The organism is Streptococcus sp. V913 (assembly GCF_054353455.1).
In genome coordinates this window covers 57672-115342 of the sequence record NZ_JBTHHX010000005.1, presented here as the reverse complement: position 1 = coordinate 115342, position 57671 = coordinate 57672, and the positions used below count along the sequence as shown (strand labels likewise).

Below are 57671 nucleotides of genomic sequence, written 5' to 3'. Positions count from 1 at the left end.
TTTCGTACTCTTTACGGTTCGTGTAACGAGCCATGTATTCACGAGTTGGATCGTCGATTTCATTACGGTACCAACCAAGAACCGTATTGTTATCGTGTGTTCCTGTGTACATAACAGAGTTGGCAGGTGCCAAGTGTGGACTATCGATACTTTCATCTTCTGGGTTGAAGGCGAATTGAAGAATCTTCATTCCTGGAAAGCCAGTACGTTCACGTAACTCAATCACTTCATTTGTCATGAAACCAAGGTCTTCCGCGATGATGTTTAGCTCACCAAGCTCTTCCTTAACGGCTGCAAAAAGCTTATAGCCTGGGCCTTTCACCCATTTACCAGGGGCCGCTGTATCGGAACCAGCAGGGATTTCCCAGTAAGATTCAAAGCCACGGAAGTGGTCGATACGAACGATATCGTAGATCTTGAAGCTTTCGCGCAAGCGTTCAATCCACCATTTGTAACCGTCTTTGTCCATGGCTTCCCAGTCATAGATTGGGTTCCCCCAAAGCTGACCAGTAGCAGAAAACTCATCTGGTGGACATCCTGCGATGCAAGTTGCTTTACCAGTGACATCTGTCTTGAAGAGATGTGGATTTGCCCACATATCGCTTGAATCTTCCGCTACGTAGATAGGCATGTCCCCAACGATTTCGATGTGGTTGTCGTTAGCGTAGGCTTTCAATTTCAACCATTGTTGGAAGAAGAAGTATTGAGTCACACGGTGGTAAACCAACTTGTCTGCCAATTTCTCACGGTAGCTTTCAAGTGCTGAAGCTTTACGCGCACGAGCATCTGCATCTGGCCATTCTGTCCAAGCAAGATTGTCAAAATGCTCTTTGATCGCCATATACTCAGCGAAGAGTTCAAGCCATGATTGGTTATCTTGAGCAAACTTCTCAAAATCTTTGACATCACCCACTTCCAAGAAGCGTTTAACTGCTTTTTCTAAAAGCGGACGACGTGCATAATAAATCTTCGCATAGTCAACTTCAGATGCATCGCTACCAAAGTCAACACCTTTAAGATCACTGGCTTCGAGCAAGCCTTGCTCTACCAAGATATCAAGGTCGATAAAATGCGTATTTCCAGCAAAGGCTGAGAATGATTGGTATGGAGAATCTCCATAGCTTGTTGTCCCGAGAGGGAGGATTTGCCAGTAACGTTGCTTCGTACGAACCAAGAAATCAACGAAATCATAGGCAGTTTGGCCAAATGATCCAATCCCGTATGCTCCTGGCAGAGAAGAGATGTGCATCAACACACCACTTTGACGTTTTTTCATAATAGCACCTCATGTGTTTGTTATAAAACGTTGCGCAATCAAGACGCAAACGTTTGCGTTAAATTAAGTATAGCGTATTTTAAACACAAATGCAAGCGTTTTTAGAAACTTTTTTTTGATTTCTTTTTCTTTGAATGGATCTTGGTTCTACTGTTATTTTATGAAACGAACACTTTTCCTATAAAGTTTTGCTTATTTAAGATAGTTGAAATTAAAAACAGCCTCATTTTCGCTAAGAAATCAGCCTGATCAATGCAATCGTTTCCCTTGTACCTTTTCAAATCAAGAAAAAGAAAATTTTTGCTAAAAAAGCTTGCAACCGTTTTCTATTTGTGCTATACTAAGCTCATAAAGGAAAACGTTTGCGTTTCCCGAATAAATTATAACTGTTATTCTTTAGGAGGAATACACTATGTCATCTAAATTCATGAAGAGCGCTGCTGTGCTCGGAACTGCTACTCTAGCTAGCTTGCTTTTGGTAGCTTGCGGAAGCAAATCTGCTGACAAAGCTGCTGATACTGGTTCATCTGAAGCGAAAGAACTCACTGTATATGTAGACGAGGGCTATAAGAGCTACATTGAAGAGGTTGCTAAAGCTTATGAAAAAGAATCAGGAACAAAAGTTACCATTAAAACTGGTGATGCTCTTGGAGGTCTTGATAAACTTTCTCTTGACAACCAATCTGGTGAAGCACCTGATGTTATGATGGCTCCATACGACCGTGTAGGTAGCCTTGGTACTGACGGACAACTTTCAGAAGTGAAATTGAGCGACGGTGCTAAAACAGACGATAAAACAAAATCTCTTGTAACAGCTGCTGACGGTAAAGTTTACGGTGCTCCTGCCGTTATCGAGTCACTTGTGATGTACTACAACAAAGACTTGATAAAAGAAGCTCCAAAAACTTTTGCTGATTTGGAAAACCTTGCTAAAGACAGCAAATACGCTTTCGCTGGTGAAGATGGCAAAACTACTGCCTTCCTAGCTGACTGGACAAACTTCTACTACGCATACGGACTCCTTGCTGGTAACGGTGCTTACGTATTTGGCCAAAACGGTAAAGATCCTAAAGACATCGGTCTTGCAACCGACGGTTCTATCACAGGTATCAACTACGCTAAATCTTGGTACGAAAAATGGCCTAAAGGGATGCAAGATACTGAAGGTGCTGCAAACTTGATCCAAACTCAATTCCAAGAAGGTAAAACAGCTGCTATCATCGATGGTCCTTGGAAAGCTCAAGCGTTCAAAGATGCTAAAGTAAACTACGGTGTCGCTACTATCCCAACTCTTCCAAACGGAAAAGATTACGCAGCATTCGGTGGTGGTAAAGCTTGGGTCATCCCATCAAGCGTTAAGAACCTTGAAGCTTCTCAAAAATTTGTAGACTTCCTAGTTTCAACTGAACAACAAAAAGCATTATACGATAAAACTAACGAGGTCCCAGCTAACACTGAAGCCCGTTCATACGCTGAAGGCAAAAAAGATGAGTTGACAACAGCCGTGATTGAACAGTTCAAGAACGCTCAACCAATGCCAAACATTTCTCAAATGTCAGCTGTTTGGGATCCAGCTAAAACAATGCTCTTTGACGCTGTAAGTGGTAAAAAAGATGCTAAGACAGCTGCTAACGATGCTGTTACATTGATCAAAGAAACAATCAAACAAAAATTTGGTGAATAATTGAATTCGTTACAAGGGGGGAGAATACAAATCCCCCTTTGATTTTATAAATTTACGAATGATTGCAGTTGCCTATCTAGTGATTGGAGACAAACTTCAATCTCGTATCCTATGAAAGGAGTATTCATGGAAAACCAACAACCTAGCAAAGCAGCCTTGCTTTCAGTGATTCCTGGGTTAGGACAGATTTACAATAAACAAAAGGCCAAAGGTTTTATCTTCCTTGGTGTCACTATCGTGTTTGTTCTTTATTTCCTAGCACTTGCAGCCCCTGAATTGCACAATTTGATCACTCTTGGTGACAAGCCAGGTCGTGATAATTCCCTCTTTATGCTGATTCGTGGTGCATTCCATTTAATCTTTGTAGTCGTTTATGTGCTCTTTTATTTCTCAAATATTAAAGATGCACATACAATCGCAAAACGTATTAACAATGGAATTCCTGTCCCACGTACTTTTAAAGATATGATCAAAGGTATTTATGAGAATGGTTTCCCTTACCTCTTGATCATCCCATCTTACGTCGCTATGACATTTGCGATTATCTTCCCAGTTATCGTAACCTTGATGATTGCCTTTACCAACTATGACTTCCAACACTTGCCACCAAACAAATTGTTGGACTGGGTTGGTTTGACTAACTTTACAAACATCTGGAGCTTAAGTACCTTCCGTTCAGCCTTCGGTGCGGTTCTTTCTTGGACCATCATCTGGGCCTTGGCTGCTTCTACCTTGCAGATTGTCATTGGTATATTTACAGCAATCGTTGCCAACCAACCATTTATCAAAGGAAAACGTATCTTTGGTGTTATTTTCCTTCTTCCTTGGGCTGTTCCAGCCTTCATCACTATCTTGACATTCTCAAACATGTTTAACGATAGTGTCGGAGCGATCAACACTCAAGTATTGCCTATCTTGGCTAAGGTTCTTCCTTTCCTTGACGGTGCTCTTATCCCTTGGAAAACAGACCCAACTTGGACGAAGATTGCCTTGATTATGATGCAAGGTTGGCTAGGATTCCCATACATCTACGTTTTGACTTTGGGTATCTTGCAGTCGATTCCTAACGACCTCTACGAAGCGGCTTACATCGATGGTGCCAATGCTTGGCAAAAATTCCGCAACATCACTTTCCCTATGATTTTGGCTGTTGCAGCACCAACATTGATCAGCCAATACACCTTCAACTTTAACAACTTCTCTATCATATACCTCTTCAACGGCGGAGGTCCTGGTAGCGTTGGTGGTGGAGCCGGTTCAACTGATATCTTGATCTCATGGATTTATCGTTTGACAACAGGTACATCTCCTCAATACTCTATGGCGGCAGCTGTTACCTTGATCATCTCTATCATTGTCATCTCTATCTCTATGATCGCATTCAAGAAACTACACGCATTTGATATGGAGGATGTCTAAGATGAATAACTCAATCAAACTCAAACGTAGACTGACTCAAACCCTCACTTACCTCTACTTGATTGGTCTTTCAATCGTGATTATCTATCCACTTTTGATTACTATTATGTCAGCCTTTAAAGCAGGTAACGTCGCAGCCTTTAAACTAGATACTAACATCGACTTCAATTTTGATAACTTTAAAGGACTCTTTACTGAAACCTTATACGGTACTTGGTATCTCAATACCTTGATTATCGCCTTGATTACCATGGTTGTTCAAACAAGTATCATCGTACTTGCTGGTTATGCCTACAGCCGTTACAACTTCTTGGCTCGTAAACAAAGTTTGGTCTTCTTCTTGATCATCCAAATGGTACCAACAATGGCCGCTTTGACAGCCTTCTTCGTTATGGCCCTTATGTTGAATGCCCTTAACCATAGCTGGTTCCTCATCTTCCTATATGTCGGTGGTGGTATCCCAATGAACGCTTGGTTGATGAAAGGTTACTTTGACACCGTACCAATGTCTCTTGATGAATCAGCAAAACTAGATGGTGCAGGACACTTCCGTCGCTTCTGGCAAATTGTTCTCCCACTCGTTCGCCCAATGGTTGCAGTACAAGCGCTCTGGGCCTTCATGGGACCTTTCGGAGACTATATCCTCTCTAGTTTCTTGCTTCGTGAGAAAGAATACTTTACAGTTGCCGTTGGTCTACAGACCTTTGTCAGCAATGTGAAAAACTTGAAGATTGCCTACTTCTCAGCAGGTGCTATCCTCATCGCCCTTCCAATCTGTATTCTCTTCTTCTTCCTACAAAAGAACTTTGTTTCAGGACTTACAAGTGGTGGCGACAAGGGATAATTTATCCCCGCCACCCTTTTTCATTTTGATCTTGTTTCTAAAGTTGAAAGATTAGACACAAGACCGCAAATAGTAGCAAAATCAGCTTTTCAGTAAGCAATTTATCTACTAGACTTGAAATAAAGCACATTTCTCTATATAATAATACTCATATAGAAAACACCTTTTAGAAAGATACAAATGCTTCCATATCCATTTTCATATTTTTCAAGTATTTGGGGATTTCGTAAGCCCCTGTCAAAACGTTTTGGACTCAACTGGTTTCAACTCCTCTTTACTAGCATTTTCCTCATCAGCTTGTCCATGATTCCAATTGCCATCCAAAACAGTTCCCAGGAGACTTATCCGCTGGAAACCTTTATCGATAATGTCTATACTCCACTGACAGATGAAGCAATCATGGACTTATCAGAGAATGCACAAATCGTTGATGGAAAGCTGAACTACTCAGGCACTAAGAATCAGCAGCCTTCTCTTCTGATTGGTCCAAGTCCAAGTAAGGAATTGCCAAAGGATTTGCAACTTCATTTTGATACGAAAGAACTCGTCATCAGTAAGGAAAGTAAGGAACTAACTCGCATTCGCTACCACGCCATTCAAACGGAGAGTTTCCAGAGTAAGGAAGATCTAACCCAGGCTATTTCTAAAGACTGGTACCAGCAGAACCGTGTCTATATCAGTCTCTTTCTCGTCCTTGGTGCTAGCTTCCTCTTTGGATTGAATTTCTTCATTGTCTCCCTTGGAGCTAGTCTTCTCCTTTATATCACCAAAAAATCACGCCTCTTTTCATTTAGGAGCTTTAAAGAGTGCTACCATTTTATCTTGAACTGTTTAGGATTGCCAACTTTGATTACGCTTGTTTTGGGACTTTTTGGCCAAAATATGACAACCCTTATCACTGTACAAAACATTCTTTTTGTTCTTTATCTGGTCACTATTTTTTACAAGACACATTTCCGTGATCCAGATTATCATAAATAGGAGATTTTTATGCCCGTTACGATTAAAGACGTGGCCAAGGCTGCAGGTGTCTCACCTTCAACCGTAACCCGCGTTATTCAAAACAAATCAACGATTAGCGATGAAACCAAAAAACGAGTTCGCAAGGCTATGAAGGAGCTCAACTACCATCCCAATCTCAATGCTCGTAGTCTAGTTAGCAGCTATACTCAAGTTATCGGTTTGGTATTGCCTGACGACTCGGATGCCTTCTACCAAAATCCTTTCTTCCCATCTGTCCTACGAGGGATCGCCCAAGTCGCGTCTGAAAACCACTACGCTATTCAGATTGCAACGGGGAAAGATGAAAAAGAACGTCTCAATGCTATTTCTCAGATGGTTTATGGGAAACGTGTCGATGGTCTGATCTTCCTCTACGCTCAAGAAGAAGATCCACTGGTGAAGCTCGTAGCAGAAGAACAGTTTCCTTTCCTCATCCTTGGAAAATCCCTCTCACCCTTTATCCCACTTGTCGACAATGATAATGTCCAAGCCGGTTTTGATGCAACTGAGTATTTCATCAAAAAAGGATGCCAACGAATTGCCTTTATCGGAGGAACCAAGAAACTTTTCGTTACACAAGACCGTCTAAGAGGCTACGAATTGGCACTCAAACAACACCAACTTTCGATTGATACTAACCTTACCTACTTTGCAACAGAATTTCTAGAAGAAAAAGGTTATCAATTCAGTGAACTCCTATTTAATCATGATCCGCAGATTGACGCCATCATCACAACCGACAGCCTTCTAGCTGAAGGGGTTTGCGACTACATCAATAAACACCAATTAAATGTTCCCGTCTTGAGTTTTGACTCTGTCAACCCTCGACTCGACCTAGTAGCCTATGTGGATATCAATAGCTTAGAACTCGGGCGCGTTTCCTTTGAAACCATTCTCCAGATTATTAACGATGCCAAAAACAATAAACAGATTTGTTACCGCCAGTTGATTGGGCACAAAATTATCGAAAAATAAAGACCAGCCTCAAGGCTGGTCTTTTGAGTATGATTAATTGTCTGTTTCTACGAATCGTCCTAGGATGTGGACATTCTCAGATACAGAGACAAAGGCTGTCGGATCGACCTGTTTCATGATGTGTTTAAAATCATTAAACTCTGCTCGCGTGATAACCGTAATCAAGACTGCTTTTCTCTCATGATTATAGGTTCCTTCTGCATCGTGGATCATAGTTGCTCCGCGGTGCAATTTTTTATGGATTTTTGCGATTACCTTGTCAGGATTATTGGTCACAATCATGGCCTGCATGCGTTTTTGCTTGGTAAAGACCGCATCTGTCACACGGCTCGATACAAAGATGGTAATCATAGAGTAGAGGGCGTATTTCCAACCAAAGGTTAGACCTGCTATCAGCATGATGGTTCCATTTACCAGGAAAGAAATGCTACCGACATTCTTACCTGTCTTCTTACGAATGGTCAGACTGACGATATCTGTACCTCCGCTAGAAATATTGTTACGGAGTGCAAAACCAATCCCTAAGCCCATGACAACACCCCCAAAAAGGGCATTGATAATGGGATCCTCTGTCAAGGTCACAACTGGTACAAGCTGGATAAAGAGGGAACTCATGGATACTGTAATAAAAGTAAAGACCGTAAATTTATGTCCAATCTGATACCAAGCTAAAATCATCAACGGAAAATTGATAGCATAAAAGGTTAGCGATATCGGAATGTAAAAGCCAAACCAGTGATTACTCAAGGCAGAGATAATCTGTGCCAGACCCGTCGCGCCACTGGAGTAAACGTGCCCTGGTTGAAAAAAGAAATTGACTGCTACTGCTGACAAAAAGCCATAAACCAGAGAAGCCGATACTTTCTCATCATATTTTTCCCGAGAGATACTTTGTAAAACTCGTAAGATTTTTATCTGATAAGCAAAGCGGCGCAGATAATAGCGCCACCGCTTAATTCGTTTTGCTTGTTTCATCTTCTTCTACTTGTAAGCTGAGTTCCTCTAGTTGTTTGAGAGCGACTGTTGATGGAGCTTGTGTCATTGGGTCGGTTGCCTTATTGTTCTTAGGAAAGGCAATGACTTCACGGATATTCTCTTCTCCTGCAAGCAACATGACAAAACGGTCAAGTCCAATAGCCAAACCACCGTGTGGTGGGAAACCATAGTCCATGGCTTCAAGAAGGAAGCCAAACTGGTCATTTGCTTCTTCAGCTGAGAAACCAAGAGCCTTGAACATGCGTTCTTGAAGGTCTTTTTGATTGATACGAAGACTACCACCACCAAGCTCATAACCATTCAAGACGATATCGTAAGCAATGGCACGAACCTTAGCCAAATCACCTTCTAATTCGTGAGCTGTTTCTTCCTGTGGAAGGGTAAATGGATGGTGGGCGCTCATGTAGCGACCTTCTTCTTCAGACCATTCAAACATTGGCCAATCAACCACCCAAAGGAAATTGAATTTATCGTTATCAATCAAGTCAAGCTCTTTGGCAATACGTCCACGAAGGGCACCAAGGGTTGCATTGGCTACCTCAAGCGTATCTGCCACAAAGAGAACCAAGTCCTTATCTTCAAGATCAAGTGCTGCAGTCAATTCTGCTTGGATACCAGTCAAGAACTTGGCAACTGGTCCGTTTAATTCTCCATCAACCACCTTGACCCAAGCAAGACCTTTGGCACCGTACTGTCTGGCTACTTCGGTCATCTTGTCAATGTCTTTACGTGAATAGTTATCTGCAGCTCCTTTGACCACAATGGCTTTTACAGCAGGAGCTTCTGAAAAGACTTTGAAATCAACACCCTTGACAACTTCTGTCAAGTCCTGAAGCAACATGTCAAAACGCGTATCTGGCTTGTCAGAACCATAAAGAGCCATCGCATCATCGTACTTCATACGTGGGAATGGAAGTGTTACTTCGATGCCTTTGGTTTCTTTCATCACGCGCGCGATCAAGCCTTCGGTGATATCTTGGATTTCTTGCTCCGTAAGGAAAGACGTTTCCAAGTCGACCTGGGTAAACTCAGGCTGGCGGTCACCACGCAAGTCCTCGTCACGGAAACATTTGACGATTTGGTAGTAACGATCAAAACCAGCATTCATCAAAAGTTGCTTGGTAATCTGTGGACTTTGAGGAAGAGCGTAGAAATGCCCTTTATTGACACGAGATGGCACCAAATAGTCACGCGCCCCTTCTGGCGTTGATTTAGAAAGGAATGGCGTCTCCACATCGATAAACTCCAACTCATCCAAGTAGTTACGGATAGAGTGGGTCACCTTAGCACGAAGCTTAAGGTTTTCTAGCATTTCTGGACGACGAAGGTCAAGGTAACGGTAACGCAAACGTGTATCGTCATTGGCCTCAATCCCATCCTTAATCTCAAAAGGTGTTGTTTTGGCTGTATTAAGCACTGTCAAAGCTGTCACGTTCAACTCTACCGCACCGGTCGGCAATTTATCATTTGCTTGCTCACGCGCAGCAACTTGTCCAGTCACCTCGATGACAAATTCGCTACGAAGGCTTTCAGCTGTTGCCATGACTTCTGCTGAAACTTTTTCTGGATTGATAACCAACTGCATGATTCCTTCACGGTCACGAAGGTCGATAAAGATCAAACCACCAAGGTCACGACGACGGCCAACCCATCCTTTCAAGGTCATTTCTTGTCCGATGTGTTCCTCACGAACACGACCAGCATACATACTACGTTTCATTGTTTCTCTCCTCTTTTATTCTGTTACTATTTTACCATAAAAGCGCAGGCTCTTCATGAAAATCAGCAGAAAAGTTTGATTGTCTGTAAAAATCAAAATGAACAGCTAAAAAATCATGACAACATCAAAAAATCCGATGAAGACGCCATCGGATTTTCTTATTTCGATTCTTGACCTTCTTTACGTTTTTCTGCGATTTCAGCCGCTTTTTTAGGCAGAACAATCTCCGTCGCATAAGCCGAAGCAAAACGCAAGACACCTGCAATAGGCGCAAAGACAACTGCTAGATAGTTGTAAAAGAAGTCGCCTTTAAAGGCATAGGCAAGTGCCCCGATGATAAAGAAGAGAACGACCGCCTGTATCACTGCTAATAAAATTACTCGTTTCATGTGACCTCCTGACTCTATTATAGCATGAGTATCATCAAAAAGCCGATTAAATTATTCAAAGCGTGTAAAGAAATGCTATAAAGAAGGCCTTTTCGGCTTACATAAGCCAAACCCAAACTCAATCCCAGACTAGCATAAACTAAAAACTGTTGCAAAGTCCCTGGAAAATGAATCAAGGCAAAAAGCACACTCGATACGAGGAGAAATAAAGCTGTCTGTTTGCTGTTGTTCTGCTTAGGAAAGAGATAGCGCGCCAGCATCCCTCTAAAGATGAGTTCTTCCGTCAGAGGAGCAAAGACCACTACCATAAAGAAACCAAAGACAGGCTGTGCGACTGTCAGTTGAGATACGATTTGTTGATTGACCGACGGATCATCTGGCAAAAAGAACTGGGCCGTAATCGCCACTAGCAAAACCAGGGTAGGCAACCAGATATAACGATTAAAAGCAGTCGTCTGGATGCTAACCTTTTCTGTCTGATACCATCTGTAAACTCCATAAACATAGGCCCCTGATAGGGCGACATAAAGTGGCAAGACTCCAAAGATCGAAGCCCCTAGGTCAAGAGCTGACAGCGCCATACTCTGAACCAGACCATAGCTAAAGAAAAAGGATAGAACAGCTAGAAGAAACCAGCCAAGATTTTTAAGTAAGTTCATATGTTCCTCCTACTTTCCTTTATAACTATTTTTCAATACGAAGAGACTAGCTAATCCTAGTAGAAGGATCCATGCTAGCAAAAGACCAAGACTTCTCAAAGATAACTCTCCACCACCTGCTTTTAACAGACTTACCAAAGGACCAATGAAAGAATAGTCCAACAATTTTTGCGCAGTTTCATTTTGAACGGCAAGAACGGGCAAGAAAGAGACGGTCAGCATAGGAAAAATACTATAGACTTGCGCCTTAGACTGGGTATCTGATACTGCACCGATAAGAAGATTAAGAAAGATTATACTGATGGTCGCTAGAAGCAGATAGAGGCCATAGGTAAGAAAGTAGTTTGTCAAATCAACTTTAAGATATAGGGGGAGAACAACCATAGAAAGAAGCATCACTAGAAGAGGAAGAACCATCATACTCATAGTATACTCTGTTGCTGTCACACCACTTAGTATGAGTGATTTAAGATTACGTTTTTCCTTATCCTCAGCCATCATAATCGATACCATATAACCACTTCCCATACTCAAGACCATCGTCAAACTCATAGAGAGGAGAAACATACTCAATTCTCCACCCTTGTTTAAGAATTCATTATACAGGATAGCAATACCAAAGGGCATTAATAAAGTCGCTAACAAGGTTGAATTGCTAATAAGAACTTGCAACCTTAACCAAAAAAGGGCATTTAATTTTCTAAACATCTAACTTTTCTCCTGTCAATCTAATAAAGATTTCTTCTAAAGTCGGTTCACACGAATGAACAGCTATTAGATTTGTCGTATTCAAATGAGGCAATTCTTCAAAAGGAACCACTTGTTCGCGTCCATCTTGATAGCGTAAACGAACCTTTTTATCCACATGGTATTTCTGGATAATCTCTTGTGGGCTACCATACTCAATCAAGATTCCCTTATTTAAAAGAGAGAGGCGATCGCAAAGCAAGGTTGCTTCATTCATATCGTGGGTTGTTAAGAAAATCGTTGTCCCAGCCTGCTTCAATTCTTGTAAGAGAGCATGAATCGATTTTGAGGTGGTAGGATCAAGACCACTTGTTGGCTCATCCAGAAAGAGGATTTTAGGGGCATTTAGAAGAGCACGAGCCAAGAACATCCGTTGTTTCATACCTGTGGATAGTTTTTCCGCGATAAGATTTTTGGCATCTGATAACCCAACTTGATCAAGCACTGTATCTACTCTAGAAGCTTTAAGGCCATATAATTTTGCATAAATGAGCAGATTTTTATAGAGGCTCATCTTTTCATAAAAACCACTGCCATCACTAACAATACCAATTTGTTCCAAATCATTTGAGGTTAAATCTTGAGAATTCTTGCCTAACAAAACTGTTTTACCTTGATCTGCAGCCAACTGTCCTGTTAAGACATTGATCATAGTTGTTTTACCAGAACCTGAAGGTCCTAGGAAGCCAAAAATTTCACCCTCCTGAATCTCGAAAGAAATCTGATGCAGAGCTTTCTTACTTCCAAAACTTTTGCTTACATTTTCAACACGAATCATAGGAACTCCTTTTACTTAAAGTAACGTTTTGTTTTGCGTAATTGTGCAAGGTTAATATAAATGTGAATAGCAACCGCTATAATTAAAGCAATCAACTGTACTTCACCTAACACCAGTGATACAACCATCAAGAGAATATAGATAGCTGGCAAGATCGTCTGATTAATCTTGAACAAGATTAAGTAAGCTTCTTCCATTTCTGCTTGTTTTTCTCCCTCATCATAGGTATCTAGGAATTCTAACATTTCCTTAGAGGTTGCCATGATAGAAAGTTTATAATTACGAATCAAGCTAGTCGTGTTGAAACAGTAGCTACCCACAAAAATTACAAGTATGGTTAAGAGAAAAGGAGATAAAGATAATCTAAACTCAGGAAACATAGCAACTAAGCTGAATAACATACTAATTAGCAAAGTACTGTTAGCCACTGTACCATAATCTAAGAAACGATACATCCTAATATAGTCTTGTTCACTTTGTTCATCGTCTTCTTCTCTTTGGTAGTTATTGTAGGCTTTACGACTCATTCTGGTAAAATAAAGAGCTAAAATTGTTGAAATAATCCCAAGCCAGAAAAAGAAGGTATCCAAAACAAACAGTACTTGATCTTTAGAAATTTCTGAACGAAGACCAGCAAAACCAGTACCGATCATTCCCAATAAAACACCTAACAGTATACTCCCCAACAGAATTAATAAATGTTTCTTTTTCATATTCATCCTCTTTCTAAACTAAACCAATCCAACTAACCACTGACCAAAGGCTTTACCTGATTCAAAAATAGCTGTCAATCCCTCTGAACCAAGTGATACTAAAATCAAACAAACAGCAAACAAAAGAATAGCTTGGTTTCTAGCTTTTTTTACTCCATCTCCCAAGGGTTCATTGCCAAGCCAACCTGCTAGATAGGCATAGAGAGTTACTGTTATAATCCCAATCTCTGTCGAAGAGAGAAACAGCAAGACTGTCACCAAACGAACGATATTGGCTTGAATATTAAAATAATTTCCTAAACCTGCACAAACACCCGCAAGTTCTTTGTGTTCCGTATCTACTTGAAAATCTGCTAAAAACTTTTTCATATTCATTCTCCTTTTTCGCTTGTTAGATTTTTTGATTTCTTTTCAATCCATTCAATTACTGGGATGAGAGCAAAGTAGGCCCAAACAAATTGGTCGCTTTGATATGGATTAAACCAGCCTAGGTCCATCCCAATCAGTAGAAATACGCTGACTAATAGAGCTATGGCAACTACATAATAGATTACTTTATACTTGTTCATCATTTTTCTCCTTCTTCTTTAACCAATTGAAAATGGACAAGAGGACTAAATTAATCCAAAACAAATACTTACTTTCAACAAAATAGAACCAACCCAGTAATGTTCCAACCATAGCGAAAGCATTCACAATAAAGGCAAAAACACTCATATAATAAATCACTTTATACTTATTCATTCCTCATCCTCCTCTATCCGAAATACCGACTCGACTGGTTCATTGAATATCTGCGAAATCTTCAGGGCGATCACAACTGACGGGGTGTATTCGTCCCGTTCTAGTAGGCTAATGGTCTGTCTGGAAACTCCTGCTAACTTGGCCAGTTCGGTTTGATTGAGACCATCGCGAGCCCGAAGCTCTTTTAAACGATTTTTAAGCATTCCTTTCTCCTTTACTCTTAACTTGCTTATATTGTAACACATCTTTTTCTTTTTGACAACTATATTTGTCAAAAAGTTTATGATTTTTGTCATTTTGCAAAAGAAAACGGTCAGGAGTAAGGTCCTGACCAGTTTTAAATACTATTAAAAGCCTAGTTTTTCAAAGATTTCTGAGAAATTTTGATTGATAGCATCAAGTGACACTTGAACTTCTTCTCGAGTTTGGTTGTTCTTGACTGTCACTTGTCCGCTTTCGACTTCGCTCTCTCCTAGGGTGATAAGGGTCTTAGCCGCAAAGACATCGGCTGACTTGAATTGAGCTTTGAGTTTACGGTTGAGGTAATCACGCTCTGCTTTGAAACCTTGTTGGCGAAGAGCTTGTACTAGCTCTAGGGCTTTGACATTTGCTCCTTCGCCCAAGACAGCGATATAGACATCTAGAGCGTTTTCGATAGGGAGAGTCACACCTTGCTTTTCAAGAATGAGAAGCAGGCGCTCTACACCAAGTCCAAAGCCAAAGCCAGCAGTCTCAGGACCACCAAAGTAGGCAACCAAGCCATCATAGCGACCACCTGCACAGACTGTTAAGTCATTGCCCTCGATTTCAGTGATGAACTCGAAAATGGTATGGTTGTAGTAGTCCAGACCACGTACCATATTGGTATCGATGATGTAGTCTACACCCAGATTTTCTAACATCTGACGCACAGCATCAAAGTGAGCCTGGCTTTCTTCATCAAGGAAGTCCAAGATAGACGGCGCATTCTCTACTGCCACCTTGTCTTCTTTTTCCTTAGAGTCCAAGACACGGAGAGGATTTTCATCCAAACGACGTTGGCTATCCTTAGACAAGATCTCCTTGAGCGGTGTCAAATAGTCAATCAAGGCCTGACGGTAAGCCGCACGGCTCTCAGGATTTCCAAGAGTGTTAAGATGCAATTTGACACCTTGGATACCGATTTCTTTCAAGAAATGAGCTGCCATAGCGATCGTCTCCACATCGGTAGCTGGATTGCTTGAGCCAAAACACTCAACACCAATCTGGTGGAACTGACGTAAACGACCTGCCTGTGGACGCTCATAGCGGAACATAGGGCCCATGTAGTAAAATTTGCTTGGCTTTTGCACTTCTGGAGCGAAGAGTTTATTTTCCACATAGGAACGGACAACTGGCGCAGTTCCTTCTGGACGAAGGGTGATATGACGATCACCCTTGTCATAGAAATCATACATTTCCTTGGTTACGATATCCGTTGTATCTCCGACAGAGCGACTGATGACCTCGTAGTGCTCAAAAATAGGCGTGCGCACTTCTGCATAGTTATAGCGCTTGAAAATTTCACGGGCAAAGCCCTCAACATACTGCCACTTGGCAGACTCAGCAGGTAAAATATCCTGCGTTCCTTTTGGTTTTTGTAATTTCATAGGGAATCCTCTTTAAACTTAATAGTCTTATTTTACCATAAATAGAGGGATTAAAACAGTGAGAGTAGGAATTCTCAAGATAGTCTTTTCAGAAAATTCATCAAAAACTTGCTAAATTGTCAGAATTATGAGAAAATAGAGGATATTTATCACGTGGAGGGACTGTTATGAGAGACGATATCAAAATCAATGACCGCGCTTTGGCCTTACAAGACCAAATTATCGATAAACTAGAGAAGGTTTTTGATACAGATGTGGAATTGGATGTGTACAATCTAGGGCTGATTTATGAAATCAATCTGGACGAAACAGGTCTCTGCAAGATTGTCATGACTTTCACTGATACTGCATGTGATTGCGCTGAAAGCCTGCCTATCGAAATCGTCGCAGGTCTGAAACAAATCGAGGGTATCGAAGATGTCAAAGTTGAAGTTACCTGGTCGCCTGCCTGGAAGATTACACGAATCAGTCGCTACGGCCGTATTGCCCTTGGACTGCCACCTCGTTAATACTCTTCAAAAATCTCTTCAAACCACGTCAGCGTCGGCTTGTCGTACTCAAGTACTGCCTGCGCCTAGCTTTCTAGTTTGCTCTTTGATTTTTATTGAGTATAAGCAGGCAAATCACTTTTGAAGATAAAAATAAGCAAGCCATTTGGCTTGCTTTTGATTTGCTTATTTTTTACCTGACTTGTCCATATTCCAGAAGTCTGTCACGGCTCCGCGTGAAGCAGATGATACGATGTGGGCGTATTTACCGAGAACACCACGGCTGTAAAGTGGTGGCAAGGTTGTTTCTGCCTTGCGTTTTTCAAGTTCTTCTTCGGATACGGCCATGGAAATTTCTTTGGTATCTTGGTCAACTGTAACGATATCACCTGTACGGAGGTAGGCAATCGGTCCACCATCCTGAGCTTCAGGAGCGATATGTCCGACAACCAGACCATAAGTACCACCAGAGAAACGGCCATCCGTCAAGAGGGCAACCTTGTCTCCTTGACCTTTACCAACGATCATGGATGAAAGGGACAGCATCTCAGGCATACCAGGGCCACCCTTGGGTCCAACAAAACGGACAACGACAACGTCGCCATCAACGATTTCATCTGTCAGAACGGCCTGAATAGCATCTTCTTCTGAGTCAAAGACCTTAGCTGGTCCAACGTGACGACGCACTTTAACACCTGATACCTTGGCAACCGCACCATCAGGGGCAAGGTTCCCGTTCAAGATAATAAGCGGACCATCTGCACGTTTTGGATTTTCCAGTGGCATGATGACTTTTTGACCTGGTGTAAGGTCTGCAAAGTCGGCCAAGTTTTCAGCAACTGTCTTACCAGTACATGTGATACGGTCTCCGTGGAGGAAACCATTCGCCAAGAGGTATTTCATAACCGCTGGAACTCCACCGACTTCGTAGAGATCTTGGAAGACATACTGACCAGATGGTTTCAAGTCAGCCAAGTGAGGCACACGCTCTTGGATTGTATTGAAGTCCTCAAGTGACAAGTCAACATTAGCCGCATGGGCAATGGCAAGCAAGTGAAGAGTGGCATTGGTAGAACCACCGAGAGCCATGGTTACAGTGATGGCATCTTCAAAGGCTTCACGAGTCAAGATATCTGATGGTTTGAGACCAAGCTCCAGCATCTTGACAACAGCACGTCCTGCCGCTTCGATATCTTCTTTCTTGTCAGCTGATTCAGCTGGGTGAGATGAAGATCCTGGCAAACTCATACCGAGGACTTCGATAGCAGTCGCCATGGTATTAGCAGTATACATACCGCCACAGCCACCAGGGCCAGGGCAGGCATTACATTCAAGACGTTTCACGTCCTCAGCTGTCATATCACCGTGGTTCCATTTTCCGATTCCCTCAAAGACAGAAACCAAATCGATGTCTTTTCCATCAAGGTTACCCGGTGCAATAGTTCCTCCATAAGCGAAAATAGCCGGGATATCCATATTGGCAATAGCAATCATAGAACCAGGCATGTTCTTGTCACAGCCACCGATGGCGACAAAGGCATCGACGTTGTGACCACCCATCGCCGCCTCGATGGAGTCCGCAATGATGTCACGAGATGTTAGAGAGAAACGCATACCAGGCGTTCCCATGGCAATCCCGTCCGCTACGGTAATGGTACCAAACTGAACAGGCCAAGCACCTGCGGATTTGACACCTTCTTTAGCCAGTTTCCCGAAATCATGCAAGTGAATGTTACATGGTGTATTTTCCGCCCAAGTCGAAATCACTCCCACAATCGGTGTTTCAAAGTCCTTATCTGTCATACCAGTCGCACGAAGCATAGCGCGGTTTGGTGATTTAACCATGCTGTCATAAATGTTACTGCGGTGACGTTTATCTAATTCAGTCATCTTATCCCTCCCGTTTCAGTTTTTACTATTATAGCACAATTTCCGCATGAAGAACAGAATAAAATTCTTGAATTTTCAGAAAATTCCGATTAACAACTTCTAATTTTTTCATCTTTTTTTGTCAAGTAACTTTACTTTACAAACAAAATGTGTTATCCTAGTATGGTTGATGAAAATCACTAGATTGAATCGAATTTAAATACCTAAAGGAGAAATCAAAATGGCAGTACCTGCACGTCGCACTTCAAAAGCGAAGAAAAACAAACGTCGTACACACTACAAAGTAACAGCTCCATCTGTAAACTTTGACGAAACTACTGGAGATTACTCACGTTCTCACCGCGTATCACTTAAAGGATACTACAAAGGACGTAAAATCGCTAAAGCTGCATCAGCTGAATAATAGAAGGGAGATACCATGCGCGTAAATATTACACTTGAACACAAAGAATCTGGTGAACGCTTGTACCTTACTTCTAAAAACAAACGTAACACTCCAGACCGTCTTCAATTGAAGAAATACTCACCAAAACTTCGCAAACACGTTGTGTTTACAGAAGTTAAGTAAGCACACCTAACTCAAAACGCCTTACTGGGCGTTTTTTGCTTTATTGGTTAGCAATCTATAGCTTTTCAGGAGAGATTTATGGCATTTTATCTTTGGATGTTTCCTCTACTCTTTATCTTTCACGATATGGAAGAAATTATCGGTCTTGTCCCTTGGATTCATCTCAACGAAACCTTGCTGGCTCAAAAGGCTCCAGCTATTCTCAAGCTCCACAAAAGAATTACAACAGAAGGATTTGCCCTTGCTGTTTTTGAGGAATTTGTTCTTGTCTTATCCATCACTTTATTAGCGTATTTTACTCAATCTAGAGCGCTCGAATTAGTTTGGTTAGGGGGATTTGTAGCCTTTGCACTTCATCTCTTGCTCCATATTGGACAATCAATCCTTCTTCGCAAGTATATCCCTGCTCTCATCACTTCTATCCTTTGTTTTCCTGTCAGTGCTTATTTGATTACAGACATTGTACATTTGTGGCGAGTTTCGACCAGCGAATTTTTCCTATTTTCACTGGTCGGTTCAGGCATCGTCGTCATCAATCTCCTCTTTGCTCTCTGGCTCGGGAAAAAGTATTCCGCCTGGCTTGCCCATAACCATTAACAAAAGTTCCTTGCAATTTCAATTTGCAGGGAATTTTTTATCCCCCTCACAGTTAAGAAGTGTTCTATAGTTTTTAGGCTCTATAATATTTGTAGTGGGTAAATCCCCTATAGATATTATGGAGCCTATTTTGTTGTAGAAAAAAGTCCCATATGATCTATAATGAAAAGCGACCAAACCATCATTAGAAAGAATCATATGGAACCATTACATTTTATCACAAGACTACTCGATATCAAAGACTCTAATATCCAAATTATGGATGTTGTTAATAGAGATACCCACAAGGAAATCATCGCTAAACTGGACTACGACGCACCATCTTGTCCTGATTGCGAAAATCAAATGAAGAAATATGACTTCCAAAATTCCTTACCTTGAAACAACTGGTATGCCTACTAGAATTCTCCTTAGAAAGCGACGTTTTAAGTGTTATCAGTGTTCGAAAATAGCGGTCGCTGAGACTTCTCTCGTCAAGAAGAATCATCAAATTCCTCGTATTATCAACCAAAAAATTGCTCAAAAGTCGATTGAAAAAACTTCTATGACCGACATTGCCCATCAACTTTCCATCTCAACTTCAACTGTTATTCGAAAGCTTAATGACTTTCACTTTAAACATGATTTTTCTCGTCTTCCTGAGATTATGTCTTGGGATGTTGAAACAGTCAGGGGAGTGACTGTTTCAATCGGGAGATGAAGATAAGTTTCATTGCGTAAGATTTTAAAAAGCTCGATATCATCACTGTCCTTGAAGGCAGGACACAAACTATCATCCGAAATTACTTTCTTCGATACGATAGAAGTGTCCGTTGCCAGGTGAAAATCATTACGATGGATCGGTTTAGTCCTTATTATGACTTAGCTAGACAACTTCGCTTTCGAATTTCTAGGCTCAGGCTGAAACAGTCTCCCAGACTGTTTCACTCCCAAATGCTAAAATCGTTCTGGATCGCTTTCACCCTTCGTTATTATACTTCTAAACTCAGGCTAAAACAGTTCACTGGACTGTTTTACTCCAACACTTAAGCCGTGCTATGAGTCATGTCCGTGTTCAAATCATGAATCAGTTTCATCGAAAGTCTCATGAATACAAGGCTATCAAGCGCTACTGAAAGATCATCCAGCAGGATAGCCGTAAATTTAGTGATAAGCGATTTTATCGCCCTACTTTTCGTCTGCACTTGACGAATAAAGAAATTCTAGGCAAGCTTTACAAGCTTTTGAGCTATTCAGAAGACTTGAAATACCACTATAATGTCTATCAGCTCTTGCTTTTTCACTTTCAGAACAAGGAGCCTGAGAAATTTTTCGGACTTATTGAGGACAATCTAAAGCAGGTTCATCCTCTCTTTCATACTGTCTTTAAAACCTTTCTAAAGAACAAAGAGAAAATCGTCAACCTCTCCAATTACCCTATTCCAACGCAAAATTAGAAGCAACGAATAATCTCATCAAACTCATCAAGCGCAATGCCTTTGGTTTTCGGAACTTTGAAAACTTCAAAAAACGGATTTTTATCGCTCTGAACATCAAAAAAGAAAGAGACTGGGACAAAAGTCTAACCTTAAATATAAAAAGCGAACAAAATCAGTTATCTGACACTCAGAATTCTGTCTTGTTCGCTTTTTTGTCTAATCTATCGATTTTAAAAATTTATAATAAAGAATTCCTAAAATCAAAATCTTTTTGTTCCAGACTCTTTCTAGATCTTAGCTGACTTCAACCCACTACAGTTGATAAAGAGCCGTTTTTTAAGACAAAGCAAAAAGCCCACTGTTGTAGGCTTTCTGTAAGATATTTCTTAAAATTAAAGCATTTTGTTGTATAGCAAAAAGTAGATAGGGCTATATTTCTTTAGATACTCCTAACCCTTGATACATAAGAGTTTACAGCGAATTTAGTTTTATTCTGTATTCTTAGGTTTTCTTTCTATCTAAGCAAAAAACTAAGCAAAAAAGAGCTTTTTCAGCTCTACCAATCGACGAGTTCAGCAGGCAAGAAACTAGCACGGTCAAACGTGCTTTTTTTGTTTTCTGACGAAATATGTACATACTTTTCCATACTTTAGTTTCTAATTGCTGATAGGTATATTATACCATGAAGCGCGTGCTTTATGATGTTATACCTGTAACTCTTTGCCTTCATCTTCAAACATAATTGTAGGAACTTCTAGCACCTCACAAAAGCCCTCAGATTTGCTTCTAAGGGCTTGGCTATAAGGAAGGATAGGCGGGACCGCCGAATGTCGCCCGCATTTCTCGGCCCACTAGCTAAGTGGCGCGTTGGAGGCGGATACTTTTCAACCTCTATCCTCTATGCTTTTATTATATCACATTTTCTATTTATTGATATTCAGATTATCTCCAAAGAGTAGAGTCTCAATGTTCTTGTATTTAAAAGTTTTTTAGGTTATAATCTAAGTAACGAGAGTTACTACCTCCTACATTAAAGGCTTCGGCTGTTGGGGGTGTGTGCTCTCTTTTTTATTTTCTTTCAAAAATATCTATGATTTCATCACCTACTACCAAGAAAATATTATAACCCCGTCTCTGCCAAATGTTCTAAAGCTTCTTTTCTAGCCTGATATATCGAAGTTTTAGACTTACCTAATTCTTCAGCGACTTCCAAAGCTACAAGATCATTCAAGTAAAAAAGCCTTAGAACAGAACGCTCAAGCGGATTGTCCAGTTTATCGATTAGACCAGATATTGCCATTCTTTCCTCAGTAAGGCGCTCAATCCGCTGGAGCGTATCCTCTTTTAGCTTCAGAACACTTATAAGGTTATTCTCGGCCGTATTTACCCTGCTTATTTGTACTCTGGTAGTGCTCAGTTCTTGCTTTTTGATAATACCACTTTCTAAAGCTGCAAGCTCTAAATATAAGCCCTCTATTTCTTTATTGATCCACTTAACGCCCTCTAGTTTTTCTTTTACCTGCTCTGGTGTCATGCCTTGGCCTCCTCCTCTATGATATAATAATATTATTGAGATTATAGCTGAGGCGGAGTGCCTTGGCTTTTTTGCATTTTCTCTATGTTCGCTCTAGCTTCAAGCTATATAATCTTCTCTGTTCGTTCTCTGTTCAAGAGCTATTTTCTCGGCGTTCGCTCGGAGTTCAATTATTCCTTGAGAAGTAATTTCCCGTGATAAAAAATATACAATGACGGTGTGAAGGTCATAGAAGCGCGTGGATAGGGGGATACCCCACTATGATTATAAAAGGGATAGTTGAGAGATAGCTTTGGAGGTAAAAAATTAAGCGAATTTCCTGATAGCACTACATTCCCTAACACTTATAAACATTTCAAAAAGGGAATTTTTCGTACAGAAGAGGGCAGCGTTCTTGTACTTTAGCAAAATATACCCCCGTCTAAAAATAAAGGGGGTATCTCTGCCTTATTTTTCCCATCGCTATACTTTTGTTATCTTGTAATTATTATATATCATTCTTTTTTTACATTAATCTTTATTTAGTATTTGTTTTGCAAATCCTCCAAACCACTACTTCAGTTTACTCAAACCATTCAGCCAAAAACTATCTCCTTTTCTGGTATAGTTAACAAACTTTTGATAGTGCTTATAATATTTGTCACGTTTCATGTATTTTGGTCTTTCAGGAAAACTATCGAACATATATCCGCCACGTCTAGGACTCCACCCTGGTTCTACCTTTCTAGCTTCCCGAAGCGCAAGCTCCCAATAGTATTGGCAATCTGTCTTACTTCGGTTCAGTGTTGATTTGTGTATTTTCTGGCATGATCCACAACCATACAGCAAAAGTCTCTTATAGAGTTTTCTGCATCGATTACCACAAATAGGACAGAGAAAGAAGTAGCGATTGCCTCCTTTAGTTCCCGGTATACTTGCTAAATCAAAATGATTACTTCCAAAGGTGATATATAGGTTATCTAAGTCTATTTCTAGTTTTCTACCGTCCAACTCAGCTATACCGTGACTGATATTCTGGTTTTTCATTGGCTTTATAAATGTCTCTACGGTTATTGATTTTATAACTTCCATTCGTTCAAAATACCCCTATATATGGAAAAACCCAAATCTATTGCCTAAATGCTAAAAGGGGATTGCTCCCCTTCCTGTGTTTTATTGACCAGAATAACCAGCAAGGCCTCTATATTCGCCATCTACGTCCAACTGTTGGAGTAGGCTAATACTTTCATCGCCCAGCATTTCCAACGTACCAAAAGCGGTCATAGAGTCCATAGGGCTAGGCTTATCAGAAAGCAAGCGATCAGCATAGTCTAATAGTTCCAGTTCGTAGTCTGTGACCTTATTCAGCAAACTCTCAAAGTCCTCTGACTCTTTGAGTTGAAGCACGCGCTCCCGTTTGTAACGTTCTTCAAATGCTTCAGTCTCTCCTGGTTGTTTGTGGTAGTCTTTAAAACTGTCACAAATACGCTTAAAGGTCTTGTTTAGCTTGTGATCTTCCACATACTCAGCTACTAGCGTGCCTTTATCCTTGTAGGTCAATGAGATTACAGGCTGGCAATATGTCCCAGTCATATATCCCAGTAGCGCGTGACCTGCTACTTGAGCGGTCGCCTGATCACAAAAATAGTAAGTAAAAGTAAATGTTTTTGCTTTGTCTGAAAATGTTTTTAGTGTCATGTTGTTTTTTCTCCGTTTCTTAGTTTAAGGTAAATTATGTAATATTTTTGAGATTTGTTACCTTCTTTAGTGATTTTGTTACCTTCTAGGTAACATAGTTCATCCTTACTGCCACAAAGGTTTAGACCGTTTTGTTACCATGTTACCTTCTTTTGAAGTCATAGCCCTTATATATATAAATACTATTTTTCCCTATATAGAGAGTTAAAAAGAAGGTAACAAGGTAACATTTTCCTAAAAAAGTGAGTAGTATCAAGGGTTTAACTACGTTACCTTCTTTCTAAACAAGGTAACAAGAAGGTAACATTTTTGGATGAAAACGTAGATATACCAAGGGTTTAGGGCATAAAAAGAAGGTAACATTTTAGTCTTTAACGACAGCATGATTAGTTTTAGCTAGTTTTGTTCTTTCAAAATCAAAAGGATCTAACTTATCGAAGTCCTCAACTTTAACCCTCGCTCTTTTAAGTTTGTAATGATTGGGTGTTAACTGTTGTAGGTGTCTGATAGTATCTTTTCCTGCCCCGTAAACATTAGGCTTGGGTATTCCCATATCTTCAGCATAGTGCTTCAGTGATCTAGTCAATATAAAAACGGGTACTACGTCCAGTTCATGCCAACCTTTTTCCATGTATTCATGTTTAACCCATGAAAGCAAGTAGTCATTTTCTTCCTGGTATTCTTCTAGGAGGCCTTTAACTGCTTTAGGTTCGATAAAGTGAGTAAATGGCTCTTGGTTGATGGCTTTGTACAGGGCATACTCTAGGACTTCCTTATTTGCTAAAAACTCGTTTTTTATCCAAGGCTTTTCCTTTTCCCCGTTAAAGTCCGCATTAAAAGGTACGATCATAATTCGACGATACCAGCCTTTAGTCTTGTTGCCACCATTCGGGATATAGTTGCCTGAAAAGATATTGAATAGCTTAAAGGTAGCTTCAAAGGCTGGCCGACCTTTTGGATTGACTAGAACAGTGTCCCCACTAGTGATACTCATTAAATCAGACGGATTTTTTAAGTATTCGTTTGGGGCTTCATCTCCAATATTACAAACTTTGCCTACCAAGGTTTCAAGGTTATGCTTTTCAGCAAACTGTGCAGGTTTTAAGGCTGATATATTGCTTTCCCCTATCAGATTGATAAGGAAGCGCTGAAATGTCCCTTTACCATTGTTACCGTCCCCGTAGAAGATCGCAAACTTATTGCGGGTGTGGTTAGGATTGATAGCCTCTAGGATAATCTGCCAAAACAGTGTTACCAGTTCACTATCATTACAAGCGATTGAGTTTAGCCAATCGTCAAAAGTTTTACCCTCTCGATCTGTTGGGACTTGCGTGGGAGCGTGGTAGGCTGTGCTGATCTTACTTGTAATTACATACTTAGGGCTAAAAGGGAGTAGCTCCTTAGTTCTTAGGTCAATAATGCCATTCTTTACAGGTACAAGGTTAGCACTTTCTAAAGGTTTCTTTATCTTGGTCAATGTCCTAACCATTAACTTAATCTGTGGCCACTCTCTGGGCTTAATTCTCACGTCAAAAGTCTTACAGAATAGGTTAAACAGGTCATTACTAGCGGTATAGATACCCTCGTCTAAATCATAGATATAGAGTAGGCTATAATCGGCTATGTTGCTTTTACTGATAAAAGTAAACGTGACAATATCGCTTAGTATTTTAGCAACGGTGAAGGTTTGGGGCATAGCGACCTTTTCGGTAACGTCCCCTGTGGACTCGTTTACCTTTGTTTCAGTATGTTCTGCCCGCCATTCTTCACCAGCCTGAAAGATACGATTTTCAAGCTCCTTCATCGTCCTAGGGGGTTGCTCTTGCTCTCTCACCTCTAAGATTTCACTTTTTAGGTTTTCCAATTCTTCTAGTTCTATGGTTCTACCCTCTCTTTCTGTATTCTGCCCGTGCTATGCTGCTGAAAGTACGGTCTAGTTCCTCAATCGGTAACGGTTCAGCAGTCACGCTATTAGCTATCTTTGTTAGCTCGTAGGCGGGTTTCTAAGTCACAATCAACCCACTTGTTAAAGAGTAAGCCTACAAATCGTGTCACTGCCACGTTACGCCCTCCCTCGTCTCCAAAGCCATTAAAAAGCGTGTCAATAATTCTCATGGTCATTGACCTCTGGCCACTTACTCTAGGTTTATAACGCTCAGTAGTTTCTTGCTTCGCTCTTGGTTCAACCTTGGGGACTGGATACTCCAGGCCATGCTCTACGATTTTTTGATAGTCTGCTGGGATGCCTGTTGTGACTGGCAGCCCTTGGAGTTGTGACCAGGTCAGACTGGCCATGTCAAAGGGTAGCCCTATCTTGTCAGCAATCTCCTTCACTACCTGCTTATAGGTTGCCTCATTCATCACGTTGTCAGGCTTCACCACAAGGCGAAAACGAGGCTTTTCTATGCTATATTTGATAGTCGGGTACAAGATGTAGGAGTAGCCAAACAAAGCGCTAGAAACGGCATTTATGAAGCTCTCAGACGTGCCCTGTATATCGTCATAATCAAGAAAAATCAAATCCCGATATACTAGGCTGGTGTTGTTTCGCTTGTAACTCCCGTTTTTCTCCGGCATAACCTTACCACTTAAACAATATGGCGCTTGTGTACGCTTAAATTCTTCAATGTTTGACCCTTCAGGGACTACCAAAGGTTTAAAGCGTTCAATATACTGGAAAGGCTCAATTCTATCAAATGGATAGACAAGATTACTCTGAAAGCCTTTAGCCTCGTAAATTGTCATACTATCGCCCCTTTTTTCGTTTCTTTTTTAACTTCTTCAGTAGCTTTTGTTCTTGGAACTGTTCCAAAGATCTGCCACGGTGCTTATACAATTTAATGTCATGATAATGACCTCCACCTTGTGCTGGGTGTGTGTTATATCTAGCCATTTTCCACCCCCAAAAACTTCAGCAAGTCAGAAACTCTATAATAGATCTTCCTAGTATCTTCTAGTGGGGGCTGGTATCGTCTTAGCCCAGCATCTTCCCACTTTTGAAGTGTCTTGTACTTTATGTCTAACTCGTCCATGGCTTCTTGTACCGTGATTAACCCCGTCAAACGTGGTTTGACTGTATCACGCGCTTCCAGGTAGTTCTCCACAAGCTCCAGAACGCCATGAGTTAGCTCATATTCGCTCTCTTTGCTGAGACTAAACAAATTCATCAGCTCCCTTCAGTAGTTGCTTGTAGCTCTCTAAATCGGCATTTAAAAGGACAGTCAGACACTTCTGTTTTTCCTGTACCTGGTTATAGAATGCCTTTGCTCCATCCAGTAGCTCCTCTTTGTTAGCTGGTATAAAGTAGCCTCTAAAAGCTCCGTGACGTACCCCAACGATAGGAACACCGTAGCGCGTGATCAGACGGCTGATAATGTCCTGGATGGTTCTTTCTGCTAGTTTGGTGATTAGGCTGATTTCTGCCCCTGTTATGGAGTTCTCAGCCCCGACCTTGATTAGTCTTAATACTCGCTTGTCATTCATTGTTAGACTCATTCAATTCCTCCCCATACGTTAACCCCTGCAAGCTGAATATAACGCCCGTAGCAAGGATTTAAAACCTCGCTAGGTGTTTCTATCGCCTGTCTGCTTTCTCTCTCCATTTGAGCGCTTTTTTGGCGGTCTCGATGGTTTAGGTAAAGTAGTAAGCCAATCAGTACCACGGAAAAGATAAGCGCCTGTGTGTTGGTTAAATCTAGTTCGTTCATGTTATGCCCTCGCCTTATAGTTCTTGATGTAGTCCACTTGGTCGCCTCGTTCCATCTTCAGGAAGTCGTCTTCGGCTTGTGCCATTTCTTTAATATCTTTAGTCATGGTATGCCTCCAGCTCTTTAGCGTCGTCATTGTTCAAAAGCAAAAAGGCTATCTCATTTAGACGATCGTATAACTTTTCATTCTGGGCGTATGCTGTATCAGTGTATTTTTTAGCAAGCCATAAGAATGTGGTTGTATCTTTCTGTAGTGCAAACTCAAGCCCTTCAAGAGCTAGGTTATTCATTTCTAAAACGTTCATGATGTCGGTTAATTCGTTCCCTAATTCTGCTAGTTTCTTAGCCGATAATAGAACTTGTTGGCTTGATGTTGATTTTTTTGTTGTCATGTTTTTTGCCTCTGTTTCTGTGTTTGTGTAATTGCCCTGATGAGCTTGTTCCTGTTTCGACAGCTTTTTAATGTCTTTCTTGCCTTTTACTATACCGATTACCCACGCCCAGAGTCGCCAAAGTTTGAGAGCGTGAGAAAGTACCAGTTTTAAGAGTTGGCGCTCTCCGTATGGTCAAATTGCCCTAAATATGCTATAATCTAGGTATAAATCTTACTAAAACCTCTTTAATAATAGCTTGCCTGCTTTGTTAAATTCGTTTTAGTGTTAGTGTGAAAGGCTTTGCTGATTGGTCTCGGTAAGCCTTTTTTGTTTCAATCACGCGCATTCTAGGCGTGTTTTTTTATTTCTGAATACCATAGCTTTGATTTCCTGATAACTCATATTTAAGCCAATCATGGCTATTACCATATCCTCAAAGGCTTGATATTGCTCCAGCTCGTCCACTGGTCAAGCTATCGATGCCATTATAGCCCCCACGTTCTTCCCTTAGCTGCTTAGCGTTCCTGTCAGTTACTGCTTTCAGTAGCAAGTTGTTCATGGTGCTATGCGCGTGCTTGGGTGCTTGTTCCCAGTTCTCAATACTGTCATGCAAGGTTTTTCTTTTTGGCTTTTCTAGCGCCCTCTGCATACGAAACTTAGAAAGTTCCTCACGCATTTCAAAGAATGCTTTGACCAGATTGGTTTTGAAATTGGCCACTTGCTCGGTGTTCTTCAAGAATGTAACTAACAAGGTCGCTTGTTGCTCATTCAAAATATAGTCCTTGGTATTCTGGCCACTCTCCATAGCTTGGATTTTAAATCCAACCTTTCCAAACTGTTCAAACCTTGCTTGATGCTTGCGGATCGTCTTGGTTATTGTGTGATGTTGCAATCCCGTGTATTCTGCAACAATACTACTTAGTGTATACGGTTCTTTCTTACCGTCCATGTAGACTAGTTCCATTGGTTTTCTCCTTTCTAACTGTAAAACAGTTCATCTATGGTTATATCTGGTTTGATTTCTGCAACCATTGACTTAATCGCTAGGCGTTCCTTGTCATTGAATGGCGTTTTACCTAATTCTTTGTTGTTGTATGACTGCAAAGAAATTTTTAGCTTGTCCGCCATCTGTTGCTGAGTTAGTCCTAACATAACCCGATAGCCTCGTAGTTTGCTCATAGATTTGCTCCTTTCTAAAAAATCCCCCTCCATGAATAGATTGAAAAGTGTGAAAGCTTGGAGAGGGAACACATTTTTTCTGTGCTTAATTTGTATAATACACAATATTTTTTCACATGTCAACTGTTTTTTTAATTTTTGCACAAAAAAAATGTACTTTTTCTAAGATATAGTATATAATCATCTTTGAAAGGTGTGATGAAACATGAATAGATTGAAAGAATTAAGACAAGAAAAAAAGCTATCTCAAAAAGAGTTAGCTGAAAATATTGGGGTTCATTATCGGACTCTTCAAAATTGGGAAAACGGAGAAAGTCAAATTAAACCAGAAAAAGCCCAGCTACTTGCTGACTACTTCGGAGTAAGTGTTGGATATCTGTTGGGGTATGAAGTTATTGACCTCATGGACGCAGCAGATCTTGAAGAATATATCTTTTTTAACGGAGATTATAGCAATCCAGATAAGACCAGAAAAGAATATTTTGAAAAAATTTCTGAAAAAATCAAAACATATAAAAAGGTTGCTGACTCTCTTAATGGACGATACAATAAAAATAAAGCTATTGAAGTACTCGAATTACTTGAAAATAATGGTGAAAATGATTTCGATGATATTTTTGAAATACTAAGAGACAAGATAGAGCTAGCTCTTTTTAGAAATATTGTCCAATATCAATTGTTATCAACTAGATTTCATCACCCAGACTCAAAAGATAAAATTTTAGATAGTTTCAAAGGGCTTGAGTAGATAAAACAAAAAATCCCCACACTCGCCATCGCCATCTTTGAGTGTGAGGAGCAAAGAAAAGTATTTAACATTAGTAAATTAAAAAAGGAGAAAATATTATGGGAGCTACTTCTATTTCTGTTAGACAAGTTTATGAATTTGAAATACCAAACGGTACTACAGGCATCAAAAAAGCCAATGTTACCATTGGCTCTATTACAACAACTGGCCAAACCTTGACCATAGAAGGAAAAGTATACACTAAATTTAAAGGAAGTTATACAAAGACAATCGACGATGAAATCTTGGTATATAACTCTGATGCTGACGAATATCAACAATACGACAATTACCAAAAAGCCTTTGAATTCGATATTTTTTATTCGCAAACTGATCAATTATTATTTTTGACTACAACAACTCCTACAGCGAAAAAATTTTTAAAAGAATTGGAAAAAATTGATACACTAAATATTAATTATACATCGTTAAAATTTGATTTAATGGCAATTTCCAACATGATGCCACAAACAAAAGGAGTTAGTTTTAATAGTACTGATGCCGGTGTCTCAAGTAAGTCATTTTCAGGAGACGAGGTTGATGTAAACGATGAAGCAATTGAAGCTTTAGCAAATGATGAAGCAACAAAGATAATAGGTACATTGGATATATTGGGTAAATCAAGAACAATAATGCTGACTCAGTCTGGTACTATTCTCTCTTTCACATCTTTGACAGATATCTCCGAACAAAAAGAATATCCGATGCTAGAATTTTCTATCGCAACACTAATGAAAATTGGAGTGCTATCATAACCGTGACAATGGTATATATTCATTAATTAATTTTTCTATGTCTTGACGATTATTAGATGTTCCATAAATCTTATTTAGGGTAGTTTTGACCGATAGATCATTGTCCTTAAATTGCAAATCAAATTTCTTTACTTCTTTTTTTCCAAGATGTCGTACAGTCATTCTGTAAAATGGATTATATTTCCTGTGTTTATCAGTCTTAATGGTTACATCAAACCGTTCTTTGCTACTTTCTTCCCTAGAATAAATAGAAAACAGATTATCTCTTAGTGACAAAAAAGAGTCCCACTGTTTTTTTACATCTCTATACGCTAATTGGTAGTCAGCCTTGAATATCAGTCTCTGTCCATTGCTTTCTGGATGTAAACTAATACTCAACTTATTTCTTATACCTCTTGTTGATTCTATATCTATATAAATATCTTCATGAGTTTTGCTGAAAGTAGCTTCATTTATGGAATAGTCATTTTCCTTAAGTACGGATCGAATTTGCTTTTCTAATTGGTTAAGTGTAATAGTTTCTTTTAAAAACTTAGAACTTTTTGGGGTAAAAGAAACTGTTTTTAAAAATATATAGGCTCTAAATTTGTTCCAATGAATATAAAGCCAATCAATTTCGGAATACAAAGCAGCAATAATGGGAACAATTCCGATGAAACTAGTCAGATTTACCACAGTAGGTGAATGTAAAGCTTGACAAAAGTTCACAAATGTCCATAATAGTGAAGTAATTATAAGAATAATTTTTGTCTTTTTCATATTATCACTCCTAATAGTCTTTAATAGTATTGTAACATAAAAATCCCTGGAACCTCATCCCTAATATTTTTCTTTTAGGGTAGCCGAAAAGTCCGATTATACCAACAAAGGCGCGTGATTTCTCGGGGTTCGCTCGGGCTTCGTTATAAGATTTAATAATGTAAGCATTTGTTAACACAAACCGTCTAATACAAGTCCCATACACGCTTTCTACAATCTGATATACAAATTAACCGTCTGACTCTTTAAAATCGAATGTGGGGCAAACTGTGAAGCCCTAGCATGATATAAACCACAATCTAAAACCTTTTTAATAATAGCTTGCCTGCTGATGTATTTTAGAAAGGTTTATCATCATGAAAATAACGCAACATAGCAAAAAAGACGGGTCAATAGTCTACCGCTCTAGTGTCTATCTGGGCATTGACCAGGTTACAGGTAAACAAGTCACAACGAAAGTCACGGGACGCACTAAAAAAGAGGTCAAGCAAAAAGCCCAAGACGTAATTATAGACTTTAAGGTAAACGGATCGACCAGGTTTCAAGCCTCCACTATATCCACTTACAAGGAACTGGCTAGGCTATGGTGGGATAACCACAAGCACACAGTAAAGCCAAATAGTCAGGACGCTACTAGAAGGCTCCTAGAAGGTCATGTTTTGCCTCTCTTTGGCTCCTACAAGCTCGATAAGCTGACAACTCCACTCATTCAGTCCATTGTCAACAAACTAGCAGAAAAGACCAATAAAGGCGAACCTAGGGCTTATCTGCATTATGACAAAATCCACGCGCTAAACAAGCGTATATTACAGTATGGCGTAGTTATGCAAGCTATCCCATTCAATCCAGCCCGTGAGGTCTTGCTACCTCGAAACAATCAAAAAGCAAACCGCCACAAGATCAAACATTTTGACAATCAGGAGCTTAAAAAGTTTCTTGGCTATCTCGATAGTTTAGACAGTAACAAGTACCGCCATTTTTACGAGATTACACTTTACAAGTTTCTACTGGCCACTGGTTGCCGTATCAATGAGGCTCTGGCGCTTAGCTGGTCTGATATCAACTTAGACGGTGCCCTTGTCCATGTCACAAAGACTCTAAACTATAAGCAAGAGATCAATAGCCCAAAATCAAAGTCTAGCTATCGGGATATAGATATAGACCGCTAAACAGTCGCTATGCTCAAGCAATATAAACGTAGGCAAATACAAGAGGCTTGGCAACTCGGGCGCTCTGAAACTGTGGTCTTTTCTGACTTCATACATGAGTACCCTAATAATCGAACCTTACAAACTAGGTTAAGAACCCACTTCAAACGTGCTGGCGTTCCTAACATTGGCTTTCACGGTTTCCGTCATACCCACGCTAGTTTACTGCTTAACTCTGGCATACCTTACAAGGAGCTTCAGCACCGCCTAGGTCATTCACAAATCAGTATGACCATGGATATATATAGCCACCTCTCAAAAGAGAACGCCAAAAAAGCCGTCTCATTCTTTGAAACGGCTATGAAATCAATCTAGCAAATATCTAAGCAAACCCAGAAATCAACGTTTTAAGACAAAGCAAAAAGCCCACTGTTGTAGGCTTTCTGTAAGATATTTCTTAAAATTAAAGCATTTTGTTGTAGAATTCAACGACAAGTGCTTCGTTGATTTCTGGGTTGATTTCGTCGCGTTCTGGCAAGCGAGTCAATGAACCTTCCAATTTTTCAGCGTCGAATGATACGAATGCTGGACGTCCAAGAGTAGCTTCTACTGCTTCAAGGATAGCTGGAACTTTCAATGATTTTTCACGAACTGAGATCACTTGACCTGGTGTTACGCGGTATGATGGGATATCAACGCGTTTTCCGTCAACAAGGATATGACCGTGGTTTACGAATTGACGAGCTTGACGACGAGTAGTCGCAAGGCCAAGACGGTAAACAACGTTATCCAAACGACGTTCCAAAAGAAGCATGAAGTTGAAACCTAGGATTCCGCCTTTGATTTTTGTAGCTTGTACGAACAAGTTACGGAATTGTTTTTCACCTACACCGTAAGTGAAACGAAGTTTTTGTTTTTCAGCCAATTGCAAACCGTATTCTGACAATTTAGAACGGTTGTTTGGTCCGTGTTGTCCTGGTACGTAGTTACGACGTGCCAATTCTTTACCTGTACCTGTAAGTGAAAGGCCAAGGCGACGAGCTTGTTTCCAAGATGGTCCTGTATAACGTGACATGTGTATGTCCTCCTGATATAAATAATATTTCGGTGGAAATAGTCACTTAGAAAGCCCTGATTCGTGCAGATGCCCTTCGCCTAAACAGCCAAGGTTACTTGTCATAAGACACCTGTTGACGAGCTTCATGCTTTCCTGCTGCTATTTCACACAAAGGCTATTGTACCATGAAAAGCTAGATTTGTAAAGAGATTTTACGCCTTTATTTCAAACTAAGGGTGAATGTAAACTTGCTTCCTAAGCCATACTGACTTTCTGCTGTGATTTCGCCACCAAGCTGATGGGCTAGTTCGCGTGCAATCGCAAGACCTAAGCCATGCCCACCCGTCTTCATATTGCGCGAAGTTTCTACACGATAAAGTCGTTTAAAGATCTTTTCCAAATCCTCAGGATGAATCCCCTGACCCTCGTCTTTCACACTGATTGTCAGCTCTTGTTCTGTTAATTGGGCAAGAACCTCGATTCTGGTTCCTGGTTCTGAATATTTAAAGGCATTGTTTAACAAATTGACCAGAATGCGAGAAAGTTTGTCAGAATGGCTCTTGATTTTCGCTGACTCAGGTGATACTTGAATGTAAACATCCCGCTCCTCTTGTTCAATCTGGAGTTGAAATTCACTCATTGACTCAATCAACAGCTGATCTAAAAAGACCTCTTCGACTTCTTCATCAGCAGTATCTTGAGGTTGTGTGTTAAGAGTCAAAACATCCAATTCCTCCACTAGCTTGTTTAGACGCTCAGTTTGCCGACCAATCGTGGCTAAGTAGTGGAGCCGCTCCTCTTCCTTAATCACTCCATCTAGAATTCCCTCCACAGTAACCTGAATGGAGGTAATGGGAGTTTTAATATCGTGAGAGAGCTGCGCAATCATCATTCTCTTTTCTTGCTCGCTCTCATCAAGTGATTGAAAGGTGGCTTGCAAATTGTGGGACATGTCATTAAAAGCCTGGCCCAGCTCTTGAAATTCTAATGGGCCTTTGGTTTCAATTTCTGTGCTGAAATCCTTGCTGGCTATATCCTGAGCTTGTTTTTTCAAATGTTTCAGAGAAGAGAACACAGGCGACAAAAGAAAGATGCTCACTGCAGCGCCAATGAAACTAGCAATCAAGGTCATTCCAACTAGAAAGTAAACTTCACTTTTCTCGATCAACATTCGTTGGACTGCCCAGAAAACGACCAAAATCGTTAGCAGAGTCGACACTAGATACCCCACTAAAATATAGTTTTTTAATTTCATTTTCTACCTCTTGGTTTTTCCATCTTATAGCCCAAACCCCAGACAGTTTTGATAGCAGGAGCATTTGAATTTGTATACTTGGTCAACTCTTGCCTCAAAGCATGGATATGAACATTGAGTGTATTGGTATCATCCACATAGTCCTCTTGCCATACCTTCTCGTAAAGTTCCGTTTTTGAAAAGACTCTCTCAGGATTGCTGGCTAATATCCATAGAAGTTCAAAGGATTTCACTGTCAATTCCAAAGATTGGTCCCCTATGCGAACCTCATGAGTCACATGGTTGATCACTAAGTCACCAAGCTCGATCTGCTCTGTCTCGCCTCCACGGCTAAGGCGACGCAAGATATTATTCACTCTTAAAACCAATTCGCGTGGGCTAAAGGGTTTGGCTATAAAATCATCTGCCCCCAAACTTAATCCATAAATCTTATCCTGTTCGCTTGTCTTAGCAGTTGTAAAGAGAAAGGGTTGATCCGGAGCAATATACTGAACTTCACTGATAAAATCATAACCGTCCATATTGGGCATCATGATATCTGTGATGATGAGGTCAATAGATTTTTTTCTGAAAAGTTCTAATCCCTCCTTGCCATCATGGGCTACTAAAACATCGTATCCTGCCTGTAAAAGATAGCGGTTTTGAATATCTAGAATATCTATCTCATCATCAACCAGCAAAATTGTCTTTTTCATCTGCCACTCCTTTGATAAAAACAGTGTTATACTTGCTTTAGTATAACACTATTTTCTCTAATGTTTAAGTGATTTGAATCTTAATCTTCTCGTTTGGTTGTCAAACCCAAAAGTCCAACAAGACCTGCCAAGGCTAGACCAAAGATACCAAGGCCAGCTGTAGCCGTTTTAGCTTCCCCAGTATTTGGTAGCATCGCTTTATCATCTTTTTTCATCATATTAGCCATTGGGCTAGAAGCTGGTTGATCGACCTTCATATCTGACATATGGTGATTTGTACCCATCATACCCTCAGTCGTACCTGTAGAGCCTGTTTCAGAAGGCTTCGTATTCATCTGACCTTGTTGAGATGGTATTGTCGCCATTTCTTTTCCACGAAGCTGAATCGTTACTTGGCGAGTAGCTACTAGATTGCTCAAATCAGGTTTGCCATCTTTAGAACCATACACTTTGATAGTAGCTTGGTAAGTGTGAGTGCCATTGGCCCGAAGTTGGTCTAGAAGGGCTTGTCCTTCTTTGCCTGTCGTGTTGCCATTCAAATCTACTTCGTAGAAATATTGGCCTTTAGCCAAGCCTTCAAGTGGCAATAACGCTGGGTTATTCGCTGTTCCATTGTCTGACCATGGAGCTTTGTCTGAGGCTTTTAACAAGAGGCGAGTCAACATACCATCACCACCGAAAGCTTCGTATGGAATAACTTGGTTGACACCGGCCAAGAAAGGTCCAGGAACCTTAGCCTTATCAAGGTAGCTAGCTGGAACATCAATCATGTCTTTGACATTGTTAACAACAGACTTTTTAACCTGATTTGGTGTGGTCAAGCCATTCAAATTAACAGTCAAATCTTTAGTCGCTACCAGATTAGTTAAGTCAGGCTTGCCGTCTTTTGCACCGTACACCTTGATAGTAGCTTTATAGCTTTGCGTACCATTTTGTTTCAAGAGGTCAAGCAACTCTTTATCTGATTTTCCTTGAGTTCCGGCCAAATCCACTTCGTAGAAATATTGACCTTTAGCCAAGCCTTCAAGTGGAAATAGGGCAGGATTTTTAGCTGTTCCGTTGTCTGACCATGGAGCTTTGTCTGAAGCTTTTAACAAGAGGCGAGTCAACATACCATCTCCACCAAAAGCTTCGTACGGAATAACTTGGTTAACACCTGCCAAGAATGGACCTGGAACATTTGCTTTTTCAAGGTAGCTAGCTGGAACATCAATGCTATTTTTGATGTTATTAGCAACAGAGTCTTTAACCTGATTTGATGTGGTCAAGCCAGACTCTTTAACCTGATTTGGTGTGGTCAAACCATTCAAGTTGACATCCAAATCTTTAGTTGCTACCAGATTAGTTAAGTCAGGCTTGCCGTCTTTTGCACCGTACACCTTGATAGTAGCTTTATAGCTTTGTGTACCATTTTGTTTTAAGAGATCAAGTAGCTCTTTATCTGATTTGCCTTGGGTGCCTGCTAAATCCACTTCGTAGAAGTAAAGGCCTTTGCCCAATTTCTCTACTGGTGGAAGAGCAGGATTTTTAGCTGAACCGTTGTCTGACCATGGAGCCTTGTCGGATGCTTTCAAGATCAGGCGAGTTAACATGCCGTCTCCAGCGAAGAATTCATATGGAATGACTTGGTTGACACCAGCTGTAAATGGTCCTGGGAAATTAGCTCTATCCAAGTAAGAAGCTGGGACATCTACTGTATCTTTGGTGTTGTCGGCCACACCTTTTTGCACTTCAGCTGGAGTGGTCAAGCCATTCAAGTTAACATCCAAATCTTTAGTCGCTACCAGATTAGTTAAGTCAGGCTTGCCATCTTTCGCACCGTACACCTTGATAGTAGCTTTATAGCTTTGAGTTCCATTTTGTTTCAAGAGGTCAAGCAACTCTTTATCTGATTTTCCTTGGGTGCCTGCCAAGTCTACTTCGTAGAAGTAAAGGCCTTTGCCCAATTTCTCTACTGGTGGGAGAGCTGGATTTTTAGCTGTTCCGTTGTCTGACCATGGGGCTTTATCTGAGGCTTTTAACAAGAGGCGAGTCAACATACCATCTCCACCAAAAGCTTCGTATGGAATGACTTGGTTGACACCAGCTGTAAATGGACCTGGGAAATTGGCTTTGTCAAGGTAACTAGCTGGGACATCTACTGTATCTTTGGTGTTGTCGGCCACACCTTTTTGCACTTCAGCTGGAGTGGTCAAGCCATTCAAGTTAACATCCAAATCTTTAGTCGCTACCAGATTAGTTAAGTCAGGCTTGCCATCTTTCGCACCGTACACCTTGATAGTAGCTTTATAGCTTTGAGTTCCATTTTGTTTCAAGAGGTCAAGCAACTCTTTATCTGATTTTCCTTGGGTGCCTGCCAAGTCTACTTCGTAGAAGTAAAGGCCTTTGCCCAATTTCTCTACTGGTGGGAGAGCTGGATTTTTAGCTGAACCGTTGTCTGACCATGGAGCCTTATCGGATGCTTTCAAGATAAGGCGAGTCAACATGCCATCACCAGCGAAGAATTCGTATGGAATAACTTGGTTGACACCAGCTGTAAATGGTCCTGGAAAATTAGCTCTATCCAAGTAAGAAGCTGGGACATCTACTGTATCTTTGGTGTTGTCAGCCACACCTTTTTGCACTTCAGCTGGTGTGGTCAAGCCATTCAAATTAACAGTCAAATCTTTAGTCGCTACCAGATTAGTTAAGTCAGGCTTGCCGTCTTTTGCACCGTACACCTTGATAGTAGCTTTATAGCTTTGCGTACCATTTTGTTTCAAGAGGTCAAGCAACTCTTTATCTGATTTTCCTTGAGTTCCGGCCAAATCCACTTCATAGAAGTAGAGGCCTTTGCCCAATTTCTCTACTGGTGGGAGGGCGGGATTTTTAGCTGTTCCGTTGTCTGACCATGGAGCCTTATCAGATGCTTTCAAGATAAGGCGAGTCAACATGCCATCACCAGCGAAGAATTCATATGGAATAACTTGGTTGACACCGGCTGTAAATGGACCTGGGAAGTTGGCCTTGTCTAGATAAGTGGCTGGGACGTCTACTGTATCTTTGGTATTGTCAGCCACACCTTTTTGTACTTCAGCTGGAGTGGTCGCTGGTTGCGCTTCACTGGCTTCACGGTCTTGTCCAGAAACTGTAGACTCAGGACTTTCCACAGGTTTAACTGCATCTTCTGTTTGTTTCTTAGAGTCAGGTTGTGCTTGCACTTCTTCTTTTGGTGCTACTACCGGCTCTTTAGCAGTTGCGTCCGCTTTTTCTGAAGAGCTTGTCGTATCCACACTTGCTTTAGGTGTTGGAATAGACCGTTCTGAAGGAAGAGCTACATCGACTGCTTTTTTGAGAACCTCTGCTGGTAAGTCGCTCTTTTCACTCACCGAAGTTGCGTCTGGCACGACTTGGGCAGGAGTCGGATTGACGACATCAGCACGCGCAGAACTTGGTTGACCAACTAGGACAAAGAAGCCACTGGCTACAACAACTGAAGCAACACCGACACTGAGACGGCGAATAGACCAACGAGTATATCTCTGATTTGGATTGAATTTCATAGGATTCTCCTTAGAGCTTTTTATTTGATGGCTCTAGTATAATCTCCTAAAATTAAAAAGGATTAAGAAAAAGTTAAAATTTTTCTTAAATCCCTCTTATAAAATACTTATATTGATTCATTAATCATTGAGGAAGAAAACAACCCTTCCTCTCCTACTCACTAAGCTCTGTTAGAGTATCCAAATGTTGGTTATTAATCACCGCCATGATATAGGCGCCTGACCGTAAAAGGTCATCGGGACCGAATTGAACATCTAGAGGAGAATTTTCATAGTCACGAAATCCAAGTACATTGAGATTGTATCGCCCACGTAAATCTAGCTGGCTAAGGCTTTTCCCCCCCCAAGATTGGGGGATTCTCATCTCGACAATTGAAACATTCTTGTCCAACTGAAAGACATCTACGCTGTTATGAAAGAGAATTCTCTGCGCTAACGAACGCCCCATTTCAAATTCCGGTGAGATGACCGAGTCCGCACCAATTTTCTCCAGTACCTTTTTGGCCATATGACTTTTTACCTTGGCAATGACGGTCGGCACCCCTAGACTTTTACAGTGCATGACTGCAAGAACACTGGACTCCAAATTTTCCCCCGTTGCGACAACCACGGTATCGCAGGTGTCAATCCCCGCTGATAGAAGGAGTTCTTCATCCGTGATATCCCCAACTACCCCACGCGCTAACACCGGTTCAAATTGATTGATACGCTCCTCGTGGTCATCAATAGCAATGATATTCATATGATGCTTGGCAAGAGCAGCCAAAACACTGCTCCCAAAAATTCCCAAACCTAAAATTCCAATTGTTCGATCTGACATCGTTCTTCCTTTCTTATCCGATAGTGATATCTGCTTTCATATAGTGAATCAAATCTTTCTTGTCTGGCTTATATTCTGCTAAGCTGACCAGTAGTGTCAAGGGGCCAATACGGCCGATAAACATCAACAACATAACGATACTGAGAGCTAACTTGCCTAACTCTGGTGTTAAATTCGCCGTCACCCCAACTGTCGCAAAGGCTGAAATGGTCTCAAACATGAGGTAGATAAAGCGCGGATTTCCTTCTGCTGTTATCCCTAGTAAAATCAAGCCCAGTAAGAAAGTCAGCAAGAAGATAATAAAGACACTGAAAGATTTTTGTACGGTTCGAGGTTCAATGGTCCTCCGAGCTACATTGGCATGAGGCAAGCCCAATAATTCACTGCGAGCAAAGACCAACAAGACAAAGAAGGTCGTAATCTTGAGTCCCCCTGCTGTCCCTCCAGGTGCCCCGCCCAGAAACATCTGCAAAATGTAGATCAGTAAGGTAACTGGTCGAGCCTGGGTGTAGTCAATAGAGGCAAAGCCTGCTGTCCTCATACTGACAGTCTGGAAGAAACTAACCAATAGTTTCTCTGGGACGCTGAGATTCCCAATCGTCCCTGGATTGTTCCACTCGATTAAGAGAGTCGATACTGTTCCAAAGAGCAAAATTCCCGCCGTTAAAAAGAGAACCAACTTGGTATGGAAACGCAGGCGGCGTTTTTTCTTTTTCCCAAACTGGATCGCTAGGTCAAACCAGACCATAAATCCTAGGCCACCCGTTATAATCAATCCTGCAATCACTAGATTGATCAAAGGGTCCGTCTGAAAGACTGCTAAACTCGTACTTCCAAAATTATCAAATCCAGCATTGCAGAAAGCTGAAATAGCCAAAAAGATAGAGGTTAGAATCCCTCGCCCCCATCCAAATTCAGGAATGAAGCGGAAACTCAGGAGAAAGGCACCGAGCCCTTCTACCAGAAAAGTCGTCAAAAAGATCGAGCGGATGAAGTCCCTTAAGGACTGGGTCTCCCCATAACTAAAACTTTCTTGAATAGTCTCACGGCTACGAAGACTGAGCTTTTGTTTCCCTTGGATATAAAAGATTCCAATAAAGGTCATAAGCCCCAATCCACCGATCTGGATCAACAGCATGCAAATCAACTGGCCCCAGATATTGTAAGTAGAGGCCACCGGCTGGGTGAAGAGCCCTGTCACACAGACCATGGACACAGTCGTAAAGAGATGGTCAAAGTAGGTCGCTTGTGACGTTGCTGCTTGAACCAAGGGTAGGCTTAAAAGGAGAGAACCCAAGAAGATTACTAGGGCAAAACTTAAAAAGATGCGACGAGCTGGTGATAATCGAACTAGCGTCGTCTTTATTTTTTCAAAAAATGATTTGAATACCATAGCTACATTGTACCATAAAAATAGTAAGAGCACTCACATGTGGTGCATAATAGCAAGACAGAGTTCGAGGGCCTTATCAAAAGCTTCTACGCCCCAGTCACGACTGTCGTAGTTATCTAGATCCGCCAGGGAATCTGCGGTAAAGAGCAGTTCTCCCCAGACAACCCTACGTAACTGAGCTACTGCCGCAAGAGCAGAGCACTCCATCTCCACAACAGCACAACCTTCTTCCTTGCGATAGGCAACCTTTTCAGCTGTCTCTCGGTAAAAACCATCTGTCGTCCAGGTCATAACTTCCTCATAAGGAATGCCTCTTTGTTCCAAGACTTGCTCAATGGCAGAGATAACCTCAATCTGCATCTCCATATAACGAGAAGGTGCTACATAGTGGTAGCTGGTCCCCTCATCTCGCAGAGCGCAAATAGGGATGAGAAAAGCATTCTCCTCTATATCGGCTAGTACGCCACAGGTTCCAGTGGAGATGATTTGCTCTACACCATAGCCAATCAACCAATCCATAAACTGGGCCGCTGGGGCAGAACCAACGGGCGCCTGGGTCAGACAAATCTCCTCACCCTTGTAGTTGACGACATAGACTGGATAAGTCTTGGTGGCAGAAACGAACTCACCAACACAGTCCGCTCCTGCTTCCTGAGCGTAGCGGTCAATCTCTTCCTCCAAAAATGCATAGATGCATTTCTTTGGCAACTTTAAGTCCAATCCCTCATGTGTTGGCATAAGGACCGCCTGGGGATTGTCATCAAACTCCAAAATGGGAATCGCGTGTTTCTGAATCATAGCCCACCTCCTCTAATTTTGTACTATTGTATCAAAAGCTGACGAAGTGTCAAGGAGTTGTCTTTAGCAAGCCAGAAAACTCCTCTTCCATACATTTAAGAAATCGTTGCTCTGCTGGAGTGGTCGGTTTCTGTTTTAGTAAAGTGATTGAGGACTATCACCAAAATAGCAAATTCAATAATAAAAAAGCACGAATCTGCATCAGACAATATATACCCTTTTATATTATCTTGTGCAAGAAGCCAAACCAATAGAATCTAGCCTCCATTTTGTCTAGGCCTACTCTATTTCCACAAAGCACCTAAAATCTGTTTTTCTAATAAGTCTAAGTCTTCTTCTTTTATTTCTCCATTGTCGCTAACGATATAAAGCTGAGCGAAGTAAGCCAACAATGGGCCAACACAAATACGAACCATTTGAGGAATCGTTAACTCTGGATTTACACGTGGATCTGCTATCAATTCCTTACGGAGTACTCGAAGTTTATCTTGAATAGCATTCCAGATAAAAATCTGTTCATTTTTTAGTTTTTTATTTGAAAAACTCTCCTGCAGAATGATTTTCATCAAAGCACGATTTTTTTTGAGATAGCTCATACGATCGTGGACGAGATAACGAACCCTCTCTTCTGTCGTTTCAAAAGCTAAGAGTTCCTCAAAAAAACTACCGAAAATGCCTGGGACTACAGGATGTAAAATAGCCGTCAGTAAATCATCCTTCGTCTTAAAATACTTAAACAAAGTTGCCTGGCTTAGTCCAGCACGCTCAGCTATGTGAAGAGTTGAGGTCCCATGGTAACTCCTAGTTGATATGAGATCCACTGCTGCCTGCATGATTTTTTTCTTTCCTTGAGGGTAATTCGCTTCTTCTAAGTAATCTTCAAACGATTCAAAAACAGTCTTATCCATCTAATCTTCACACCTTTTTAGCATTATTTATGTTGATTTCTAAACTTTACGATAACGACGCAATCCAACAATATTGAGAATTGTTAAAATGATCAAGAAAATCATTAAAACACCAAGATTTGGCAAAATATCACCAAGATTGTGTCCGTAAAGAATAATCTGGCTTATTGCATCACCAGAATAGGTTAATGGCAAAAATTTCCCCACAGTTGGAGCCCATTCTCCCATGGATGACAATGGAATAATCCCTGAGAAAAAGAGTTGAGGCATAATCACGAGAGGAATAAATTGCATCATTTGGAATTCTGATTTTGCTAGAGTAGACAAGAGAATTCCAAAAGCTAGTGCTACAAGAGCCAGTACCACATTAACTATTATAACATTTAAAATATTTCCTACAACTTCTACATCTAGTAGCCAAATTGCTGCTAAGACGACAACTGCCGTTTGAAAAATCGCAATAATACCGTAAGACAACATATAGCCATAGACAATTTCAGATCGTTTCACTGGTGTTGCTAACAAACGTTCTAGTGTTCCACTGGTGCGCTCTTTCAAAAGCGCCATACCTGAAATCAAAAAGACAAAGAAGAAAACTACAAAACCTATCAAAACCGGAATCATACTGGTAAAGAAGCTTGTATTTTCATCTCCATACTGGTAAGACTCCTTGATTTCTGGTGTTTTTGCGTCCGAGTCCAATTGTGGAAGAGCTTGTTTAACACGAGATACTAACTGATCGGTGCCTTCACTGGCGATACTCGTTCGTAACACTTGTCGTATCATAGATGTTTTGGAGGCGTCTGTGTTGGCGTAGTCGACCTGGTACTCATCGTTTTTATAAGAAATCACAGCATCGACTTTTTCATTTGCTAGTGCTTCTTTGGCTTGTTCTAAGTCTTGATAAGTCTCGACGTCCACATGGTCGAGCTCATCCATTTTCGTTACCAAACCAGTTGGTAGATCCTGTGTTGCTAACTTGACATTCACGGTTGTACTAGCTGAAAACATGAGGTTCATCAACCACATGATAAAAACAGGTGCTATAAACATCAGAGCTAGAGTTCGTTTGTCACGAAGTAATTCTTTGATGACTTTTTTTGCAATCGCTATTGTTCTCATTTTACTCACCTTCTGCTTTTAAAAATACTTCTTCAATACTTGAAACTTGATAACTTTCTTTTAAGTGTTGCGGTGTATCAAAAGCAATGATTTTTCCGCCTAATAATAAGCCGACCTTATCCGTCAACTCTGCTTCATCCATAACATGGGTAGTAACTAATATCCCAACCCCATTGTCTCTAAGCGCGAATAATTCTTTCCAGATTTTCTTTCGAAGAGAAGGGTCGATTCCAACTGTCGGTTCGTCCAAAATCAAGAGTTGAGGATTTCCTAAAAGCGCGATAGCCAGCGACAAACGCCGTTTCATTCCTCCAGAATAACCAGATACCGCCTTGTTTAAGTAGTCTGTCAGATCTACTACTTGAGCTATATAAGCAATTTCCGCCTTCAGGTCTTTTTTAGAAAGCCCCTTTAGCTGACCAAAAAATTCCAGATTTTCTTGGCCTGACAAGGTCTCGTATAAAGCATCTGATTGGGCCATATAGCCAATATCTCCTAAAATATAGCGATTGGGCATAGTGTGATTTAACACTAAAGCTAGGCCTCCATCAGCCTTTTCCATTCCTAACGTAGTCTTAATCATAGTTGATTTACCAGCACCAGACGGACCAATTAAGCCTATAATTTCTCCTGGCTGCAATTCAAAGCTGACATGATTCAAAACTATTTGATGGTCAAAAGATTTTACTAAATCTTGTAAATGTAGTAATGTTTTCATATGCTTCCTCCTAGGTGAGTGCTTACTCACTTACTGAATATAGACCTATTATAGTGAGTGTTTACTCACTTGTCAAGAAAAAAGTTGAAATTCTTTAAAAAATAAAGCACCAGATTCGTATCTGATGTTTATAATGCACATGTCTTATTTCTAAAAATGTTTTTGAACTTCCTCTCTATACTCCGAAATGGTCTTTTCTGTCCACTTTTTAAAGGCCTATTTTTCCTCTACTTTTCTCGGCTAATCCAACCATCGTCATTGCTATCGCAACTCTAATGACCTTGGTAATGGGAATTCATTTTACTCATTTTTATATGAAACAGACTAAGAAATTTTCAAGACCTAATTGAAACCAAATTAGCCCTCGGAAGTCAAAAAATCCTCGAACTCTACGCTGACCGTCTAGCAGAATCAGATCAAATGTGGCATGACATTTCTAAGAATTCGGTCAAGGGTCGTAACCTACAAGCCGCTTACGTAGATGTGGACGTCGATGGATTGACTTTGGGAGACTTCTTCGCCTTCAACCAAGGACTAAATAAAATGGGCGACGAAGCGCTCCCTTCTAAAGTTCACCCTGAACATTTTGTATTTGCTGGGGTGCACGGTGGACAGGAAGTGATGAAGTTGATTGGAGAGTACGGTCAACCAACTTATCAAAAAATCTTTATCAGTCTAGATGCTGAAAAACCAGTAGTTCCGGATACTGATACAAAAATTTCTATGGCAGGTGATACAGCCACTCTCATGTCCGATCCAAGCCTTGATATCAAGATGTATGGCATGCACCAGTTCAAGATGAAAAAAGGTAGACTTCGCATCAAATTAGGTGTCTTTTCCCCAGAAGCAGCTCCAAGCGAGATGGTACTCTGTCACCACGAACACCTAGCAGTTGAATTTTTCAATTCCCTCGCAATCGCCTATCAAAACAAAACATTTAAGGGCAAACTACTCAACCCCTCTTAAAATTCAAGTAAACAAAAACGGGTGACTGAACAATTTATCCTTTGAAAGCTAGGATTATAAAACCACTCGTAACATATCAATCTATCACCCATATAAAAAGATAGCCATTCTAATTGAATGCTATCTTTTTTGTTTATCCTTGTCCACCAGGGGCTGGACCGCCAGGACCACCATTTCCTTGAGGGTCTCCATTTGGTCCACCGCCTCCAGGCATAGAGTTGACGATTTCCGTTTGTTTTTCGCCATTGAGATAGATATCCCCGCCTGTGTAGGTCGCTGTTCCATCAAAGTCAAAACCTGTTTGACCAATCATTTTAATGGTTCCACCTGTAACTGTGATATTGCCGTTTGAATCGATTGGGTCTGTATCCCCTTGACCAACTTCTACTATCAGGTTCCCACCGTTCATGGTGAAGAAGATTTCACTCTGTTGGGCATTTTTGTTGGCTGCATTAACTCCATCATCTGTCGCATAGACATTGATATCGCCATCGTTTATGGTGATGGATTTTCCTTCTACCCCTTCTGTTGAATTCTTAACGGTATAGGTACCACTATCAATGACAAGATCTCCAGAAGCGTGGATGCCATCATCCCCTGCTGTAACGGTGATGGTGTTGTTGGATAGGTACATGGTTCCGACTGAAGTATCCTCATCATTGTCCACCTTGACCCCATCCTCTTTGGCATCAATGGTCATGGTCGTACCAGTGATGTTGAGTTCATCATTAACATTAAAGGCATCGCCAACTGCTGTGATGTTATAGGTTCCACCCGTGATGTGGAGGGTGTCGTTGGCCTTGATACCATTGTTTTTCTTGCCATCTACATTGAGAGTTCCTTTCCCGTTGATGGTCAAATCCACCTTAGAAAAGAGAGCTGCGTCAGCCTTTTCGTCGCTATTCGAGCTTGAGTCAGAGAGACTGTTGGTGGTTCCCTCTGCTAGAGTCAGGTAGACATGGCCAGCTGATGTCGCAGATATCGCTGCATTGGTATTGGTCATGGTCGCACCTTTTAGGACTAGATGAACATCTGCCGACTTATCTGCCTCGACCTTGATTTGCACTCCGTCAGACTGACCTGAAATCACATAGGTTCCAGATTTTGTGATGGTCACTGTTGATTCAGAGACTGTCACCCCATCTCCAGAGACGTTTGCAGATGAGCCAGATAGCTCAATCTTAGAAGATGTGCTTTCATCATAAGAAGTATCATAGTCCTTCTCTGTAAAATAGGATGATTGGTTTGTCTTTGTTGCAGTTGTTGTTGCACTATTTGTCGTTGCATTGGTATTGGATGTAGTTGTTGACTGGGCACATGCTGCCAGCAGCACCATTGCCGTTAAACTCGTTGCGAGTAGGGTCCATTTTTTTGATTTCATACCTTTTTCCTCTCCTTCGTATGATATAGCTAGACAGTCTACTGAAGATTCCTGAAACGAAACTAAAACTTTTCTGAAAGTTTCCTTAAATTCAGTTTGGATTAGATTTCGCCTAGTAATTTTTTAGAAAGGGCTGCTAAAACAATTTTTGAACTCTGGACTACCTTTAATAGATTTTTAAAACCAACATCCCTCAGTGCGATGTTTCCTTGACCAAGAAAGCAAAAAAGAAGAAAAATTTATAAGATTAGAGTTCATAAAAAGAACAGCCTCGGCTGTTCTTTTTAGTTTTCTTTTACTGGGATTTCCTTAATCACGCGCGCAGGATTGCCACCCAAAACAACATTGTCTCCAAAGGACTTGGTAATCACGGCCCCTGCTCCCGCCACTACGTTATTTCCCAGTGTCACTCCAGGAAGGACAATGACGCCACCTCCAGCCCAGAAATTGTCACCGATGGTGATGGGCTTGCCGTATTCGATCCCTGAATTGCGTTCATGCGGATCTAGTGGATGAAGAGGTGTTAGAAACTGGCAGTTGGGGCCAATCATGGCATTGTTACCGATGCGAATCGGACAAACATCCAGCATGGTCAAGTTCCAATTAGAATAAAAATTTTCCCCTAGATGGATATTGATTCCATAATCAACCACCAGATGTGGATTGACATAGAGATTTTCCCCAGTTGAACCAAACCAAGTCTTGATGATTTCGGCTCCCTTCAAGGGATCTTCTTCCCGGTTAAAGGAAGCCTGTTTTTGGCGAGAAGCCTGAGCCAAGGCCCGTAATTCTGGGTCCGACGGACGGTAAGGCTCCCCTGCTATCATTTTCTGGTATTCGCTAGCCATCTTATCACCTCATACTTACTTTGGACCCATCATATCAAAAAGCCTTTGAAAGGTCAAGAATACTATAATATCAAATTTTCGGACACTATCAACGCTCACTTATTCTTGCAATTTATCGATTAGAAATCGTTCACTTTGTCTATATCAATCACAATGTATTGTTTACATGATGTTGTAAAAAAGTGATTCCCAAAATGGAAATCACTTTTTATTCAGCAAGGAAATTGTTCCTGAACATCGAAACCATAATAAAAATCATTGTTTCGTACCAAGTTCTCGCAATTTCTGATAAACTTGCTCTTCATCCGTTGCCACCTGATAAACAATATTTTGATTTCCCAAGGAATTAAAAAAATACTCTTGAATAGCAATAGCTAATTTATCAGTGTCTCGCATATTATCTGCCTTAGTTTCTACAAAAAGATAAATAATCTTATTTTGAGCACCTTCAATTACAAAAACAAAATCAGGACTAGTTGTTCCACCCATATATTTTGGAATACGAATAGCCGATTTAGGTAATTTCCCAAATACTGTTACTGCCTTATCATAGTGGTGCTGAAGAAGTTTTTTCTCTGGGTTCTCACTATCATAGTAAACTGGTGGACGGTCGTAAAGATATCGTTCTTCCCTCCCAACCTCAGTCAACTCTTTTGTACCTAAATTTCCAATAATAATCTCATTTACAAAACTATCCGTTGTAGCATCATAAAGTGTTGTAGTAGCTTGAAAATCCAAACTTTCATAGCGATAAGCTGTGCTATAACTCTTCTCAAAAGCACATTTAAAGGCTTTAACCAAATTTTTCAAGGTCTCATTATTTAGAATATTATCATTTCTAATTTTTTTCAATACTTTTAAGAGCCGCCTATGTAATGCTTTAATAGGTAAATTCGTTTCCTGTACCAGCTTTTTGAGGAAGTCTCCATACGCCATACCAGCTCTCGTATGGCTATAACGAGCTGTCTCCGTTGAACTAGCAACTTCACTACCCCCTGCTACTAGACTTTCCCTTATCATACCAAAATATTCAACAACATAGTGCGTCTCATCTAAAAATATCTGATCCATAAGTTGTGATATGTCAACAGCTCCATCATCAAAAACTATCATACGTCGCTTCGAAAAATCTCTCCAAAGTTCTTTTACCTGTTTCCAGTTGTCTTGATTTAATTTAACATGCGTAACAGGCCTTGTTTCATTACTATTACGAACCTTATCGCCTCTCAGTTGCTGTTCTGTCAGGATAGGATACAACTGGCATAATTTCTCCCATCCTCCCTCTTGATAAGTCATAGAAAAATCAATAATTCCCTTCTGTCCCAACTGATTTTTGAGGGTATCCTCCGTCAAATCCGAATAATGGCTAAGAATCAACCGAATCGTTTGCTCATCTAATCTTTCTCTATTAAATTCAATTGGAGCGTCGTTGTTGATTTCTCCAATTAATTTTTGAGCAAAATCTCTCTCATCATATCCAATGAGGAAATCCAACCGAGAGACAAATTCGTCTTGTGTGACACGGCGTCCCTTCTCATCAACTGGAAGACGAAGTCCTCGACCTACTTCTTGAATCTTCGAATTTTCAGATCCGGAAGTGCGAAGTTTGCAAATAACAAAAACATTGGGGTTATCCCATCCTTCACGAAGTGTCCACTTTGAAAAGAGGAAGCGTCTAGTTAGCCAATTCCCTTCACCATCTTTAAAAGACAATAGCTTGGTTTTATTATGAAGAATATCATCAACTTCTGCTTGGATATCATCGGCACTTGACCCACGATCTTCTCCGAAATAGCCTGCATGAATGGACTGAGTATCAGCCTGCAAGTCACATAGGCTTGCTTTAAGGTAGCCTAAATAATCTTTACTGATAGCATCTGACATTTTTTCCATGTCTGCTATCCTGCTTTGCAATTTCGCCAAAAGCAGACGCTCAAAAGTCAAACGCAACCAGCCATCCTTCTTTCGATAAGAGGCAATAGAGTCAATGAAAAAAAGGGTTAGAGCCTTAATCTTAGGTTGATTATTCGGACGACTAAAAAGTTCCCATTCCTTTATAAAGTGCTTATCAATAGCATCTTCTATCATAAGTTCCTGATAAGAGTTAGCAAAGGTGTGAGGCATGAGCATCATCCCAACAGCCAATTCTAATCCATTACTGAGCACTTTGGAACCTGCATAAAAAACATCCCCCTCAAAAGCAGAATCAACATCAGCAAGATTATCTCCGACCGCTAGCGTCCTTGTCAAATTGCCTTTTTTCAGCGTCAACTCCTTCGCTTTTACGCCTACTACCTTCCATATATTTTGGCTTTCCTCTTTAGTCAATTTAGGATAAGCAATATCAATCCCCTTTACAAGCCCTTGATTAAAGGACTTGACAGCAGTCAAGTTATAGACTGGTTGGTCTTGATAATAGTGTTTCTTTAAATGTCCTACCCGACCATTTTTTACCATCACCTCAGGAAATGTAGCCCCAAAGCGAACAATCATTTGAGGCTTGAGACTGGTTACCGCTTGATAATTTTTGCCGTCAATGGGAAAACGATGCGGTTCATCTATAATAACAACTGGACGCGTCCTTTCAAGGGCTGCAATGGGCTGTGTGATGTTAGACAAAAGAGTCTGATCGTATTTGTCACTCGTCATAGAAGACGATCGTAGCATATCTGCATTGACTAGAAGAACTTGAATCGTATTGCTATTGAGCCTTGAGCCTTCGATAAAACTTGTCAGTTGAGCTGGAAAGTTTTTGCGACCACTTTTCACTTTAAAGTCTCCTGCATTGATGACATTGAGATCAATACGAACGCTACCATAATGTTGAGAAAAGTGCTGTTTAGCATAATCCGACTGTATAAAGTGCCTAGTTCCTTCTTTGATAGCGGGACTCGGAACGACAATAATAAATTTAAAAAGTCCTCTCTCCTTGTGAAGCTCATAGAGAAGTCTGGTGTATACATATGTCTTACCAGTTCCTGTCTCCATCTTGACATCTAAAAATTTCATCTCATTATAACGTCCTTGGAGAAGAGGATTGGCGTAGGCATAGTTGATATCTAGATCCATACTACAATCATCAACCTTTGGGAAAGCATCCATAATGGCTTTTAAAGCTTCTTCTTGATGAGGTAGTTCTTCTAAAAATAGTTTCATGATGACCTCCTAATAACTCTTTATCAGCTTGACTACCTTGTCCAGACTGGACAAGGCCAACTCAAGCTCACATAGGGATGTCATCTCAAAGCTATAGCCGTATAGAATAATGGTCTGTACTTCTAGTTCACGCCTACCAAGAAGATTGACTAATATTTTTGTTTGTTCTTCTGTCCAGCCCTGTTCAATCAAATATAGTCGATTATCCAGTTGGATAGCAGGGTAACCAGCAAGATCAAGATACTTTTCCTTCTTATCAACTGCATAACCATCAGACAACTTCCAAGTTGTCAGAATGGTTTCGTGCGCTAAAGCTCCCCCCTCAACTCCCAGATAATCTGCTGAAAAAGGTGTCAACATGTCGTCAAAATAATCTTCGCCAATCAAGTTAATCTGTCCAGATCCATCCATAAAAGTTCCTGTCTCAATATCATACGTATCCAAGTCTTCCAACAATTTTTGATCAGGCTTGACTACTTGATAATGCTTAAATCCACCATCAAAGTTAGGAAAACTAGGATTTCTCTCAAGAATTTTAGCCCTCGCGCGCTTAATCCGCTCACGAGAAATTTGATCAATATAGCGATAGCCGTCCTTATAGGCAGCTTCTGCTCCTTTTGCAGGGCTTTCTGTGCCATCAGAGTTTGTCGTAAAAGTCGGCTGATCTAACTGTACCATGATATAGCAACGATTTCCTCCATCCTCTGCATTTAACTGCATGACTGCATCAGCTGTTGTCGCAGATCCAGCGAAAAAGTCTAGAACAGTAGCGGAGTTGTTCCCAAACATCTTTAATAACATTTTAATAAAAGCTGGATTTTTTGGCATTGAAAACAGTTTCTTTGAATCAAATTCTCCGTAAACAAAACCAGCAGTCTCTGTTTTAAAATCCCACTCATCAGATGATTTGATTAAACTTTTCTGTTGTTTGTAAACATTTCTATCCTTTTCATAAATACTCTTTTCTTTAAATAACAACGATTTTGTATTAAATAATTCTAGAAACTTACTCTTAGAGTATGTATTTTCAAGAAGTTCCCCATCTTTTATTGATTTATAAACTTTATATCCTTTATCTAACAAATCACTTCTAACTTCATCGATCTTCTCAGTTACTAGCTCAATCGTTTCTCCATTATAATAAACTGAGTAATTCTTATTATCATCAGCAGCTAGTTTATTTGTGCTTTCACCAACTAAAACACGCTTCCCATGGGAATAATACCCATATTCATCTTTTAATAATTTGTTTTTTCTTACAACATTTTCAAACGGAAGGGCTTTGTCAAAATCTCTTGCATAAACTAACAGTGTCTCATGACTGACAGCTACAAATTTCCCATTTTTTCTTCCCTTAGGATTATTTTCAATAGCTAGATTAGCCACAAACTGTCCTTCTCCAAATATCTCGTCCATAAGTAACTTTAGATTAGCTTGTTCATTATCGTCGATAGAGACAAAAATAACACCCGTATCCTTGAGAAGACGTTTTGCCAGCCAGAGTCTAGGATACATAAAGGTTAACCAAGCTGAGTGTGTAGCACGGCCCTGAATAGACTTAAGCCGAGAAAGCCCCTCCTCATCCAGACCAAACATAGCTTTGAGTTTCTCATCGCTGTGAGAAAAGCTATCAGGATAGACAAAACCGTCCGATCCTGTATTATAGGGCGGGTCAATATAGATGACATCGATGCTATTTTCATAACCAGCTTGCAGGTGACGTAGAACTTCCAAATTATCTCCCGTAAAAAAGAGATTGCGGCTGTTCTGATGAATCATCTCTTCATTATGCTTGATATTAGGAACAACCACCGTTTCTGAAAGCTCTCCTGTTTGTTTTTTTGCATAGTTCTTTCCAACAAAATCTAGTTGGTACCCAGAAGATAACTCCGTTTGAACACTCTCCTTAGCTAGACCTCTCTTAAATTTGTCCATATCAAAGCTTTCGCCTACAAAGAAATCTGGAAGTTTACTCTTCAACTCCTTGAGAAAGGCTGATTTAGATGTGATAGCTTGATTTTCCATCCGAATATCCTTAAGCATGAGCCACCTCTTTCATACTTATGGTACGCAAAAAGCCTGTCACAAAAGTAACAGGTATACGTATAAATAAAACATTAAAAAACTTAGCTATTCGCGAAATTATATATATATATATATATATATATATGTGTGTGTGGTTTTTTATGCATATTTCTCCTCGCATCTTCGGTTCATAGAGTTTTCTTAAGTATCAACCAAAGTTCTTTTGATGTTTTTTTTATTATATCATAATTTAAGCGATTAAATCCTAAAAACATCGAATATACCCAAGTCAAAACAACTTGCTTGACAAAAGCTTGACTTCATGGTTTAATATACCCCATAAGGGTATATTTGGAGGTGCCTATGTTTCACTTATTATTTACAAAAATTGACAGTATTTCTACCAGCGAGTTAGAAGTTAAACTCAAGGAACCGATTCAACTACTGGATGTTCGGACGCCTACGGAATTCCGTAGAGGTCATATCAAAAACGCCAAGAATGTTCCTTTAACAGAAATCGGTTCTTACACACCTGCAACAAAAGAAACACTTTATGTCATTTGTCATTCTGGTGTGCGAAGCAAACTAGCTGCGAAGAAGCTAAAGAAAAAAGGCTACGATGTCATCAATGTCCGAGGCGGTATGAGTGCTTGGACAGGCAAGGTCATCTAGATTTATAAAGGAGAAAGTCAATGAAAATTATCATTGTCGGAGGAGTTGCAGGCGGAATGTCAGCAGCAACCCGTCTCAGACGTCTCATGGAAGACGCTGAAATCACTATTTTTGAGAAAGGTCCCTTTGTTTCCTTTGCAAACTGCGGGCTGCCTTACTATGTTTCAGGAGAAATTGCAAACCGTGATAGTTTATTGGTCCAAACTCCTGAAAGTCTCAAGGCACGCTTTAATCTCGATGTGCGGCCATTTCATGAGGTCATCAGCATTTCGCCAGCAGAACACACTGTGACCGTACGCCATGATGGACAGGAATTCACAGAAAGCTATGACAAGTTGATCCTCTCCCCAGGAGCTAAACCATTTGTTCCTACCATTGAAGGCTTGGCAGAAGCTAAGAACGCCTACACGCTCCGCAATGTTCCCGATCTCGATGAAATTATGGCAGCCTTGGACCATCATCCAAAAGAAGCTGTCGTTATCGGTGCAGGCTTTATCGGTCTTGAAATGGCTGAAAATCTGGCGAAACGTGGATTGCAAGTTACTATCGTTGAGAAAGCACCCCATGTCTTGCCACCATTAGATCAAGAAATGGCAGCATTTGTCCAAGCAGAATTGATTAAAAACGGTGTTCGCGTTATCACTTCTCAGTCTGCGACTCGATTTGAAGACCAAGGAAAAGTCATCGTTCTCGAAAACGGTCAAAAGATCACTTCTGGCCTCACCATCCTTTCTGTCGGTGTTGAACCTGAAAACGGACTGGCTAAAGCTGCGGGGATTGAGCTGGGGCTTCGTGGTGGGATCCTGGTCGATGAACATTACGAAACCAGTCAAAAAGATATTTTTGCAGTTGGAGATGCCATCGTCGTCAAGCAAGAGATTACGGGCCAAGACGCTCTCATCTCTCTCGCTTCTCCTGCTAATCGACAAGGGCGCCAAGTAGCGGACGTCATCGCAGGACTCGGGCGTACAAACAAGGGCAGTATCGGTACTGCCATCGTTCGTGCTTTTGATATGACAGCTGCTTCGACTGGTCTCAGCGAACGTATCCTTGGCATGAATCAACTTCCTTACAAGGCCCTTCATGTCAGCGGAAAAGACCACGCCGGTTATTATCCAGGCGCTACTGATATGACCTTGAAGCTTCTCTTTGAACCAACCACTGGAAAAATCTATGGTGCCCAAGGAGTTGGGAAGAAAGGTATTGACAAGCGAATTGACATCCTAGCAACTGCTATCAAGGGAAATCTCACCGTCTTTGACCTACCAGAATTGGAGTTCACCTATGCGCCGCCATTTGGCTCTGCCAAGGATCCCGTCAATATGCTGGGCTACGCAGCCTTGAACCTTATCGAAGGTCTCAGCGACAGTGTTCAATGGTACCAGCTCGAAGACGAACTAGCTAAAGGAAAGAAATTCCTTGATGTACGGACAAGTGGCGAATTCCAGAGTGGTCGACTCAAAGTCGATACCATTCACATCCCCCTAAACGAACTACGGGAACGCTTGGATGAACTGGACAAGAACCAAGCCTATATCGTTAGCTGCCACAGTGGTTTGCGCAGCTATATCGCAGAGCGTATCCTCAAGCAAGCAGGATTTACCGCCCAAAACCTTGACGGCGCTTATTCACTATACAAAATGGCTAACCCAGAAGGAGTAGAATATGGTAACTAGTATCAGCATGGCTGACTTTTATGAAAAATATCAAAATGAAAATCTAGATCTTATCGATGTCCGTGAAGTACATGAATTCCAAGCAGGTCATGCACTAGGTGCAAAGAATATTCCTTTAAGTACCTTGGAGCAAGGCTACAAAGAACTCAAACCTGACCATGAATACCATGTCATCTGTCAAGGGGGAGTGCGTTCTGCCTCTGCCTGTCAATTTCTCAGCGCCCAAGGCCTCACCGTTACCAATATAGAAGGTGGTATGAATGCTTGGCCCGGTCAAGTAGAATAAGCAAATGAAACTGGGAAGCAACTCAATTTCTGGAGAAAATGAAGTAATACTCAATGAAAATCAAAGTGCAAACTAGGAAGCTAGCCGCAGGCTGTACTTGAGTACGGCAAGGTGAAGCTGACGTGGTTTGAATTTGATTTTCGAAGAGTATAAATCTCCCCACAATAAAACGCATACTATCAAGGCTTTTCAACACCTGATAGTATGCGTTTTTTAATTTTAAAGACTTTTTACCCAGCTTCTTTTGATTCAAATTAAACTATTCTATTAATAGTTAGATATGCCTTTGCAACTATCGTCTCAAAAAATTAGTTCATTTCCGTTTAATCAAGTATCGGATGGCCTTTTCTAGGCGTTCTTTTTGAGCCTCGGGATCATCTAGTGGTTGGTTGATGCAGGCGGTGAGATTTTCCGTAATCATCATCTCAATCACGCGCTCAACACTCGACTTCACTGCTGTCAACTGCGTCACAATATCAGCGCAGTCACGATCTTCTTCAATCATCTTTTGAATCCCACGCAACTGACCCTCTGAACGTTTCAAGCGTGTTATATACTTTGAGTTTGTCATTTCTTTTTCCTTGCTCGATTTTTCTTCATTATATCTCGAATAAGGGGCTTTGTCAAAATTCGCATCCCATCCGTCTTTGTAGGAACTTATCTCATATCTGTATATCTGTGTTTTCATGATATAATAGTAAAAAACTGTTCAGAATGGACGTACTTATGAATTCTATCTATGGTAGCTGTGAGGCCTATTTACCCACTATCTTGCAAACCTTTATTCAAGACATAGAGGAGGCCGCAGCCAATTACAAAAAAGAAACCAACCTCAAACTATATGAGCATTTGCATGCGCGCATCAAAACAGAAAAAAGCATGCGTGAAAAATGCCAACGCAAGGGCCTTCCTCAGACAAGTCAATCTGCTCTTAAAGAAATACGAGATGCTATTGGCGTTCGAATTATCACAGGCTTTACAGATGATATCTACCGCATCGTAGAGTATATTCGCCAGATGCCAAGCATCCATATTTTCAAAGAGAAAGACTATATCCGTCAGGTCAAACCCAACGGCTACCGTTCCTATCATCTGATTCTAGAGGTGACCACTCCCTACCCAGACTGTCTGGGAAATGACCAGGGTACCTATTTTATCGAGATTCAACTGCGCACAATTGCCATGGACTCCTGGGCTAGCCTCGAACACCAGATGAAATACAAGAAAAACATCCAAAATCCTGAGCGAATCACGCGCGAGCTCAAACGTTGTGCCGATGAGCTTGCTTCTTGTGACTTGACCATGCAGACCATCCGTGATTTGATTCAGCGCTCTGATCAAGACTAAGGAGAACCTATGAAAATCCTACTTGCCGAAGATGAAACCCAACTAAACCGTGTTATCACTGTTGCTTTAGAACGCGAAGGCTACAGCGTTGATTCTGTTTTTAACGGACAAGACGCTGTCGAAAAGGCTAAATCTAACCACTATCACCTCATGATTTTTGACATCATGATGCCAATTAAAACTGGAATCGAAGCCCTCAAAGAAATTCGCCAGGCAGGCAATACGACCCACGTTATCATGCTGACAGCCATGGCCGAAGTAGATGACCGTGTAACCGGACTCGATGCAGGTGCTGACGACTACTTGACTAAACCTTTCTCGCTCAAGGAGCTCTTGGCTAGACTCCGTTCTACTGCACGCCGCCTGGAAGACTATACTCCGGATACAGTCGAATTAGGAAATACCCGCTTGGATATTGATGAACAAGAATTGGCTGCTACAAACAGCATTCGTTTGGGGAAAAAGGAGACCCAACTCTTGACTCTCCTCATCCAGCACGCTAACCAACCCCTCAGTTGTCAACAACTACTAGAGCAGGTCTGGCCAGACGA

General features: G+C 40.8%; 56 protein-coding genes and 5 pseudogenes (2 of these 61 cut by a window edge). 19 read left to right on the top strand and 42 right to left on the bottom strand.

Features of this window, described 5'->3' with window-relative positions; translation table 11 throughout:
• On the bottom strand, positions 1-1276 hold the 5' portion of the coding sequence (gene malQ / locus ACXYSL_RS08770; protein WP_458624510.1) for a 4-alpha-glucanotransferase. The gene continues 257 nt to the left of window position 1, outside the view; the window shows 1276 of its 1533 coding nt (coding positions 1-1276); the start codon lies at positions 1274-1276; its stop codon lies off the left edge, out of view.
• Positions 1277-1688: 412 nt separating this feature from the next.
• On the opposite strand from malQ, the gene ACXYSL_RS08765 reads away from it, so the two are divergent.
• The 5 genes from ACXYSL_RS08765 to ACXYSL_RS08745 all read left to right on the top strand — a co-directional run bounded on the left by ACXYSL_RS08765 (position 1689) and on the right by ACXYSL_RS08745 (position 7200).
• Positions 1689-2960 carry an extracellular solute-binding protein gene (locus tag ACXYSL_RS08765; RefSeq protein WP_458624509.1) on the top strand — a complete coding sequence of 424 codons (1272 nt, stop codon included), beginning with the start codon at positions 1689-1691 and terminating at the stop codon, positions 2958-2960.
• Between the two features lie 126 nt (positions 2961-3086).
• Complete coding sequence (locus ACXYSL_RS08760; RefSeq protein WP_162279193.1) at positions 3087-4379, top strand: carbohydrate ABC transporter permease; 1293 nt, start codon at positions 3087-3089, stop codon at positions 4377-4379.
• Position 4380: 1 nt separating this feature from the next.
• Positions 4381-5223 (top strand): sugar ABC transporter permease, encoded by an 843-nt coding sequence (locus ACXYSL_RS08755; protein ID WP_167266530.1) that lies wholly within the window; start codon positions 4381-4383, stop codon positions 5221-5223.
• Positions 5224-5403: 180 nt separating this feature from the next.
• Positions 5404-6204 carry a DUF1189 domain-containing protein gene (locus ACXYSL_RS08750; protein WP_458624508.1) on the top strand — a complete coding sequence of 267 codons (801 nt, stop codon included), beginning with the start codon at positions 5404-5406 and terminating at the stop codon, positions 6202-6204.
• Positions 6205-6213: 9 nt separating this feature from the next.
• A complete protein-coding gene (locus ACXYSL_RS08745) occupies positions 6214-7200 on the top strand; it encodes a LacI family DNA-binding transcriptional regulator (RefSeq protein WP_458624507.1) in 987 nt (328 codons plus the stop codon).
• Positions 7201-7233: 33 nt separating this feature from the next.
• Here the strand turns inward: ACXYSL_RS08745 and ACXYSL_RS08740 are convergent, their stop codons facing one another.
• The 12 genes from ACXYSL_RS08740 to hisS form a co-directional block, all read right to left on the bottom strand.
• The gene (locus ACXYSL_RS08740; RefSeq protein WP_250315672.1) at positions 7234-8175 is read right to left on the bottom strand and encodes a YitT family protein; all 942 of its coding nucleotides are present in this window, start codon (positions 8173-8175) and stop codon (positions 7234-7236) included.
• Positions 8153-9916 carry an aspartate--tRNA ligase gene (aspS, locus tag ACXYSL_RS08735; protein ID WP_458624506.1) on the bottom strand — a complete coding sequence of 588 codons (1764 nt, stop codon included), beginning with the start codon at positions 9914-9916 and terminating at the stop codon, positions 8153-8155. Before aspS ends, ACXYSL_RS08740 begins: the two co-directional genes overlap by 23 nt.
• 158 nt (positions 9917-10074) lie before the next feature.
• Positions 10075-10305, bottom strand: coding sequence for a hypothetical protein (locus tag ACXYSL_RS08730; RefSeq protein WP_458624505.1), 231 nt, complete (start codon positions 10303-10305; stop codon positions 10075-10077).
• Positions 10306-10322: 17 nt separating this feature from the next.
• Positions 10323-10964 (bottom strand): lysostaphin resistance A-like protein, encoded by a 642-nt coding sequence (locus tag ACXYSL_RS08725; protein WP_458624504.1) that lies wholly within the window; start codon positions 10962-10964, stop codon positions 10323-10325.
• 9 nt (positions 10965-10973) lie between these two features.
• Positions 10974-11672 carry an ABC transporter permease gene (locus tag ACXYSL_RS08720; RefSeq protein ID WP_458624503.1) on the bottom strand — a complete coding sequence of 233 codons (699 nt, stop codon included), beginning with the start codon at positions 11670-11672 and terminating at the stop codon, positions 10974-10976.
• On the bottom strand, positions 11665-12489 hold the full coding sequence (locus ACXYSL_RS08715) for an ABC transporter ATP-binding protein (protein WP_458624502.1): 825 nt from the start codon (positions 12487-12489) through the stop codon (positions 11665-11667). Before ACXYSL_RS08715 ends, ACXYSL_RS08720 begins: the two co-directional genes overlap by 8 nt.
• An 11-nt stretch (positions 12490-12500) precedes the next feature.
• Positions 12501-13202 carry a DUF3169 family protein gene (locus ACXYSL_RS08710; protein WP_458624501.1) on the bottom strand — a complete coding sequence of 234 codons (702 nt, stop codon included), beginning with the start codon at positions 13200-13202 and terminating at the stop codon, positions 12501-12503.
• An 18-nt stretch (positions 13203-13220) separates the two neighbouring features.
• Positions 13221-13571, bottom strand: a complete 351-nt coding sequence (locus tag ACXYSL_RS08705; protein WP_458624500.1) for a PspC domain-containing protein — start codon at positions 13569-13571, stop codon at positions 13221-13223.
• A gap of 2 nt (positions 13572-13573) precedes the next feature.
• Positions 13574-13771, bottom strand: a complete 198-nt coding sequence (locus ACXYSL_RS08700; RefSeq protein ID WP_458624499.1) for a hypothetical protein — start codon at positions 13769-13771, stop codon at positions 13574-13576.
• A complete protein-coding gene (locus tag ACXYSL_RS08695; RefSeq protein WP_268719029.1) occupies positions 13758-13946 on the bottom strand; it encodes a hypothetical protein in 189 nt (62 codons plus the stop codon). The genes ACXYSL_RS08700 and ACXYSL_RS08695 overlap by 14 nt, the downstream gene beginning before the upstream one ends.
• Positions 13943-14149, bottom strand: coding sequence for a helix-turn-helix transcriptional regulator (locus ACXYSL_RS08690; RefSeq protein WP_000916948.1), 207 nt, complete (start codon positions 14147-14149; stop codon positions 13943-13945). The genes ACXYSL_RS08695 and ACXYSL_RS08690 overlap by 4 nt, the downstream gene beginning before the upstream one ends.
• Before the next feature lie 144 nt (positions 14150-14293).
• Positions 14294-15574, bottom strand: a complete 1281-nt coding sequence (hisS, locus tag ACXYSL_RS08685) for a histidine--tRNA ligase (RefSeq protein WP_458624498.1) — start codon at positions 15572-15574, stop codon at positions 14294-14296.
• Between the two features lie 167 nt (positions 15575-15741).
• On the opposite strand from hisS, the gene ACXYSL_RS08680 reads away from it, so the two are divergent.
• Complete coding sequence (locus ACXYSL_RS08680) at positions 15742-16083, top strand: metal-sulfur cluster assembly factor (protein WP_001204050.1); 342 nt, start codon at positions 15742-15744, stop codon at positions 16081-16083.
• A 165-nt stretch (positions 16084-16248) separates the two neighbouring features.
• Here ACXYSL_RS08680 and ilvD read toward each other — a convergent pair whose 3' ends face one another.
• Positions 16249-17952, bottom strand: coding sequence for a dihydroxy-acid dehydratase (ilvD, locus tag ACXYSL_RS08675; RefSeq protein WP_458624497.1), 1704 nt, complete (start codon positions 17950-17952; stop codon positions 16249-16251).
• A 220-nt stretch (positions 17953-18172) separates the two neighbouring features.
• Between ilvD and rpmF the strand changes: the two genes are divergently transcribed.
• From rpmF to ACXYSL_RS08655, 4 genes and pseudogenes are all read left to right on the top strand, one after another.
• Positions 18173-18355, top strand: coding sequence for a 50S ribosomal protein L32 (gene rpmF / locus ACXYSL_RS08670; RefSeq protein ID WP_000290417.1), 183 nt, complete (start codon positions 18173-18175; stop codon positions 18353-18355).
• A gap of 15 nt (positions 18356-18370) precedes the next feature.
• Positions 18371-18520 carry a 50S ribosomal protein L33 gene (gene rpmG / locus ACXYSL_RS08665; RefSeq protein WP_001265622.1) on the top strand — a complete coding sequence of 50 codons (150 nt, stop codon included), beginning with the start codon at positions 18371-18373 and terminating at the stop codon, positions 18518-18520.
• A gap of 78 nt (positions 18521-18598) precedes the next feature.
• Complete coding sequence (locus tag ACXYSL_RS08660) at positions 18599-19117, top strand: HXXEE domain-containing protein (RefSeq protein WP_458624496.1); 519 nt, start codon at positions 18599-18601, stop codon at positions 19115-19117.
• 198 nt (positions 19118-19315) lie between these two features.
• A pseudogene (locus tag ACXYSL_RS08655) lies at positions 19316-20663 on the top strand (ISL3 family transposase); the annotation flags it as partial.
• Between the two features lie 992 nt (positions 20664-21655).
• Here ACXYSL_RS08655 and ACXYSL_RS08650 read toward each other — a convergent pair.
• From ACXYSL_RS08650 to ACXYSL_RS08600, 11 genes and pseudogenes are all read right to left on the bottom strand, one after another.
• Entirely contained in the window at positions 21656-22069 is a 414-nt protein-coding gene (locus ACXYSL_RS08650; RefSeq protein ID WP_458624495.1) for a DUF1492 domain-containing protein, read from the bottom strand.
• Between the two features lie 552 nt (positions 22070-22621).
• Complete coding sequence (locus ACXYSL_RS08645) at positions 22622-23140, bottom strand: hypothetical protein (protein ID WP_458624494.1); 519 nt, start codon at positions 23138-23140, stop codon at positions 22622-22624.
• Positions 23141-23221: 81 nt separating this feature from the next.
• A complete protein-coding gene (locus tag ACXYSL_RS08640; protein WP_458624493.1) occupies positions 23222-23746 on the bottom strand; it encodes a hypothetical protein in 525 nt (174 codons plus the stop codon).
• Positions 23747-24110: 364 nt separating this feature from the next.
• The gene (locus ACXYSL_RS08635) at positions 24111-25610 is read right to left on the bottom strand and encodes a DNA primase family protein (protein WP_458624492.1); all 1500 of its coding nucleotides are present in this window, start codon (positions 25608-25610) and stop codon (positions 24111-24113) included.
• Positions 25611-25629: 19 nt separating this feature from the next.
• Positions 25630-26491: pseudogene (locus ACXYSL_RS08630) on the bottom strand (primase alpha helix C-terminal domain-containing protein).
• A gap of 140 nt (positions 26492-26631) precedes the next feature.
• The gene (locus ACXYSL_RS08625; RefSeq protein WP_458624528.1) at positions 26632-26907 is read right to left on the bottom strand and encodes an XRE family transcriptional regulator; all 276 of its coding nucleotides are present in this window, start codon (positions 26905-26907) and stop codon (positions 26632-26634) included.
• The gene (locus ACXYSL_RS08620) at positions 26900-27241 is read right to left on the bottom strand and encodes a DNA-binding protein (RefSeq protein ID WP_458624491.1); all 342 of its coding nucleotides are present in this window, start codon (positions 27239-27241) and stop codon (positions 26900-26902) included. The genes ACXYSL_RS08625 and ACXYSL_RS08620 overlap by 8 nt, the downstream gene beginning before the upstream one ends.
• Positions 27238-27453, bottom strand: a complete 216-nt coding sequence (locus ACXYSL_RS08615; protein WP_247945164.1) for a hypothetical protein — start codon at positions 27451-27453, stop codon at positions 27238-27240. Before ACXYSL_RS08615 ends, ACXYSL_RS08620 begins: the two co-directional genes overlap by 4 nt.
• 98 nt (positions 27454-27551) lie before the next feature.
• Complete coding sequence (locus ACXYSL_RS08610; protein ID WP_061599151.1) at positions 27552-27845, bottom strand: hypothetical protein; 294 nt, start codon at positions 27843-27845, stop codon at positions 27552-27554.
• A gap of 318 nt (positions 27846-28163) precedes the next feature.
• Positions 28164-28791 (bottom strand): annotated as a pseudogene (locus tag ACXYSL_RS08605) (Rha family transcriptional regulator).
• Positions 28792-28805: 14 nt separating this feature from the next.
• Positions 28806-29006 carry a helix-turn-helix transcriptional regulator gene (locus tag ACXYSL_RS08600; protein WP_088793933.1) on the bottom strand — a complete coding sequence of 67 codons (201 nt, stop codon included), beginning with the start codon at positions 29004-29006 and terminating at the stop codon, positions 28806-28808.
• Positions 29007-29211: 205 nt separating this feature from the next.
• Between ACXYSL_RS08600 and ACXYSL_RS08595 the strand changes: the two genes are divergently transcribed.
• Both ACXYSL_RS08595 and ACXYSL_RS08590 read left to right on the top strand, forming a co-directional pair.
• Positions 29212-29754, top strand: a complete 543-nt coding sequence (locus tag ACXYSL_RS08595; RefSeq protein WP_259298998.1) for a helix-turn-helix domain-containing protein — start codon at positions 29212-29214, stop codon at positions 29752-29754.
• Positions 29755-29852: 98 nt separating this feature from the next.
• A complete protein-coding gene (locus ACXYSL_RS08590) occupies positions 29853-30548 on the top strand; it encodes a hypothetical protein (protein WP_458624490.1) in 696 nt (231 codons plus the stop codon).
• Here ACXYSL_RS08590 and ACXYSL_RS08585 read toward each other — a convergent pair.
• Entirely contained in the window at positions 30543-31307 is a 765-nt protein-coding gene (locus tag ACXYSL_RS08585; protein WP_458624489.1) for a hypothetical protein, read from the bottom strand. The genes ACXYSL_RS08590 and ACXYSL_RS08585 overlap by 6 nt on opposite strands.
• Before the next feature lie 356 nt (positions 31308-31663).
• Between ACXYSL_RS08585 and ACXYSL_RS08580 the strand changes: the two are divergent.
• Positions 31664-32830, top strand: a pseudogene (locus ACXYSL_RS08580) (tyrosine-type recombinase/integrase).
• Between the two features lie 88 nt (positions 32831-32918).
• On the opposite strand, the gene rpsD reads toward ACXYSL_RS08580, so the two are convergent.
• The 11 genes and pseudogenes from rpsD to ACXYSL_RS08525 form a co-directional block, all read right to left on the bottom strand.
• On the bottom strand, positions 32919-33530 hold the full coding sequence (gene rpsD / locus ACXYSL_RS08575) for a 30S ribosomal protein S4 (protein ID WP_000092756.1): 612 nt from the start codon (positions 33528-33530) through the stop codon (positions 32919-32921).
• A gap of 202 nt (positions 33531-33732) precedes the next feature.
• Entirely contained in the window at positions 33733-34767 is a 1035-nt protein-coding gene (locus ACXYSL_RS08570; protein ID WP_458624488.1) for a sensor histidine kinase, read from the bottom strand.
• Positions 34764-35462 carry a response regulator transcription factor gene (locus ACXYSL_RS08565; protein WP_458624487.1) on the bottom strand — a complete coding sequence of 233 codons (699 nt, stop codon included), beginning with the start codon at positions 35460-35462 and terminating at the stop codon, positions 34764-34766. The genes ACXYSL_RS08570 and ACXYSL_RS08565 overlap by 4 nt, the downstream gene beginning before the upstream one ends.
• Before the next feature lie 80 nt (positions 35463-35542).
• A complete protein-coding gene (locus tag ACXYSL_RS08560) occupies positions 35543-38848 on the bottom strand; it encodes an SSURE domain-containing protein (protein WP_458624527.1) in 3306 nt (1101 codons plus the stop codon).
• A 90-nt stretch (positions 38849-38938) separates the two neighbouring features.
• Positions 38939-39004: pseudogene (locus ACXYSL_RS08555) on the bottom strand (YSIRK-type signal peptide-containing protein); the annotation flags it as partial.
• 154 nt (positions 39005-39158) lie between these two features.
• A complete protein-coding gene (locus tag ACXYSL_RS08550; protein WP_001283891.1) occupies positions 39159-39824 on the bottom strand; it encodes a potassium channel family protein in 666 nt (221 codons plus the stop codon).
• Positions 39825-39837: 13 nt separating this feature from the next.
• Entirely contained in the window at positions 39838-41217 is a 1380-nt protein-coding gene (locus tag ACXYSL_RS08545; protein ID WP_458624486.1) for a TrkH family potassium uptake protein, read from the bottom strand.
• Between the two features lie 33 nt (positions 41218-41250).
• On the bottom strand, positions 41251-42015 hold the full coding sequence (locus ACXYSL_RS08540; protein ID WP_458624485.1) for a nucleoside phosphorylase: 765 nt from the start codon (positions 42013-42015) through the stop codon (positions 41251-41253).
• Between the two features lie 284 nt (positions 42016-42299).
• A complete protein-coding gene (locus tag ACXYSL_RS08535) occupies positions 42300-42923 on the bottom strand; it encodes a TetR/AcrR family transcriptional regulator (protein WP_000361925.1) in 624 nt (207 codons plus the stop codon).
• A 39-nt stretch (positions 42924-42962) separates the two neighbouring features.
• Positions 42963-44045 carry an ABC transporter permease gene (locus tag ACXYSL_RS08530; protein ID WP_458624484.1) on the bottom strand — a complete coding sequence of 361 codons (1083 nt, stop codon included), beginning with the start codon at positions 44043-44045 and terminating at the stop codon, positions 42963-42965.
• Between the two features lies 1 nt (position 44046).
• Positions 44047-44763 (bottom strand): ABC transporter ATP-binding protein, encoded by a 717-nt coding sequence (locus tag ACXYSL_RS08525; RefSeq protein WP_009729511.1) that lies wholly within the window; start codon positions 44761-44763, stop codon positions 44047-44049.
• A 420-nt stretch (positions 44764-45183) separates the two neighbouring features.
• On the opposite strand from ACXYSL_RS08525, the gene ACXYSL_RS08520 reads away from it, so the two are divergent.
• Positions 45184-45729, top strand: a complete 546-nt coding sequence (locus tag ACXYSL_RS08520) for a hypothetical protein (RefSeq protein WP_458624483.1) — start codon at positions 45184-45186, stop codon at positions 45727-45729.
• Between the two features lie 133 nt (positions 45730-45862).
• Here the strand turns inward: ACXYSL_RS08520 and ACXYSL_RS08515 are convergent, their stop codons facing one another.
• From ACXYSL_RS08515 to ACXYSL_RS08500, 4 genes are all read right to left on the bottom strand, one after another.
• Positions 45863-47110 carry a carbohydrate-binding domain-containing protein gene (locus ACXYSL_RS08515; RefSeq protein ID WP_458624482.1) on the bottom strand — a complete coding sequence of 416 codons (1248 nt, stop codon included), beginning with the start codon at positions 47108-47110 and terminating at the stop codon, positions 45863-45865.
• Between the two features lie 284 nt (positions 47111-47394).
• Positions 47395-47958, bottom strand: coding sequence for a sugar O-acetyltransferase (locus ACXYSL_RS08510; protein ID WP_458624481.1), 564 nt, complete (start codon positions 47956-47958; stop codon positions 47395-47397).
• 255 nt (positions 47959-48213) lie between these two features.
• Positions 48214-51114 carry a type III restriction-modification system endonuclease gene (locus tag ACXYSL_RS08505; protein WP_458624480.1) on the bottom strand — a complete coding sequence of 967 codons (2901 nt, stop codon included), beginning with the start codon at positions 51112-51114 and terminating at the stop codon, positions 48214-48216.
• A gap of 9 nt (positions 51115-51123) precedes the next feature.
• Positions 51124-53157, bottom strand: coding sequence for a DNA methyltransferase (locus tag ACXYSL_RS08500; RefSeq protein WP_458624479.1), 2034 nt, complete (start codon positions 53155-53157; stop codon positions 51124-51126).
• Positions 53158-53502: 345 nt separating this feature from the next.
• Here ACXYSL_RS08500 and ACXYSL_RS08495 point away from each other — a divergent pair, with 345 nt between their 5' ends.
• From ACXYSL_RS08495 to ACXYSL_RS08485, 3 genes are read left to right on the top strand one after another with little or no spacing between them, the layout of a single operon-like run.
• Positions 53503-53811 carry a rhodanese-like domain-containing protein gene (locus ACXYSL_RS08495; protein ID WP_250315653.1) on the top strand — a complete coding sequence of 103 codons (309 nt, stop codon included), beginning with the start codon at positions 53503-53505 and terminating at the stop codon, positions 53809-53811.
• 20 nt (positions 53812-53831) lie between these two features.
• Positions 53832-55487 (top strand): FAD-dependent oxidoreductase, encoded by a 1656-nt coding sequence (locus ACXYSL_RS08490; RefSeq protein WP_458624478.1) that lies wholly within the window; start codon positions 53832-53834, stop codon positions 55485-55487.
• Positions 55477-55773 carry a rhodanese-like domain-containing protein gene (locus tag ACXYSL_RS08485; protein ID WP_458624477.1) on the top strand — a complete coding sequence of 99 codons (297 nt, stop codon included), beginning with the start codon at positions 55477-55479 and terminating at the stop codon, positions 55771-55773. Before ACXYSL_RS08490 ends, ACXYSL_RS08485 begins: the two co-directional genes overlap by 11 nt.
• A 313-nt stretch (positions 55774-56086) precedes the next feature.
• On the opposite strand, the gene ACXYSL_RS08480 is transcribed toward ACXYSL_RS08485, so the two are convergent.
• Positions 56087-56344, bottom strand: coding sequence for a metal-sensitive transcriptional regulator (locus tag ACXYSL_RS08480; RefSeq protein WP_000185161.1), 258 nt, complete (start codon positions 56342-56344; stop codon positions 56087-56089).
• Between the two features lie 155 nt (positions 56345-56499).
• On the opposite strand from ACXYSL_RS08480, the gene ACXYSL_RS08475 reads away from it, so the two are divergent.
• Positions 56500-57120, top strand: a complete 621-nt coding sequence (locus ACXYSL_RS08475; RefSeq protein ID WP_458624476.1) for a GTP pyrophosphokinase — start codon at positions 56500-56502, stop codon at positions 57118-57120.
• 9 nt (positions 57121-57129) lie between these two features.
• A protein-coding gene (locus tag ACXYSL_RS08470; RefSeq protein WP_458624475.1) for a response regulator transcription factor crosses the window boundary here: on the top strand, positions 57130-57671 show its 5' portion. Its footprint extends 133 nt past the window's final position; only the first 542 of its 675 coding nucleotides appear in the window; its start codon is at positions 57130-57132; the stop codon falls past the right edge of the window.

What these genes read in the sequence shown, in the direction of transcription:
- ACXYSL_RS08565 (WP_458624487.1), bottom strand. Translation starts at nt 35,462, where the DNA reads ATGAAAAAGACAATTTTGCTGGTTGATGATGAGATAGATATTCTAGAT.
- hisS (WP_458624498.1), bottom strand. Translation starts at nt 15,574, where the DNA reads ATGAAATTACAAAAACCAAAAGGAACGCAGGATATTTTACCTGCTGAG.
- ACXYSL_RS08600 (WP_088793933.1), bottom strand. Translation starts at nt 29,006, where the DNA reads ATGAGCAAACTACGAGGCTATCGGGTTATGTTAGGACTAACTCAGCAA.
- ACXYSL_RS08550 (WP_001283891.1), bottom strand. Translation starts at nt 39,824, where the DNA reads ATGTCAGATCGAACAATTGGAATTTTAGGTTTGGGAATTTTTGGGAGC.
- ACXYSL_RS08680 (WP_001204050.1), top strand. Translation starts at nt 15,742, where the DNA reads ATGAGAGACGATATCAAAATCAATGACCGCGCTTTGGCCTTACAAGAC.
- ACXYSL_RS08700 (WP_458624499.1), bottom strand. Translation starts at nt 13,771, where the DNA reads ATGAACAAGTATAAAGTAATCTATTATGTAGTTGCCATAGCTCTATTA.
- ACXYSL_RS08500 (WP_458624479.1), bottom strand. Translation starts at nt 53,157, where the DNA reads ATGCTTAAGGATATTCGGATGGAAAATCAAGCTATCACATCTAAATCA.
- ACXYSL_RS08590 (WP_458624490.1), top strand. Translation starts at nt 29,853, where the DNA reads ATGGGAGCTACTTCTATTTCTGTTAGACAAGTTTATGAATTTGAAATA.
- ACXYSL_RS08570 (WP_458624488.1), bottom strand. Translation starts at nt 34,767, where the DNA reads ATGAAATTAAAAAACTATATTTTAGTGGGGTATCTAGTGTCGACTCTG.
- ACXYSL_RS08490 (WP_458624478.1), top strand. Translation starts at nt 53,832, where the DNA reads ATGAAAATTATCATTGTCGGAGGAGTTGCAGGCGGAATGTCAGCAGCA.
- rpmG (WP_001265622.1), top strand. Translation starts at nt 18,371, where the DNA reads ATGCGCGTAAATATTACACTTGAACACAAAGAATCTGGTGAACGCTTG.
- ACXYSL_RS08505 (WP_458624480.1), bottom strand. Translation starts at nt 51,114, where the DNA reads ATGAAACTATTTTTAGAAGAACTACCTCATCAAGAAGAAGCTTTAAAA.
- ACXYSL_RS08510 (WP_458624481.1), bottom strand. Translation starts at nt 47,958, where the DNA reads ATGGCTAGCGAATACCAGAAAATGATAGCAGGGGAGCCTTACCGTCCG.
- ACXYSL_RS08525 (WP_009729511.1), bottom strand. Translation starts at nt 44,763, where the DNA reads ATGAAAACATTACTACATTTACAAGATTTAGTAAAATCTTTTGACCAT.
- ACXYSL_RS08645 (WP_458624494.1), bottom strand. Translation starts at nt 23,140, where the DNA reads ATGGAAGTTATAAAATCAATAACCGTAGAGACATTTATAAAGCCAATG.
- ACXYSL_RS08695 (WP_268719029.1), bottom strand. Translation starts at nt 13,946, where the DNA reads ATGAATAAGTATAAAGTGATTTATTATATGAGTGTTTTTGCCTTTATT.
- rpmF (WP_000290417.1), top strand. Translation starts at nt 18,173, where the DNA reads ATGGCAGTACCTGCACGTCGCACTTCAAAAGCGAAGAAAAACAAACGT.
- ACXYSL_RS08615 (WP_247945164.1), bottom strand. Translation starts at nt 27,453, where the DNA reads ATGAACGAACTAGATTTAACCAACACACAGGCGCTTATCTTTTCCGTG.
- ACXYSL_RS08710 (WP_458624501.1), bottom strand. Translation starts at nt 13,202, where the DNA reads ATGAAAAAGAAACATTTATTAATTCTGTTGGGGAGTATACTGTTAGGT.
- ACXYSL_RS08730 (WP_458624505.1), bottom strand. Translation starts at nt 10,305, where the DNA reads ATGAAACGAGTAATTTTATTAGCAGTGATACAGGCGGTCGTTCTCTTC.
- ACXYSL_RS08745 (WP_458624507.1), top strand. Translation starts at nt 6,214, where the DNA reads ATGCCCGTTACGATTAAAGACGTGGCCAAGGCTGCAGGTGTCTCACCT.
- ACXYSL_RS08620 (WP_458624491.1), bottom strand. Translation starts at nt 27,241, where the DNA reads ATGAGTCTAACAATGAATGACAAGCGAGTATTAAGACTAATCAAGGTC.
- ACXYSL_RS08520 (WP_458624483.1), top strand. Translation starts at nt 45,184, where the DNA reads ATGTGGCATGACATTTCTAAGAATTCGGTCAAGGGTCGTAACCTACAA.
- ACXYSL_RS08535 (WP_000361925.1), bottom strand. Translation starts at nt 42,923, where the DNA reads ATGGATAAGACTGTTTTTGAATCGTTTGAAGATTACTTAGAAGAAGCG.
- ACXYSL_RS08715 (WP_458624502.1), bottom strand. Translation starts at nt 12,489, where the DNA reads ATGATTCGTGTTGAAAATGTAAGCAAAAGTTTTGGAAGTAAGAAAGCT.
- ACXYSL_RS08750 (WP_458624508.1), top strand. Translation starts at nt 5,404, where the DNA reads ATGCTTCCATATCCATTTTCATATTTTTCAAGTATTTGGGGATTTCGT.
- ACXYSL_RS08495 (WP_250315653.1), top strand. Translation starts at nt 53,503, where the DNA reads ATGTTTCACTTATTATTTACAAAAATTGACAGTATTTCTACCAGCGAG.
- ACXYSL_RS08480 (WP_000185161.1), bottom strand. Translation starts at nt 56,344, where the DNA reads ATGACAAACTCAAAGTATATAACACGCTTGAAACGTTCAGAGGGTCAG.
- ACXYSL_RS08585 (WP_458624489.1), bottom strand. Translation starts at nt 31,307, where the DNA reads ATGAAAAAGACAAAAATTATTCTTATAATTACTTCACTATTATGGACA.
- ACXYSL_RS08610 (WP_061599151.1), bottom strand. Translation starts at nt 27,845, where the DNA reads ATGACAACAAAAAAATCAACATCAAGCCAACAAGTTCTATTATCGGCT.
- ACXYSL_RS08760 (WP_162279193.1), top strand. Translation starts at nt 3,087, where the DNA reads ATGGAAAACCAACAACCTAGCAAAGCAGCCTTGCTTTCAGTGATTCCT.
- ACXYSL_RS08545 (WP_458624486.1), bottom strand. Translation starts at nt 41,217, where the DNA reads ATGGTATTCAAATCATTTTTTGAAAAAATAAAGACGACGCTAGTTCGA.
- ACXYSL_RS08475 (WP_458624476.1), top strand. Translation starts at nt 56,500, where the DNA reads ATGAATTCTATCTATGGTAGCTGTGAGGCCTATTTACCCACTATCTTG.
- ACXYSL_RS08765 (WP_458624509.1), top strand. Translation starts at nt 1,689, where the DNA reads ATGTCATCTAAATTCATGAAGAGCGCTGCTGTGCTCGGAACTGCTACT.
- ACXYSL_RS08755 (WP_167266530.1), top strand. Translation starts at nt 4,381, where the DNA reads ATGAATAACTCAATCAAACTCAAACGTAGACTGACTCAAACCCTCACT.
- ACXYSL_RS08515 (WP_458624482.1), bottom strand. Translation starts at nt 47,110, where the DNA reads ATGAAATCAAAAAAATGGACCCTACTCGCAACGAGTTTAACGGCAATG.
- ACXYSL_RS08595 (WP_259298998.1), top strand. Translation starts at nt 29,212, where the DNA reads ATGAATAGATTGAAAGAATTAAGACAAGAAAAAAAGCTATCTCAAAAA.
- rpsD (WP_000092756.1), bottom strand. Translation starts at nt 33,530, where the DNA reads ATGTCACGTTATACAGGACCATCTTGGAAACAAGCTCGTCGCCTTGGC.
- aspS (WP_458624506.1), bottom strand. Translation starts at nt 9,916, where the DNA reads ATGAAACGTAGTATGTATGCTGGTCGTGTTCGTGAGGAACACATCGGA.
- ACXYSL_RS08660 (WP_458624496.1), top strand. Translation starts at nt 18,599, where the DNA reads ATGGCATTTTATCTTTGGATGTTTCCTCTACTCTTTATCTTTCACGAT.
- ACXYSL_RS08640 (WP_458624493.1), bottom strand. Translation starts at nt 23,746, where the DNA reads ATGACACTAAAAACATTTTCAGACAAAGCAAAAACATTTACTTTTACT.
- ACXYSL_RS08705 (WP_458624500.1), bottom strand. Translation starts at nt 13,571, where the DNA reads ATGAAAAAGTTTTTAGCAGATTTTCAAGTAGATACGGAACACAAAGAA.
- ACXYSL_RS08725 (WP_458624504.1), bottom strand. Translation starts at nt 10,964, where the DNA reads ATGAACTTACTTAAAAATCTTGGCTGGTTTCTTCTAGCTGTTCTATCC.
- ACXYSL_RS08690 (WP_000916948.1), bottom strand. Translation starts at nt 14,149, where the DNA reads ATGCTTAAAAATCGTTTAAAAGAGCTTCGGGCTCGCGATGGTCTCAAT.
- ilvD (WP_458624497.1), bottom strand. Translation starts at nt 17,952, where the DNA reads ATGACTGAATTAGATAAACGTCACCGCAGTAACATTTATGACAGCATG.
- ACXYSL_RS08485 (WP_458624477.1), top strand. Translation starts at nt 55,477, where the DNA reads ATGGTAACTAGTATCAGCATGGCTGACTTTTATGAAAAATATCAAAAT.
- ACXYSL_RS08650 (WP_458624495.1), bottom strand. Translation starts at nt 22,069, where the DNA reads ATGACACCAGAGCAGGTAAAAGAAAAACTAGAGGGCGTTAAGTGGATC.
- ACXYSL_RS08530 (WP_458624484.1), bottom strand. Translation starts at nt 44,045, where the DNA reads ATGAGAACAATAGCGATTGCAAAAAAAGTCATCAAAGAATTACTTCGT.
- ACXYSL_RS08740 (WP_250315672.1), bottom strand. Translation starts at nt 8,175, where the DNA reads ATGAAACAAGCAAAACGAATTAAGCGGTGGCGCTATTATCTGCGCCGC.
- ACXYSL_RS08720 (WP_458624503.1), bottom strand. Translation starts at nt 11,672, where the DNA reads ATGTTTAGAAAATTAAATGCCCTTTTTTGGTTAAGGTTGCAAGTTCTT.
- ACXYSL_RS08540 (WP_458624485.1), bottom strand. Translation starts at nt 42,015, where the DNA reads ATGATTCAGAAACACGCGATTCCCATTTTGGAGTTTGATGACAATCCC.